Origin of the sequence: Campylobacter sp. BCW_6465 (genome assembly GCF_001762815.1) — a bacterium.
GTDB lineage: Bacteria > Campylobacterota > Campylobacteria > Campylobacterales > Campylobacteraceae > Campylobacter_D > Campylobacter_D jejuni.
The window spans coordinates 1-57,671 of record NZ_MJXN01000025.1; the positions used below are offsets into that span (position 1 = coordinate 1).

Annotated in this window: 58 protein-coding genes, 3 tRNA genes and 1 pseudogene (1 of these 62 running past the window's edge); 38 read left to right on the top strand and 24 right to left on the bottom strand. The window is 30.1% G+C overall.

The genetic code is table 11. The annotated features are described in order from the left end of the window. The 7 genes from AJ886_RS01945 to AJ886_RS01960 form a co-directional block, all read right to left on the bottom strand. A partial coding sequence (locus AJ886_RS01945; RefSeq protein WP_070287065.1) for a hypothetical protein occupies positions 1-314 on the bottom strand: 314 nt, incomplete at its 3' end. Positions 315-325: 11 nt separating this feature from the next. Next, positions 326-625 (bottom strand): tyrosine-type recombinase/integrase, encoded by a 300-nt coding sequence (locus tag AJ886_RS10145; protein WP_002881695.1) that lies wholly within the window; start codon positions 623-625, stop codon positions 326-328. A gap of 8 nt (positions 626-633) precedes the next feature. Further along, positions 634-1,026: a tyrosine-type recombinase/integrase gene (locus AJ886_RS10150; protein WP_052521783.1), complete on the bottom strand. Its 393-nt coding sequence runs from the start codon at positions 1,024-1,026 to the stop codon at positions 634-636. Between the two features lie 20 nt (positions 1,027-1,046). Continuing rightward, positions 1,047-1,319 carry a phage integrase central domain-containing protein gene (locus AJ886_RS10990; RefSeq protein WP_374220172.1) on the bottom strand — a complete coding sequence of 91 codons (273 nt, stop codon included), beginning with the start codon at positions 1,317-1,319 and terminating at the stop codon, positions 1,047-1,049. Beyond that, positions 1,316-1,531 (bottom strand): Arm DNA-binding domain-containing protein, encoded by a 216-nt coding sequence (locus AJ886_RS10155; RefSeq protein WP_002881691.1) that lies wholly within the window; start codon positions 1,529-1,531, stop codon positions 1,316-1,318. Before AJ886_RS10155 ends, AJ886_RS10990 begins: the two co-directional genes overlap by 4 nt. Positions 1,532-1,725: 194 nt before the next feature. After that, positions 1,726-1,811: transfer RNA gene (locus tag AJ886_RS01955), tRNA-Leu, on the bottom strand. Between the two features lie 33 nt (positions 1,812-1,844). After that, the gene (locus tag AJ886_RS01960; RefSeq protein WP_002861627.1) at positions 1,845-2,183 is read right to left on the bottom strand and encodes a F0F1 ATP synthase subunit C; all 339 of its coding nucleotides are present in this window, start codon (positions 2,181-2,183) and stop codon (positions 1,845-1,847) included. A 231-nt stretch (positions 2,184-2,414) separates the two neighbouring features. On the opposite strand from AJ886_RS01960, the gene AJ886_RS01965 reads away from it, so the two are divergent. Genes AJ886_RS01965 through argH form a run of 5 tightly spaced genes read left to right on the top strand, consistent with a single transcriptional unit; the run spans position 2,415 to position 9,911 of the window. Continuing rightward, positions 2,415-3,749 (top strand): sodium-dependent transporter, encoded by a 1,335-nt coding sequence (locus tag AJ886_RS01965; RefSeq protein ID WP_044779223.1) that lies wholly within the window; start codon positions 2,415-2,417, stop codon positions 3,747-3,749. A gap of 12 nt (positions 3,750-3,761) precedes the next feature. Next, the gene (locus AJ886_RS01970; RefSeq protein WP_044779224.1) at positions 3,762-5,102 is read left to right on the top strand and encodes a sodium-dependent transporter; all 1,341 of its coding nucleotides are present in this window, start codon (positions 3,762-3,764) and stop codon (positions 5,100-5,102) included. A gap of 30 nt (positions 5,103-5,132) precedes the next feature. Next, complete coding sequence (locus AJ886_RS01975) at positions 5,133-6,932, top strand: biotin/lipoyl-containing protein (protein WP_070233360.1); 1,800 nt, start codon at positions 5,133-5,135, stop codon at positions 6,930-6,932. Positions 6,933-6,944: 12 nt separating this feature from the next. Beyond that, complete coding sequence (gene pckA / locus AJ886_RS01980; protein WP_004305981.1) at positions 6,945-8,519, top strand: phosphoenolpyruvate carboxykinase (ATP); 1,575 nt, start codon at positions 6,945-6,947, stop codon at positions 8,517-8,519. 9 nt (positions 8,520-8,528) lie between these two features. Further along, positions 8,529-9,911: an argininosuccinate lyase gene (gene argH, locus AJ886_RS01985; protein ID WP_070276238.1), complete on the top strand. Its 1,383-nt coding sequence runs from the start codon at positions 8,529-8,531 to the stop codon at positions 9,909-9,911. 21 nt (positions 9,912-9,932) lie between these two features. Here argH and ychF read toward each other — a convergent pair whose 3' ends face one another. The 6 genes from ychF to rpiB are packed head-to-tail and all read right to left on the bottom strand — an operon-like array spanning position 9,933 to position 14,410. Continuing rightward, a complete protein-coding gene (gene ychF / locus AJ886_RS01990) occupies positions 9,933-11,036 on the bottom strand; it encodes a redox-regulated ATPase YchF (protein WP_004305979.1) in 1,104 nt (367 codons plus the stop codon). Continuing rightward, entirely contained in the window at positions 11,033-12,484 is a 1,452-nt protein-coding gene (locus AJ886_RS01995) for a leucyl aminopeptidase (protein WP_044779226.1), read from the bottom strand. The genes ychF and AJ886_RS01995 overlap by 4 nt, the downstream gene beginning before the upstream one ends. After that, positions 12,481-13,077, bottom strand: a complete 597-nt coding sequence (locus AJ886_RS02000; RefSeq protein ID WP_002861619.1) for a DedA family protein — start codon at positions 13,075-13,077, stop codon at positions 12,481-12,483. The genes AJ886_RS01995 and AJ886_RS02000 overlap by 4 nt, the downstream gene beginning before the upstream one ends. An 18-nt stretch (positions 13,078-13,095) precedes the next feature. Continuing rightward, on the bottom strand, positions 13,096-13,644 hold the full coding sequence (apt, locus tag AJ886_RS02005) for an adenine phosphoribosyltransferase (protein WP_044779227.1): 549 nt from the start codon (positions 13,642-13,644) through the stop codon (positions 13,096-13,098). Next, positions 13,641-13,973 (bottom strand): membrane protein, encoded by a 333-nt coding sequence (locus AJ886_RS02010; RefSeq protein ID WP_002853247.1) that lies wholly within the window; start codon positions 13,971-13,973, stop codon positions 13,641-13,643. Before AJ886_RS02010 ends, apt begins: the two co-directional genes overlap by 4 nt. Then, positions 13,973-14,410 (bottom strand): ribose 5-phosphate isomerase B, encoded by a 438-nt coding sequence (rpiB, locus tag AJ886_RS02015; RefSeq protein WP_002861617.1) that lies wholly within the window; start codon positions 14,408-14,410, stop codon positions 13,973-13,975. Before rpiB ends, AJ886_RS02010 begins: the two co-directional genes overlap by 1 nt. Before the next feature lie 163 nt (positions 14,411-14,573). Between rpiB and AJ886_RS02020 the strand changes: the two genes are divergently transcribed. The 9 genes from AJ886_RS02020 (at position 14,574) to kcuS (ending at position 22,513) form a co-directional block, all read left to right on the top strand. Further along, positions 14,574-15,128, top strand: a complete 555-nt coding sequence (locus tag AJ886_RS02020) for a CheB methylesterase domain-containing protein (RefSeq protein ID WP_002861616.1) — start codon at positions 14,574-14,576, stop codon at positions 15,126-15,128. A 15-nt stretch (positions 15,129-15,143) separates the two neighbouring features. Further along, on the top strand, positions 15,144-15,932 hold the full coding sequence (locus AJ886_RS02025) for a CheR family methyltransferase (RefSeq protein ID WP_070276240.1): 789 nt from the start codon (positions 15,144-15,146) through the stop codon (positions 15,930-15,932). Positions 15,933-16,067: 135 nt separating this feature from the next. Next, positions 16,068-16,796, top strand: coding sequence for an amino acid ABC transporter ATP-binding protein (locus AJ886_RS02030; RefSeq protein ID WP_002865902.1), 729 nt, complete (start codon positions 16,068-16,070; stop codon positions 16,794-16,796). A gap of 21 nt (positions 16,797-16,817) precedes the next feature. After that, complete coding sequence (peb1A, locus tag AJ886_RS02035; RefSeq protein WP_044780510.1) at positions 16,818-17,597, top strand: bifunctional adhesin/ABC transporter aspartate/glutamate-binding protein PEB1a; 780 nt, start codon at positions 16,818-16,820, stop codon at positions 17,595-17,597. 1 nt (position 17,598) lies between these two features. Then, the gene (locus tag AJ886_RS02040; protein ID WP_044780509.1) at positions 17,599-18,351 is read left to right on the top strand and encodes an amino acid ABC transporter permease; all 753 of its coding nucleotides are present in this window, start codon (positions 17,599-17,601) and stop codon (positions 18,349-18,351) included. 10 nt (positions 18,352-18,361) lie between these two features. Then, the gene (locus tag AJ886_RS02045; RefSeq protein WP_004305969.1) at positions 18,362-19,021 is read left to right on the top strand and encodes an amino acid ABC transporter permease; all 660 of its coding nucleotides are present in this window, start codon (positions 18,362-18,364) and stop codon (positions 19,019-19,021) included. A 107-nt stretch (positions 19,022-19,128) separates the two neighbouring features. Next, positions 19,129-20,058: a ribose-phosphate pyrophosphokinase gene (locus AJ886_RS02050; RefSeq protein WP_002861611.1), complete on the top strand. Its 930-nt coding sequence runs from the start codon at positions 19,129-19,131 to the stop codon at positions 20,056-20,058. A gap of 165 nt (positions 20,059-20,223) precedes the next feature. Further along, positions 20,224-22,335, top strand: a complete 2,112-nt coding sequence (locus AJ886_RS02055) for a carbon starvation CstA family protein (RefSeq protein ID WP_070276244.1) — start codon at positions 20,224-20,226, stop codon at positions 22,333-22,335. After that, complete coding sequence (gene kcuS / locus AJ886_RS02060; RefSeq protein ID WP_002867452.1) at positions 22,316-22,513, top strand: KCU-star family selenoprotein; 198 nt, start codon at positions 22,316-22,318, stop codon at positions 22,511-22,513. Before AJ886_RS02055 ends, kcuS begins: the two co-directional genes overlap by 20 nt. 39 nt (positions 22,514-22,552) lie before the next feature. Here kcuS and AJ886_RS02065 read toward each other — a convergent pair whose 3' ends face one another. Then, a complete protein-coding gene (locus tag AJ886_RS02065) occupies positions 22,553-22,966 on the bottom strand; it encodes an acyl-CoA thioesterase (protein ID WP_052949397.1) in 414 nt (137 codons plus the stop codon). 61 nt (positions 22,967-23,027) lie between these two features. On the opposite strand from AJ886_RS02065, the gene ciaB reads away from it, so the two are divergent. The 3 genes from ciaB to cysM all read left to right on the top strand — a co-directional run bounded on the left by ciaB (position 23,028) and on the right by cysM (position 26,284). After that, positions 23,028-24,860, top strand: coding sequence for an invasion protein CiaB (ciaB, locus tag AJ886_RS02070; RefSeq protein ID WP_004305962.1), 1,833 nt, complete (start codon positions 23,028-23,030; stop codon positions 24,858-24,860). A 101-nt stretch (positions 24,861-24,961) separates the two neighbouring features. Continuing rightward, positions 24,962-25,258: an HU family DNA-binding protein gene (locus AJ886_RS02075; RefSeq protein ID WP_002861608.1), complete on the top strand. Its 297-nt coding sequence runs from the start codon at positions 24,962-24,964 to the stop codon at positions 25,256-25,258. 126 nt (positions 25,259-25,384) lie between these two features. Further along, complete coding sequence (cysM, locus tag AJ886_RS02080) at positions 25,385-26,284, top strand: cysteine synthase B (RefSeq protein ID WP_070210065.1); 900 nt, start codon at positions 25,385-25,387, stop codon at positions 26,282-26,284. A gap of 6 nt (positions 26,285-26,290) precedes the next feature. Here the strand turns inward: cysM and AJ886_RS02085 are convergent, their stop codons facing one another. From AJ886_RS02085 to AJ886_RS02100, 4 genes and pseudogenes are all read right to left on the bottom strand, one after another. After that, positions 26,291-26,851: an SCO family protein gene (locus AJ886_RS02085; RefSeq protein ID WP_070210066.1), complete on the bottom strand. Its 561-nt coding sequence runs from the start codon at positions 26,849-26,851 to the stop codon at positions 26,291-26,293. Continuing rightward, positions 26,848-27,300 carry a hypothetical protein gene (locus AJ886_RS02090; RefSeq protein ID WP_053872823.1) on the bottom strand — a complete coding sequence of 151 codons (453 nt, stop codon included), beginning with the start codon at positions 27,298-27,300 and terminating at the stop codon, positions 26,848-26,850. The genes AJ886_RS02085 and AJ886_RS02090 overlap by 4 nt, the downstream gene beginning before the upstream one ends. Positions 27,301-27,303: 3 nt before the next feature. After that, the gene (locus AJ886_RS02095; protein WP_053872822.1) at positions 27,304-27,723 is read right to left on the bottom strand and encodes a copper chaperone PCu(A)C; all 420 of its coding nucleotides are present in this window, start codon (positions 27,721-27,723) and stop codon (positions 27,304-27,306) included. A gap of 86 nt (positions 27,724-27,809) precedes the next feature. After that, positions 27,810-28,267 (bottom strand): annotated as a pseudogene (locus AJ886_RS02100) (hypothetical protein). Positions 28,268-28,420: 153 nt separating this feature from the next. Between AJ886_RS02100 and AJ886_RS02105 the strand changes: the two are divergent. The 4 genes from AJ886_RS02105 (at position 28,421) to AJ886_RS02120 (ending at position 32,425) form a co-directional block, all read left to right on the top strand. Next, positions 28,421-29,398, top strand: a complete 978-nt coding sequence (locus AJ886_RS02105; RefSeq protein WP_004305957.1) for a murein L,D-transpeptidase family protein — start codon at positions 28,421-28,423, stop codon at positions 29,396-29,398. Next, positions 29,399-30,385: an alanine racemase gene (locus AJ886_RS02110; protein ID WP_002861602.1), complete on the top strand. Its 987-nt coding sequence runs from the start codon at positions 29,399-29,401 to the stop codon at positions 30,383-30,385. It abuts the gene before it with no gap. 2 nt (positions 30,386-30,387) lie between these two features. Next, positions 30,388-30,855, top strand: a complete 468-nt coding sequence (locus tag AJ886_RS02115) for a tRNA (cytidine(34)-2'-O)-methyltransferase (protein ID WP_002921721.1) — start codon at positions 30,388-30,390, stop codon at positions 30,853-30,855. A 103-nt stretch (positions 30,856-30,958) separates the two neighbouring features. Further along, positions 30,959-32,425 (top strand): alanine/glycine:cation symporter family protein, encoded by a 1,467-nt coding sequence (locus AJ886_RS02120; RefSeq protein WP_002861600.1) that lies wholly within the window; start codon positions 30,959-30,961, stop codon positions 32,423-32,425. Between the two features lie 20 nt (positions 32,426-32,445). Here the strand turns inward: AJ886_RS02120 and AJ886_RS02125 are convergent, their stop codons facing one another. Continuing rightward, positions 32,446-33,177: an amino acid ABC transporter ATP-binding protein gene (locus AJ886_RS02125; protein ID WP_002861599.1), complete on the bottom strand. Its 732-nt coding sequence runs from the start codon at positions 33,175-33,177 to the stop codon at positions 32,446-32,448. Further along, a complete protein-coding gene (locus AJ886_RS02130; RefSeq protein WP_002861598.1) occupies positions 33,170-33,913 on the bottom strand; it encodes an amino acid ABC transporter permease in 744 nt (247 codons plus the stop codon). Before AJ886_RS02130 ends, AJ886_RS02125 begins: the two co-directional genes overlap by 8 nt. Positions 33,914-33,995: 82 nt before the next feature. Here AJ886_RS02130 and AJ886_RS02135 point away from each other — a divergent pair, with 82 nt between their 5' ends. After that, a complete protein-coding gene (locus AJ886_RS02135) occupies positions 33,996-34,175 on the top strand; it encodes a hypothetical protein (protein WP_010891894.1) in 180 nt (59 codons plus the stop codon). Then, positions 34,168-34,737, top strand: coding sequence for a DJ-1 family glyoxalase III (locus AJ886_RS02140; RefSeq protein WP_004305949.1), 570 nt, complete (start codon positions 34,168-34,170; stop codon positions 34,735-34,737). Before AJ886_RS02135 ends, AJ886_RS02140 begins: the two co-directional genes overlap by 8 nt. 29 nt (positions 34,738-34,766) lie before the next feature. Here the strand turns inward: AJ886_RS02140 and AJ886_RS02145 are convergent, their stop codons facing one another. Next, the gene (locus AJ886_RS02145; protein WP_002857192.1) at positions 34,767-35,132 is read right to left on the bottom strand and encodes a histidine triad nucleotide-binding protein; all 366 of its coding nucleotides are present in this window, start codon (positions 35,130-35,132) and stop codon (positions 34,767-34,769) included. Positions 35,133-35,255: 123 nt separating this feature from the next. Here AJ886_RS02145 and pheS point away from each other — a divergent pair, with 123 nt between their 5' ends. From pheS to abc-f, 10 genes are all read left to right on the top strand, one after another. Continuing rightward, positions 35,256-36,248 carry a phenylalanine--tRNA ligase subunit alpha gene (pheS, locus tag AJ886_RS02150; RefSeq protein ID WP_002852567.1) on the top strand — a complete coding sequence of 331 codons (993 nt, stop codon included), beginning with the start codon at positions 35,256-35,258 and terminating at the stop codon, positions 36,246-36,248. After that, on the top strand, positions 36,245-38,566 hold the full coding sequence (gene pheT, locus AJ886_RS02155) for a phenylalanine--tRNA ligase subunit beta (RefSeq protein WP_070261282.1): 2,322 nt from the start codon (positions 36,245-36,247) through the stop codon (positions 38,564-38,566). The genes pheS and pheT overlap by 4 nt, the downstream gene beginning before the upstream one ends. Then, complete coding sequence (gene aroA / locus AJ886_RS02160) at positions 38,563-39,849, top strand: 3-phosphoshikimate 1-carboxyvinyltransferase (protein WP_070239657.1); 1,287 nt, start codon at positions 38,563-38,565, stop codon at positions 39,847-39,849. Before pheT ends, aroA begins: the two co-directional genes overlap by 4 nt. After that, the gene (locus AJ886_RS02165) at positions 39,839-40,672 is read left to right on the top strand and encodes a 4-hydroxy-3-methylbut-2-enyl diphosphate reductase (protein WP_002861592.1); all 834 of its coding nucleotides are present in this window, start codon (positions 39,839-39,841) and stop codon (positions 40,670-40,672) included. Before aroA ends, AJ886_RS02165 begins: the two co-directional genes overlap by 11 nt. A gap of 132 nt (positions 40,673-40,804) precedes the next feature. Beyond that, on the top strand, positions 40,805-42,475 hold the full coding sequence (locus AJ886_RS02170) for a 30S ribosomal protein S1 (RefSeq protein ID WP_070287066.1): 1,671 nt from the start codon (positions 40,805-40,807) through the stop codon (positions 42,473-42,475). Further along, positions 42,475-42,963 carry a hypothetical protein gene (locus AJ886_RS02175; protein ID WP_070276251.1) on the top strand — a complete coding sequence of 163 codons (489 nt, stop codon included), beginning with the start codon at positions 42,475-42,477 and terminating at the stop codon, positions 42,961-42,963. Before AJ886_RS02170 ends, AJ886_RS02175 begins: the two co-directional genes overlap by 1 nt. Beyond that, on the top strand, positions 42,960-44,543 hold the full coding sequence (gene serA, locus AJ886_RS02180; RefSeq protein ID WP_044780500.1) for a phosphoglycerate dehydrogenase: 1,584 nt from the start codon (positions 42,960-42,962) through the stop codon (positions 44,541-44,543). Before AJ886_RS02175 ends, serA begins: the two co-directional genes overlap by 4 nt. After that, positions 44,530-45,192, top strand: coding sequence for a response regulator transcription factor (locus AJ886_RS02185; RefSeq protein WP_004305935.1), 663 nt, complete (start codon positions 44,530-44,532; stop codon positions 45,190-45,192). Before serA ends, AJ886_RS02185 begins: the two co-directional genes overlap by 14 nt. Beyond that, positions 45,186-46,475, top strand: a complete 1,290-nt coding sequence (locus AJ886_RS02190) for a sensor histidine kinase (protein WP_044779238.1) — start codon at positions 45,186-45,188, stop codon at positions 46,473-46,475. Before AJ886_RS02185 ends, AJ886_RS02190 begins: the two co-directional genes overlap by 7 nt. Positions 46,476-46,478: 3 nt before the next feature. Further along, the gene (gene abc-f, locus AJ886_RS02195) at positions 46,479-48,410 is read left to right on the top strand and encodes a ribosomal protection-like ABC-F family protein (RefSeq protein ID WP_070276253.1); all 1,932 of its coding nucleotides are present in this window, start codon (positions 46,479-46,481) and stop codon (positions 48,408-48,410) included. 30 nt (positions 48,411-48,440) lie between these two features. Here abc-f and AJ886_RS02200 read toward each other — a convergent pair. Beyond that, positions 48,441-48,515: transfer RNA gene (locus AJ886_RS02200), tRNA-Gly, on the bottom strand. A gap of 10 nt (positions 48,516-48,525) precedes the next feature. Further along, positions 48,526-48,612: transfer RNA gene (locus AJ886_RS02205), tRNA-Leu, on the bottom strand. A gap of 180 nt (positions 48,613-48,792) precedes the next feature. Between AJ886_RS02205 and flgL the strand changes: the two genes are divergently transcribed. Together flgL and AJ886_RS02215 are read left to right on the top strand one after the other, a co-directional pair. Next, on the top strand, positions 48,793-51,042 hold the full coding sequence (flgL, locus tag AJ886_RS02210; protein ID WP_070276256.1) for a flagellar hook-associated protein FlgL: 2,250 nt from the start codon (positions 48,793-48,795) through the stop codon (positions 51,040-51,042). Positions 51,043-51,149: 107 nt separating this feature from the next. Further along, the gene (locus AJ886_RS02215) at positions 51,150-53,990 is read left to right on the top strand and encodes an FtsK/SpoIIIE family DNA translocase (protein ID WP_044780499.1); all 2,841 of its coding nucleotides are present in this window, start codon (positions 51,150-51,152) and stop codon (positions 53,988-53,990) included. A gap of 85 nt (positions 53,991-54,075) precedes the next feature. On the opposite strand, the gene rpsO is transcribed toward AJ886_RS02215, so the two are convergent. Next, the gene (gene rpsO, locus AJ886_RS02220) at positions 54,076-54,348 is read right to left on the bottom strand and encodes a 30S ribosomal protein S15 (protein WP_002852579.1); all 273 of its coding nucleotides are present in this window, start codon (positions 54,346-54,348) and stop codon (positions 54,076-54,078) included. A 174-nt stretch (positions 54,349-54,522) separates the two neighbouring features. On the opposite strand from rpsO, the gene AJ886_RS02225 reads away from it, so the two are divergent. The 3 genes in view from AJ886_RS02225 to AJ886_RS02235 are tightly spaced (at most 8 nt apart) and all read left to right on the top strand, a layout consistent with a single transcriptional unit that may run on beyond the window. Continuing rightward, the gene (locus AJ886_RS02225; RefSeq protein WP_044780498.1) at positions 54,523-54,933 is read left to right on the top strand and encodes an Rrf2 family transcriptional regulator; all 411 of its coding nucleotides are present in this window, start codon (positions 54,523-54,525) and stop codon (positions 54,931-54,933) included. Then, positions 54,920-57,094, top strand: a complete 2,175-nt coding sequence (gene flhA / locus AJ886_RS02230; protein WP_002890378.1) for a flagellar biosynthesis protein FlhA — start codon at positions 54,920-54,922, stop codon at positions 57,092-57,094. Before AJ886_RS02225 ends, flhA begins: the two co-directional genes overlap by 14 nt. Before the next feature lie 8 nt (positions 57,095-57,102). Beyond that, positions 57,103-57,671: the 5' portion of a DHH family phosphoesterase gene (locus AJ886_RS02235; RefSeq protein ID WP_002861508.1), read on the top strand. It continues 478 nt past the right edge of the window; 569 of the gene's 1,047 nt are visible here — the first part of the coding sequence; it begins with the start codon at positions 57,103-57,105; its stop codon lies off the right edge, out of view.

Below are 57,671 nucleotides of genomic sequence, written 5' to 3' on the forward strand. Positions count from 1 at the left end.
GAATACATACCTCCTAAACCGCCTAAAGCATAAAATAATTCTTCGAAAATGTCTTCTTTGTTAAATTCAAGTTCTTCTATGTCAATAAGATCAGGAGTTCGGCTACATTTTTGTAAATTTTGATATATTTTGACTAAAATCTTGATTTTTTGTAGATTATTTTCAGCCTCTAAATAAGAATTTAAGTGTATTATTAGGGTTTTTATGAGTTTTTCTCTATTTTCTCTATTTTCTTTATTTTCTTTATTTTCTTTATTTTCAAGAAATTCACCCCCCGCCCGAGTGAATGCTTCTTTTAAATATTTGTTTTTCATATTATTCCTTTTTATATAAAATCAAGTAAAATAAAATCTTTTAATTTTGGGCATATTTCGCACAAATAATCACTATACCATTGCATCAACTCCCTTCTCTCTTTTAAATTTTGTGCAAAATTATATGAAGCTTTAACCTTATTTTTTTCCGTATGTGCCAAACACATTTCTATAATATTGCTACTAAACTGATGTTTTTGAATATTTTCGTGAGCTAGAGTACTAAACATAGATCTAAAACCATGTGGAGTAAAATCTTCATTTGAATATCCCATTCTTCTAAATACCATTCTTACTGTATTATCACTCAAGATCTCATTTAGTCCATCGCCTTTCTTTTTTGTTTAATGGATTTAAATAAAAGATCATGATGACTTATTTGTTTGTATTCTTTTAATAATTGCACTGCAATATCACTTAGATGTATACAATGCGCTTTTTTCATTTTCATTTTTGAAGCAGGTATGTTCCACAAGCCATTTTCTAAATCAATATCTTCCCAAGCAGCATTTCTTATGCTAAAACTTCTTTGCGCAGTAAGAAGCGACAATAAGATTGCCATTTTTGTATTTGTATCACATTGTATATAAATAATATTTTCAATTAATTCTTTAATTTTTGAAACTTCCGTAATAGTCGCAAAATGTCTTGTTTTTTTGTTATAGACCAAATCCTTTCTTTTTATACCAAGCATAATATTATTTTCAATCATCTCTTTGTTAACTGCATAAGTTAATGTTGTAAATATTTTTTTACCGACTTCGGATTTTTTTGTAGTTTTATTTTTTCAAGAACATTTAAAATATCGCTTCTTTTAAGATTACTAATGGGAATATCTCCTATAATAGGATAGCAATGATTTTCCATTCGCTTAATAGACTCATTGAGAGTGCGTTTTGTTATGTCGTTTTTTTGAAGAAAATACTGTTCAGCAATTTTTCTAAAACTTGTATCACATCCTTCTTTTTTTCTTATACTTTCATTAGTTTTTAGTAAAGTTTTTATCTCATTTTTTTATCTCGAGCTTCTTTAATTGATATTTGCGGAAATTGCCCCAAAGTTATTCTTTTTAATTTTCTTGTTTTTGGATCTTTACAATCAAATACAAAAGACTTTTTGCCGCTAGGATAAACTAATACAAATAAATTATCACTATCGCTAATTAAAAATTTTTTATCTTTTGGACTAATATTTACTATATCTTTCTGTGTAAGCATTTAAAAATAGACTCCTTGTGGTAATTTCTCCTAACTTTTTAGAATAAAAAATAAAAAGTTAGGAGAAAAGTTAGGAAAAAAGTTTCGAAATGAATTTTAACGGAAAAAACTTTAATTTAGGCTTTATATAGCTATAAATGCCTATTTTATCGATATTTTATAAGTATGATATTTATAGTAGTTTATAGTATCGATGGTGCGGTTAGCGAGATTTGAACTCGCACACGCAGAGCGTACCACCCCCTCAAGATGGCGTGTCTACCAATTCCACCATAACCGCATAAAAAAAGCCCAAAAAGGGCTTTGATAAGTTTTATTGTAAAACTATAAAAGGATTTGCATAAAGTGCTATTAGCGCGATAACAAGAGCATAGATAACTTGTGCTTCAATCATCGCTAAAGCGATAAACATAGTTGTCATTAATTTTGGCCCAAGGCCAGGGTTTCTAGCTGTTCCTGCAATTGTTGCCGCTGCAGTATTACCCATACCGATAGCACCACCAAGTGCTGCAACACCAAGACCTAAACCTGCTGCAAGAACTGAAAATGCTTTAATCCATACATTAATAGCTTCTTGCTCTACTGGAGCATTAGTTTCAGCTGCAAAAGCTACTGCTGAACATGCTAATAATAAAAAAAGAACTTTTTTCATTATCTTAACCTTTCTATAAAAAAATTTTTTCAATTTTTAAATCAGTTCGGCTTGCGTATCCCTACTTAAGACTTAAAAATAAAGCCGAATTATAACCAAAAGTATCTTTATTTTTATTGAAATTTACAAAAATTCACATTTTTGATTTAAATTTGATTGTTTTCAATAAAGCTTAAAAGTTTTTTTGCTTTAATAATATTTTAAAATAATTTTTAAGTTAAGGTTGTAACATTGAGTTCTAAATTTTCAAAAATAGGTTTCATTTTAGCGGTAGCAGGTTCAGCGGTGGGCTTGGGTAATGCTTGGAAATTTCCAACATTAGTAGGTCAAAGTGGTGGATCTGCTTTTATCTTGCTTTATATAATTCTTACTTTAGGTGTAGGTTTTGTGATATTTTTAGCTGAGCTTAGCATAGGAAAAATTAGTGAAAAAGATCCGGTTAATGCCTATGAAAAGTTAGCACCTTCAAATAAAAAAGCTTGGTCTTATGTTGGTTTTACTATGGTGGGGGCGATTTTAATAGTTTCTTTTTATACCTTGGTGATTGGCTGGATAGTTAAATATGTGTTTTTAAGTATCACTGGAAATTTGCCTATGGATCTAGAAGTAAGTAAAGCACAGTTTGGATTTTTTACAAGTGAGGATTTTTTAAGTCAGTTTATTTGTTTTACTTTGGTTTTTTTATGTGTTTTTTATATTGTTTCTAAAGGTGTTAAGAATGGGATTGAAAAGTTAAATGTTTGGATGATGCCTTCATTGTTTATTTTACTTATTTTGATGCTTGTTTATGCTATTAGTAAAGATGGTTTTATGATGGCGGTTAAATTTCTTTTTGTACCTGATTTTTCCAAAATCAACACTTCAAATGTTCTTGAAGCCTTAGGACTTGCTTTTTTTAGTCTTTCTTTGGGCGTTGGAACGATTATTACTTATTCTGCTAGTCTGCCTGATAAAACCAATTTTATTACCAGTACTTTAAATATTATTTTTATCAATCTTTTAGTTGGTTTATTAATGGGTTTGGTTGTTTTTACTTTTATCTTTGAATTTGGCTACAATCCTAATCAGCAAGGACCAGGACTTGTTTTTATTTCCTTAGCTACTTTATTTGAAAAAATTGGGGTGATTGGTTGTATTTTTGGAGCAGCATTTTTTATTTCTTTAATCTTTGCTGGTATTACTTCAGCTGTTTCAATGATAGAGCCTTTTGCTTTTTATCTTATTAATACTTTTGGCATGAGCCGTAAAAAAGCTTTGATTTTAATAGGAATTGTTGTTTATATTTTAGGAATGTTGTGTATTTTATCTTCTTTAAAAAGTACTCAGTTTGGATTTTTTGGAATGAGTTTTTTTGATTTGCTTGATAGTGTTTCAAGCAAGGTTATTATGCCTTTAGGTGGAATTTTGGCAGCTATTTTTGTGGGATTTGTGATGAAAAAAGATGCTTTAAAAATTTTATTTGAACCTTATATGAGCGGTATATTTTTTGAACTTTGGTATGTGTTTTTGAGATTTATTTCCCCTTTGGCTGTTGTTATAGTTATGATAGCCGCTTTTTTAAAGTGAGTTTGAAAAATAATGAGAACATATTTTTCAAAAATCGGTTTTGTATTGGCTGTTGCTGGTGGAGCCGTTGGTTTAGGTAATGCTTGGAAATTTCCAACTTTAAGTGCAGAAAATGGTGGTTTTGTTTTTGTGCTTTTATATTTGTTTTTTACCTTAACTATAGGATTTAGTATTTTTTTGGCTGAAGTGGCTATGGGACGTTTAAGTAAAAGTGATCTTGCAAATGCTTATTCAAATCTTGCTATAAAATATGGCAATAGATGGCGATATGGCGGCGTTTTTATGTTAGGTGGTATTTTTGTCCTCTCTTTTTATCTAGTTATCATGGGATGGGTTTTAAAATATACTGTAGTGAGTCTTTATTATCTTCCTAAAACTTTAGATGAAGCAGCAAGTAATTTTCAGAATTTAATCACTACAAATTTGACAAGTTCTGTTTTTTTCTTCACTTTATCTTTTTTTCTTACTTTATTGATAGTATCTAAAGGTTTAATCAAAGGGATTGAAAAATTAAACGTTGTTATAATGCCTAGCTTATTTTTAATGCTTGTTTTTATGTTGTTTTATTGCATGGGATTTAAGCAAGGTTTTGCAAATGCTTTTTCTTATTTATTTTATCCTGATTTTTCACACTTTAAATTTAGCTCTATTGCCGAAGCCTTAGGGCTTGCATTTTTTACCTTATGCTTGGGAATAGGTTGTATAGTTACATATTCATCAGCCTTGGATAAAAAAACAAATTTTATAAAAAGTTCAGTGTATATTGTTTTGATTAACTTATTGATTTCTTTTATTATGGGACTTATTGTTTTTACTTTTATCTTTGAATTTGGAGCCGATCCACATACTCAAGGAGCGGGGATTGTTTTTGTATCCTTGATGAGTTTGTTTAATCAGCTTGGGATTTTAGGCTATATTTTTGCATTTTGTTTTTTCTTAGCACTTTTTTTTGCTGGTATTACTTCAGCTGTTTCAATGATAGAGCCTTTAACTTTTTATATGATTAATAACTATCAAATTTCTCGTGCTAAAGCTCTATTTTTAATAGGTTTATTTGTTTTTGTTTTTGGAATTTGTTGTATCTTGTCGTTAAATTTAAATTTTTTTTCTATGTTTAGTTTTTTTGGCAAAGATTTTTTTACTTTATTAGATAAATTAACTTCAAATTTTTTACTTCCACTTGGTGCTATAGCATGCTCTATATTTGTAGGTTTTTTTATGAATAAAAAACAAATTTATAAAATTTTTTCTAAATTTATAAGTCGAAAAATTTTCTTAATTTGGTTGTTTTTTATTCGTTTTATATCGCCTATAGCAATAATTTTGGTAATGTGTTATCAAATTTTTGTATAATAATGAAAAAATATTTTTTAAGGAAAAATAATGGCTAAAAAATTCATCGATGTAATGGATACAAGCTTTAGGGATGGTTTTCAGTCTGTTTATGGAGCTAGGGTTTTAATGGATGATTTTTTTCCTGCAATAGAAGCAGCAAAAGAAGCAGGCATTACACATTTTGAATTTGGCGGTGGTGCTAGATTTCAAAGCTTGTATTTTTATCTTAATGAAGATGCTTTTACCATGATGGATAGATTTAGGGCTATTGTAGGAAAAGATGTCAATCTTCAAACTTTAGCAAGAGGGGTCAATACCGTTACTTTAGATACTGGAAGTAGTGAACTTATTGATTTGCATGCAAAACTTTTTGCAAAACACGGTACTACAACGATAAGAAATTTTGATGCCCTTAATGATGTAAATAATTTAAAATTTAGTGGTGAATGTATAGTAAAACATGGGTTAAAGCATGAAATTACTATCACTTTAATGGATTTACCGCCAAATTGTAAAGGTGCCCATGATGTGCCTTTTTATGAAAAAATTTTAAAAGAAATTTTAGCAGCAGAAATTCCTTTTCATAGTATTTGTTTCAAAGATGCAAGTGGGACTTCTAATCCAAATAAAATTTATGAAACCATTAAAATGGCTAGAAAAATTTTACCTCAAGATACACACATTAGACTTCATACGCATGAAACTGCAGGAGTGAGTATAGCCTGCTATCTTGCAGCACTTGAAGCAGGGGTTGATGGTATCGATTTGGCTGCGGCTCCAGTAAGTGGCGGAACCTCTCAGCCTGATATTTTAACCATGATGCATGCTTTAAAAGGCAAAGATTATGATTTAGGCGGACTTGAGGAAGAAAAAATTCTAAAATACGAAGAAGTTTTAAAAGATTGTTTAAAAGAATATTTTTTACCACCTGAAGCTACTATGGTAAATCCACTTATTCCTTTTTCTCCTATGCCAGGAGGAGCTTTAACAGCAAATACACAAATGATGAGAGATAATAATATCTTAGATAAATTTCCACAAGTCATTCATGCTATGAGAGAAGTTGTAGAAAAAGGTGGATTTGGTACTTCGGTTACTCCAGTTTCTCAATTTTATTTTCAACAAGCTTTTAATAATGTGATGTTTGGACCTTGGAAAAAAATAGCAGAAGGTTATGGAAAAATGGTGCTTGGTTATTTTGGAAAAACTCCTGTTACACCCGATGCAAATATTGTTGAACTTGCTTCAAAACAACTTAATTTAGAACCTACTACAGAGCTTGCTATTAATATAGCTGATAAAGATGAGAGTAAAAGTATAGTTTATACCAAAACCTTGCTTGAAAAAGAGAGTATAGAAACGAGTGAAGAAAATATATTTATTGCAGCAGCTTGTAAAGAAAAAGGTATAGCATTTTTAAAAGGAGAGGCAAAGGTAAATGTACGCAAATTAGCTAGTATGCCAAAGCCTATGAGTGTAGATGAAAACAAATTTACCGTAGCTGTAAATGGTAATAAATATCATGTAGAGGTAAGCTATGGTTTTGATAAAGATGTTAATGTTAAAAGTGTAAAAAAAGTAGAAGAAAATAAAAATATTGTTTCTTCAAATTCAACAAGTTCTGTAGATGCTGAAAATGAAGTTTTAGCAGGTATTTCAGGTAATGTCTTTAAAATTTATGTTAACGAAGGTGAAGAAGTAAAATCAGGTCAAGCCATCATGGTTTTAGAAGCAATGAAAATGGAGATTGAGGTTAATGCTCCAAAAGATGGAATTATTTCAGAGCTTTGTATTAAAATAGGCGATACTGTTAACGAAGGCGAAGTATTAGCTATCTATAAGAATTAAAGTGAGGGAAAGATGAAAAAATTTGATAATTTAGGTTTGGATAATATAAAAGAAATTTTTCATAATTTAAGTTATGATGAATTAAATGCTCATGAAAAAGCAAATAATGAAGGTTTAAGTACGGATAATGATACTTTTTGTGTAGATACAGGGATTTTTACAGGTAGAAGTCCTAAAGATAAATATTTTGTAAAACAAGATCCATCTAGTAAGTATATTGCTTGGGGAAAGGTAAATCAGCCCATTACAAAAGAATTATTTGATAAGCTTTTGACCAAAGCAAAACAAGAATTAAGTGGAAAGAAAATTTATGTTCAAGATGCTTTTTGTGGCGCTTCTTTGCAAAGTCGCAAAGCAGTAAGATTTGTTACTGAAATTGCATGGCAAGCGCATTTTGTTAAAAATATGTTTATTCGCCCAAGTCAAGAAGAACTTGAGAATTTTAAAGCAGATTTTATTGTTTATAATGCTTGCAAATGTATCAATGAAGATTACAAACAAGATGGTTTAAATTCAGAGGTTTTTGTAATCTTTAATGTTGAAGAAAATATAGCAGTTATTGGTGGAACTTGGTATGGTGGAGAAATGAAAAAAGGTATTTTTTCTATGATGAATTATTGGTTGCCACTAGAAAATAAACTTTCTATGCATTGTAGTGCAAATGTCGGAGAAAAAGGTGATGTAGCACTTTTCTTTGGACTTAGTGGCACTGGAAAAACTACACTCTCAACCGATCCAAAAAGAAAACTTATAGGTGATGACGAACATGGTTGGGATGATGAAGGTGTATTTAATTTTGAGGGTGGTTGTTACGCAAAAACAATCAATCTCGATCCTGAACATGAGCCTGAAATTTATGGTGCCATTAAAAGAAATGCACTTTTAGAAAATGTAGTTTTAAGAGCCGATAAGAGTGTTGATTATGCTGATGCTTCAAAAACAGAAAATACAAGAGTTTCTTATCCTATAGAGCATATTGAAAATCATGAGCCTAGTCTAAAAGCAGGGCATCCAAAAAATATTATATTTTTAAGTGCAGATGCTTTTGGAATTTTACCTCCAGTAAGTAAACTAAGCAAAGAGCAGGCTATGTATTATTTTTTAAGTGGTTATACAGCAAAAGTAGCTGGAACTGAGCGTGGTATTTTAGAACCTCAAGCAACTTTTTCAGCTTGTTTTGGAGAACCTTTTATGCCTTTGCATCCAACGGTTTATGCGAGATTACTTGGTGAAAAGATTGAAAAGCATGAAGCTAATGTTTATCTTGTTAATACAGGCTGGAGCGGTGGAAGCTACGGTGTGGGTAAAAGAATGAGTATTAAGGCTACTAGGGCTTGCATTAATGCTATTCTAGATGGAAGTATTGCAAAATGCGAATTTGAAAATTTTGAAGTGTTTGATTTAGCTATTCCAAAAGCTTTAGAAGGTGTAGAAAGCACGCTTTTAAATCCTATAAATACTTGGTCAGATAAAAATAATTATATTGCAACAAGAGATAAATTAGCACATATGTTTATACAAAATTTTAAACGTTACGAAGATGTCAAAGAAGGCATTGAATTTAGCAAATTTGGACCAAAAATTTAAGGCATTTAAATGAAAAATGAAATGTGGTCAGGACGCTTTAGTAGTGCAAGTGATGAGCTTTTAAAAGAATTTAATGCAAGTTTAAATGTAGATAAAACTTTGTTCAATGAAGATATACAAGGTTCTATAGCACACGCTACAATGCTTGAAAGTTGTGGTATTTTAAAAAAAGAAGAATTAGATGCTATTATAAAAGGTTTAGAGCAGGTTAGAAGTGAAATAGAGCAAGGCAAATTTATTTTTGATATTAAAGATGAAGATATTCATATGGCTATAGAAAAGCGTTTAAGCGAGCTTATAGGTAGTGAAATTGGTGGAAGACTTCATACTGCAAGAAGTAGAAATGATCAAGTGGCTACTGATTTTAAACTTTTTGTCAAAAAATCTCATATTGAACTTATAAAGCTTTTAAAAGAATTGATTCAAACCATGCTCAAACATGCCAAAGTGCATAAAAAAACTATTATGCCAAGTTTTACACATTTACAACACGCTCAGCCTGTGAGTTTTTCTTTTTATATTTTAGCTTATGCTTTTATGCTAATGCGAGATATTAAGCGTTTGCAAAATAGTCTAGAACTCGCTGATTTTTCGCCACTTGGGTCTTGTGCGTGTGCAGGAACAAGCTATGCCACCAATCGTGAGTTGAACGCTAAAATTTTAGGATTTAAAGATATTATGCCAAATGCTATGGATGGAGTGAGTGATAGAGATTTTGCTCTTGATTTACTTTATGATATAGCAGTTATTTTTACACACACTTCAAGACTTTGCGAGGAAATGATTTTATTTTCAAGTTCGGAATTTTCTTTTATATCCATAAGTGATAGTTTTTCAACAGGAAGTTCTATCATGCCTCAGAAAAAAAATCCCGATGTTTGTGAACTTATACGCGGAAAAACAGGGCGTGTCTATGGAAATCTGATTTCTCTTTTAACTATAATGAAAGCTCTACCTTTAGCTTACAATAAAGATATGCAAGAAGATAAAGAAGGGCTTTTTGATAGTGTAAAAACCGCTAAAGATAGTTTAATCATCTTAAATGCAATGTTAAAAGAAATACGAATTAATAAAGAAAATATGCTTAATGCTTGCAAAAAAGGTCATTTATTGGCTACTGATTTGGCGGATTATTTAGTGCGTGAAAAAAATATTCCTTTTAGAAAGGCACATTTTATAGTAGGAAATGTTGTTGCACAAGCTGAAATACAAGGCATTGATATAAGCGAAATTAAAGATCTTTCAAAAATAGATCCTATATTTGATGAAAAAGCTATAGAGCTTTTAAATTTTGAAATTTCTTTAAATTCTAAACAAAGTGAAGGCTCAAGTTCTACTACAAGCGTAGAAAAGCAAATTCAAATTTTACAAGAATTTATTAAAAAAATATAAATATTGTTTAGGCTATTTTGCCTAAACATTGAATCTAAAATGCATTACATCGCCATCTAAAACGATATAGTCTTTTCCTTCAAGGCGTAGCTTTCCTGCTTCTTTGGCGCCATTTTCGCCTTTGTATTGGATATAGTCTTCATAGGAAATAACTTCAGCTTTTATAAAGCCTTTTTCAAAGTCATTATGAATCACGCTCGCTGCTTTTGGTGCTTTCCAGCCTTTTTTGATTGTCCAAGAACGCACTTCAACTACACCAGCGGTAAAATAACTGATCAGTCCAAGCTTAGTAAAAGCAGTGCGTATGATTTGATCAAGACCGCTTTCGTTAACTCCTAGAGAACTTAAAAATTCACGACTTTCTTCATCACTTAATCCTACTAATTCTTCTTCGATTTTTGCACAAAGCTTGATAACTTCATGATCATTTTTTTTAGCATATTCTTTTAAAGCTTTTACATAATCATTATCTTCACTAATACCATTTTCATCAACATTTGCACCATAAATCACTTCTTTAGCAGAAAGCAGTCTTAATTCTTTGATTAAGGCTTGATAAATTTCGCTTTCTTTTTCAGGATAAGAACTTGCAGCTAAGCCTTTGTTTAAATGATCAAGTAAAGAATTTGCAAGTTCGAGGCTTTCTTTAGCACCCTTTTGGTTGGCTTTGGTTTCTTTGGTGAGTTTTTCTATTTTTTTACTAAGTTGTTCAATATCTGCTAAAATAAGTTCTGTATTGATAATTTCTACATCACGCAAAGGATTAACTCCACCTTCAACATGGGTGATATTTTCTTCATCAAAACAACGCACTATGTGTAAAATAACCTCAGTTTCGCGTATATTTGAAAGAAATTTATTTCCTAAGCCTTCACCCTTACTTGCACCTTTAACAAGTCCAGCGATATCTACAAATTCTATTAAAGAATGCATAATTCTTTCAGGTTTTACGATTTTAGCAAGTTCATTAAGTCTTAAGTCAGGAACTTCAACCATGGCTTTGTTAGGCTCTATAGTGCAAAAAGGATAGTTTGCACTTTGGGCATTTTGTGCTTTAGTTAAAGCATTAAAAGTCGTTGATTTGCCAACATTTGGAAGTCCTACTATACCTACGCTTAAACTCATTTAGATTTCCTTAAAATTTGAATTAAATAATTAACACACATTCTAACTCCAGCTCCACCTGCACCAAAACTAGAATATCCCCAAGATTTTTCCGTATAAGCAGGTCCTGCTATGTCAAGATGTAACCATTTGTCTTTATATTCTTTACGAATAAATTTATCTAAAAATAACCCCGCGGTAATTGCGCCTCCATAGCGACTAGAGGCAGTGTTGCTAATATCGGCAATATTTGATTTTATAAGTTCTCTTAAGTGGGGGTTAAAGTGTAAGATTGTAGTATATTCTCCACTTTTTTTAGAGCTTAGATAAAAATCATTTTGCAATTCTTCATTGTTTCCCATAATAGCACTTGTAAATTCTCCAAGTCCTACAACACAAGCTCCAGTAAGTGTTGCCATATCGATAAGTAAATCAGGTTTTAAATCTTGTGCAAAAGAAAGACAATCAGCTAAAACCAAGCGTCCTTCTGCATCTGTATTTCTTACTTCTATACTTACGCCTTCGCGACTGATTAACACATCATCAGGCTTATAAGCATTGCCGCCTATCATATTTTCAGTTGCACCTAAAATACAATGCACTTCTAAATCTAAAGCAAGCTCGGCTACGGCTTTTATGATCCCCATTGCTGCTGCTGCACCGCTTTTATCAGCTTTCATTGTAAGCATAAAATCAGCTGGTTTTAAGCTTAATCCACCGCAATCGTAAGTTAAGCCTTTTCCAACAAATACAACACGTTTTTTTGCATTTTTGGCTTTATAGCTTAGATGAATGAGGCGTGGTGGATGTACCGAGGCACGATTGACTGCCAAAAAAGCATTCATTTTTTCTTTGGCCAAAAATTTTTCATCATAAATTTTACAAATAATGTTTTTATTTTCTTTAGCTAAATTTTGCGCATCTTCTGCCATTTTTAAAGGGGTGTAAATTTCAGGAATTTCATTGACTATATTTTTAGTAAAATTTGTGGCATTAGCTAAAATTTCTCCACGCTCCAAGCCTATCTTAGCTTCATCTTTATTAAATTTCTTACCATTTAATTCTTCGCTTGAAATAATAAATTTTTCCAAAGTGCTTGTTTTTTTCTCGCTTTTATATTTATCAAATTTATAAGCTCCAAAAAGTACGCCTTCAACTAAAGATGTAAAACTTCTAACTACACAATCTCCTATTATGCTAGGAAGTTTTACGCTTTTTATATTAAGCTTTTCAAGAGTTTTATATGCTGTGCAAAGACTTAATCTTATATCCTCATAAGCAAGGCTTTTAAGCTCTAAATAAAGCTTTTTATTGTTTAAGTCTAGTAATACACCTTCGCCTTTGTAATTATTAAGTTTAAAAAAATCTTTTTCTTTGTTAAAATTTTTTAAATTTTTATCCTGTATAAAAATAAGTTCAAAGTCTGCTTTTATAGCATCTAGTTTTTTATCGTTTAATTCAAATTTCATGATTTTTTCCTTTTATCTTTAAGTATAGCTTTTTCCATTTGTTTAAAACCAAATAATAAAAGGGATAAAAAAGCTATAATAATAATGGCTGCATAATACCAATGTTCTTCAGCCCAAGTCACCATCTTCCAAATTTGTTCTCCAAAATACCAAGCTAAAAGTATAGTGATTGATGCCCAAACCCAAGCACTAAAAAGATTGATAATAGCAAATTTTTTTGCACTATAACGCGTGACTCCTATACTCATAGGTATAATGGTTCTAAAGCCATACATATAGCGTTGTATAAAAATAATAGGCCAACCAAAACGTTGTAAAAGTAAGTGTGCTACTGCAAATTTACGCCTTTGGGTTTTTAATTTTTTTTGTATGTAACGTTTATTATATCTTCCTATATAGAAATAAATTTGATCGCCTACAAAACCACCAAGTCCTGCTATAAATATAACAAAGCCTAAATTTACATGTCCTTGATGGGCAAAAATACCTGCCAAAATTAAAGCCAACTCCCCTTCTAAAATACACCATAAAAAAATAATAATATATGCTAGATCTTTGTATTGGTAAAGTAAATTTTTTAAAAATTCTTCCATTTGCGCCTTTCTATAGTTTTAAATTTCTAAAACACTATAAACTGAAGTAAGTTTTTCAAGTTTATTTGCTCCATTTAAATCTTTAAGATTCATTAAAAAACAAGCTTCAACGCATTTTGCTCCAGCTTTTTGAATAAGTTCATACGAAGCTATAGCTGTTCCGCCAGTTGCTATTAAATCATCTACAAGTAAAACCTTTGCATTTTGAATATTTTTAAATGCATCTTTATGAAGTTCTACTTTATCGCTGCCATATTCAAGATCATATTCGCAGCTAAAGGTTTCAAAAGGGAGTTTTCCAGGTTTTCTAATAGGCACAAAAGGAAGATTAAGTTTTGCACAAATCATAGATGCAAAGATAAATCCTCTGCTTTCTGTTCCTGCTATGAAGTCTAGATTGTAATCTTTGTAGCGTTCTTTTAAATGTTTAAGTAGAAAATTTAAAGCCTCTTTGTTATTTAGTAGAGTGGTAATATCTCTAAAAATAATTCCTTTTTTTGGAAAATCAGCAATAATTCTAATGCTATCAAGCAGGTATTTTTGTTCTTCTTGTGTTAGTTTTATCATAATAATGCCTCGATTTTTGCTTCTAATTCTTTAATTCTTTGTCTTAGTTTGTCATTTTCTAAACGATATTGAGAATTTCTAGTTCTTAAAGATGTAAGGTCTGCTTTGATTTTATTAAGCTCTTCTGTGAGTATATCTATATTTCCAAGACTTCTTTGAAGTTGGATTTGTAGTTTTCTAATAACAATCTCAGTATCATCAAGATTGTTTTTGATAAAATCTTTTGATGTTTTTTCTTTATTAAGTAGAGTTTTATAGTAAAACAACATTACAATCAGATAGATAGTTGCACAAATTAATATAGTTAAAACAAGCCAGTTTGTAAACATTATATTTTTACCTCAATTTTTTGAATTCTTTGCATATGTCTCCCTTCTTCAAAAGGAGTTTGAATGAATTTTTCTATAATATCTGTAGCTAATTCAATCCCGATTAATCTTCCACCTAATGCCAAAACATTGGCATCATTATGTCTTCTTGCAAGTTCCGCACTTAAGCTTTCATGGCATAATGCGCAGCGAATGTTTTTATGACGATTTGCTGCAATAGAAATTCCAATTCCACTTCCACAAATAAGAATGCCAAAGCTTCGTTTGTCTATTTTTTCGGCAAGTAAATGTGCATAATCAGGATAATCACAGCTTGCGCAAGTGTTTGTTCCTAAATCGTTAAAAATTATATTTTTTTCTTTTAAAAATACGCAAATTTTTTCTTTTAATTCAAAACCAGCATGATCACTAGCAATATAAATTTTTTCCCTAAGCATTGGTTTCCTAATTACTATATAAAATAAGATAAAAATCTAATCTTATCATATTAAATCATAAAAACAGCTTTTCTTTTTTTAAAAATAAGCTTTATTTTTCTTTATATATGTTAGAATTTGCGACAAGAAAAATAAAATTTCAATAAATTAAGGGGAGAAGAAAATGAAGCTCATACTCATAGGATCTTCAACAGGTGGTCCTAATCAGCTTAAATTTCTTTTAAAGGATATTGATATAAAAAATACCTGTGTAGTTATAGCTCAACACATGAGTGTTAGTTTTATTCCATCTTTTGTGGGGCAATTTAATAAAGAGGCTTTTAGTGAAGTGTGCTTATTGAACGATAAAGAGATATTAAGCAATAAAATTTATATTTGCCCTAAAAATACTATTTTATCTGGAAATTTAAATATTGTAGCCTCTTGGCAAGATGTGGTATCAAGTTTTAAGCCAAGTGTAGATTTGCTTTTTCATTCCGCTGTTTCTTTGGCAAAAACAAATAAAATACTTGCTATTATTTTAACGGGTATGGGAGATGATGGCGCAAAAGGTTTATTTGAGCTTTATAAAACAGGGGTTAGATGTTTATGTGAGAATGAGGCAGATAGCGTCGTTTATGGTATGCCAAAAAGAGCAAAAGATATGAATCCACATTTAAAACCTATGAGCTTAAAAGAAATTAAAAAAGAAATTATAAATTTTATTGATCAGGATTAATAAAAGGAAAATTACATGGAAAAAAAAATAACTCCTAGCGAATTAGAACTTAATGAATTTATAAAAATTATCAACGAAATGAGCGGTATTGATTTAACCGATAAAAAAAATATATTAGCTTTAAAGTTGAATAAATTTCTTGAAGGAACTAATACTAAAAATTTTTCCGAATTTTTGGGAAAATTAAAAAGTAATAGACAACTTAAACAAGAAACTTTAGATTTTGTAACCATAGGTGAAACTTATTTTTTAAGAGAATTGGCTCAATTGAAAGAAATAATTTATTATGCCAAAAGCTTAGAAAAGAGAGTAAATATCCTAAGCGCCCCTTGTTCAAGTGGAGAAGAGGTATATTCTTTGGCATTATTGGCTGCACAGAATTTTATTAAAGATATGTATGTTTTAGGCATTGATATTAATTCAAGCGTGATTGAAAAAGCAAAACTTGGAAAATATCAAGGAAGAACTTTACAGCGATTGAGCGAGAGTGAAAAAAGAAGGTTTTTTTTAGAAAGCGAAGATAAATTTTATACTATTAATAAAAATGAGCTTTGTACTTGTAAATTTGAACTTTGCAATGTTTTTGAAGAAAAATTTTCAAGATTGGGAAAATTTGATATTATAGCTTCTAGAAATATGATTATTTATTTTGATCATGAATCAAAACTAAAACTTATGGAGAGATTTCATAGAATTTTAAATGATAAAGGAAGGCTTTATGTTGGCAATGCTGATTTAATTCCAGAGACTATTTATTTTAAAAAGATTTTCTCTCCAAGAGGTGTTTACTATGAAAAAGTATGAATTCTAAAAATTACTAAAAGTTACACTTTAGAAATTTATTAGTAAAAATAAGTTACATTTTGAAGTAGTTTTCTTTATTTAATGATAAAATAATTTTAATTAATTTTATATTTAGTTAAAAATAAAGGAAAAAACTTGATTGAATTAAAAAATGTAAACAAATACTACGGAACTCATCATGTTCTAAAGAATATTAATCTTTCTGTTAAAGAAGGTGAGAAGCTTGTTATTATAGGTCCAAGTGGAAGTGGAAAAAGTACAACTATCCGTTGCATGAATGGGCTTGAAGAAGTTAGTTCAGGAGAGGTCGTAGTTAACAATCTTGTTTTAAATCATAAAAATAAAATTGAAATTTGTCGAAAATATTGTGCAATGGTTTTTCAGCATTTTAATTTATATCCACATATGACGGTTTTGCAAAATTTAACCTTAGCTCCAATGAAACTTCAAAAAAAATCTAAAAAAGAAGCTGAAGAAACAGCTTTTAAGTATTTAAAAGTCGTAGGTTTAGTGGATAAAGCAAATGTTTATCCAGCAACCCTTTCAGGCGGACAACAACAGCGCGTTGCTATAGCAAGATCACTTTGTACTAAAAAACCCTATATTTTATTTGATGAACCTACTTCAGCCCTTGATCCAGAAACCATACAAGAGGTTTTAGATGTAATGAAAGAAATTTCACACCAAAGCAATACTACCATGGTGGTTGTTACACACGAAATGGGTTTTGCAAAAGAAGTAGCAGATAGGATTATTTTTATGGAAGATGGCGCTATTGTGGAAGAAAATATTCCTAGTGAATTTTTCTCAAATCCAAAAACCGAACGAGCGCGACTCTTTTTAGGGAAAATTCTTAAAAATTAACCAAAATTGAAAGGAGAAAAAATGGTTTTTAGAAAATCTTTATTAAAGTTGGCAGTTTTTGCTCTAGGTGCTTGTGTTGCATTCAGTAATGCTAATGCAGCAGAAGGTAAACTTGAGTCTATTAAATCTAAAGGACAATTAATAGTTGGTGTTAAAAATGATGTTCCACATTATGCTTTACTTGATCAAGCAACAGGTGAAATTAAAGGTTTTGAAGTAGATGTTGCCAAATTGCTAGCTAAAAGTATATTAGGTGATGATAAAAAAATAAAACTAGTCGCAGTTAATGCTAAAACAAGAGGCCCTTTGCTTGATAATGGTAGTGTAGATGCAGTGATAGCAACTTTTACTATTACTCCAGAGAGAAAAAGAATTTATAATTTCTCAGAACCTTATTATCAAGATGCTATAGGGCTTTTAGTTTTAAAAGAAAAAAATTATAAATCTTTAGCTGATATGAAAGGTGCAAATATTGGAGTAGCTCAAGCTGCAACTACAAAAAAAGCTATAGGTGAAGCTGCTAAAAAAATTGGTGTCGATGTTAAATTTAGTGAATTTCCTGATTATCCAAGTATAAAAGCTGCTTTAGATGCTAAAAGAGTTGATGCGTTTTCTGTAGACAAATCAATATTGTTAGGTTATGTGGATGATAAAAGTGAAATTTTACCAGATAGTTTTGAACCACAAAGTTATGGTATTGTAACCAAAAAAGATGATCCAGCTTTTGCAAAATATGTTGATGATTTTGTAAAAGAACATAAAAGTGAAATTGATGCTTTAGCGAAAAAATGGGGTTTATAATATGAATGAAAGTGTAGGTTTTGTTGAACATTTAAGACAAATTCTTACTTCTTGGGGTTTATATGATGAAAATAGTATAAGCCCTTTTGCGGTATGGAAATTTTTAGATGCTTTGGATAATAAAGATGCTTTTATTAATGGTTTTATTTATACTTTAGAAGTAAGCATTCTTGCTTTGCTTATAGCTACAATTTTTGGAACTATAGGCGGAGTTATGGCTATAAGTAGATTTAAAATTATCAGAGCCTACACTAGAATTTACGTAGAGCTTTTTCAAAATGTTCCTTTGGTAATACAAATTTTCTTTTTGTTTTATGCCTTGCCTATTTTAGGTATAAGACTTGATATATTTACTATTGGTGTATTGGGTGTTGGGGCTTATCACGGAGCTTATGTAAGCGAGGTGGTTAGAAGTGGAATTTTGGCTGTGCCAAGAGGTCAGTTTGAAGCTTCTGCTTCTCAAGGGTTTACTTATATTCAGCAAATGCGTTATATCATAGTACCTCAAACCATTAGAATTATTTTACCACCGATGACAAATCAAATGGTAAATTTAATCAAAAATACCTCTGTATTGCTTATTGTAGGTGGAGCTGAGTTAATGCATTCTGCTGATAGTTATGCAGCTGATTATGGAAATTATGCGCCAGCTTATATATTTGCAGCGGTTTTATATTTTATAATTTGTTATCCTTTGGCTTATTTTGCAAAGGCTTATGAAAATAAATTAAAAAAAGCACATTTAACGAGATAAAGGGTTGTTAATGGAAAATGTTTTTAATGCACAAAATATTGAATTTTTAATGCAAGGTTTATTTCTGACATTAAAAATAGCCTTAGCAACTTGTATTATTTCGATTGTTTTTGGAACTTTTTTAGCTATAACTAAAAATTATGGGGATAGATTAAGTAAATTTTTAGCAGCTTGCTATATAGATATTTTTAGAAATACTCCTTTATTATTATGGATGCTTGCAGCTTGTTTTGTTCTACCTGTATTTTTTGGACAATTTCCTCAAGCTTTTTGGGGTACTATAGGATTTTCACTTTATACGAGTTCGGTTATGGCTGAAATTATTAGAGGTGGATTAAATTCTATACCAAAAGGTCAGTTTGAAGCAGCTTATTCTCAAGGTTTTGGTAAATTTTTTACTCTTTTTTATATTATTTTACCACAAACTTTTAGAAAAATAGTACCTGCTTTATTATCTCAAATTGTAACCACTGTAAAGGATACAGCTTATTTAGCGGGTTTAGGTATAGCTGAGCTTACTTATAACTCAAAAACTATATTGGCAAAACTAACAAGTTTTGAAGAAATTTTAGCGATGATAGGTGTTGTTGCGGGAATCTATTTTATAATATGTTTTTCACTTTCTATGTTGGTAAGATATTATGCCAAAAAGACAGCTTACATTTCTTAAAAAAGCTTATATTTTTATATAAGCTTTTTAAATTTACAGCAGTTTTTAACATTTTTTTTATTAAAATCCTTTGTATTAATTCATAATTTTATTGATTAAGGTTTTTTATGCGAGGTTATAAAATTTTTTCAGGCTCAGCTAATGTGGAATTTGCAAGACAAGTTTCTAAATATCTTTCCCTGCCTTTAAGCGATGCTGGAGTAAAACGGTTTAGTGATGGGGAGATTAGTGTTCAAATTGATGAGAGCGTACGCGGAAAGGATGTTTTTATTATTCAAAGTACTTGTGCTCCTACAAACGATAATTTAATGGAACTTTTAATTCTTACAGATGCTTTGCGTCGCTCAAGTGCAAATTCGATTACGGCTATTATCCCATATTTTGGCTATGCGAGACAAGATAGAAAAGCAAATCCTAGAGTGCCAATTACTGCTAAACTTGTGGCTAATTTGATTCAGGCAGCTGGGATTGATCGCGTAGCTACGATAGATTTGCATGCAGGACAAATTCAGGGTTTTTTTGATATTCCAGTAGATAATCTTTATGGAAGTATAGTTTTTAATGATTATATTAAAGCCAAACATTTTAAAAATGCTATTATAGGAAGTCCAGATATAGGCGGTGTTGCAAGAGCTAGGAGTGTTGCAAAGCATTTAGGACTTGATATAGTTATAGTTGATAAGCGTCGCGAAAAAGCCAATGAAAGTGAAGTAATGAACATCATTGGAGATGTAAAAGATAAAGAAGTTATCCTAGTAGATGATATTATTGATACTGCTGGCACTATAGTTAAAGCTGCAGAAGCTTTAAAAGAAAAAGGTGCAAAATCTGTTATGGCTTGCTGTACTCATGCAGTTTTAAGTGGAAAAGCCTATGAGAGAATAGCAAGTGGAGCTTTAGATGAGCTTGTAGTAACAGATACCATACCTTTAAAAGAGCAATTACCAAATATTAAAGTATTAAGTGTTACATCTGTTTTTGCTGAAGTAATACGTCGTGTTTATCATAACGAAAGTGTAAATTCTCTCTTTATTTAGATTAAAAAAGCTTAAAGATTGTTTTTAAGCTTTTCATTTTTATGCTACTTAAAGAAACAAAAAATATATATTTTTTAAAAATGTGAAAAAACTAAACATCTTTCTATACAATTTAATCTATAAATCTGTTATTCTTTGAAAATATTTTATTTTCTTAGGAGAAATATGACTCAGTTAAGTACTAAAATTTTATGGTTGCTTGTTGCAACTTTAGGCGCTATTTGTTTTAGTTATTTAGCTTTACAAAATGGCGAAAGTGTATCAGCGATTTATTTGGTGGTTGCTGCTGTATGTATTTATATGATAGGATATAGATTTTATGGGCATTTTGTAGCTTATAAGGTTTTAGAACTTGATAAAAATCGCGCAACACCAGCACTTGTAGAAAATGATGGGCGTGATTTTGTGCCTACAAATAAGGCTGTATTATTTGGACATCATTTTGCTGCTATTGCAGGAGCAGGTCCATTAGTAGGACCTATCTTGGCTGCTCAAATGGGATATTTGCCTTCTATGCTTTGGATTTTAGTAGGAGGAGTTTTAGCGGGTGCTGTGCATGATTTTGTTGTTCTTTTTATATCTACTCGTAGAAAAGGTAGAAGTCTTGGCGAGATGATTAAGGATGAGATGGGTAAATTTACAGGTGGAGTTGCTATGGTGGCGATTTTTGGCATTATGCTTATTATTATTGCCATTTTAGCTATGGTGGTTGTAAAAGCTTTAGCAGAATCTCCATGGGGTTTATTTACTATCGCAATGACTATTCCTATAGCAATATTTATGGGAATTTATATGCGTTTTATCCGTCCAGGTAGAGTAGGGGAGGCTTCTATAATAGGTTTTGTGCTTTTAATTTTGGCTATTCATTATGGTAGCGTTATAGCTGCTGATCCTTATTGGGCTAAAATATTTACTTTAGAAGCTCCAACTTTGGCAATTGTTATGATGGCTTATGGTTTTATTGCTTCTGTTTTACCTGTGTGGTTTTTACTTGCTCCAAGAGATTATCTTTCAACTTTTTTGAAAATCGGTGTTATTGTGGTAATGGCTGTAGCTATTGTTTTGGTTGCTCCTGATTTGCAAATGCCAAAAGCAAATACTCAGTATTTTGATGGAACAGGTCCAGTATTTGCAGGTGGAGTATTTCCATTTTTATTTATTACCATTGCTTGTGGTGCGATCAGTGGTTTTCATGCTTTGATTTCTAGTGGAACTACTCCTAAAATGCTTGAAAACGAAACTCATGCCTTAGCTGTTGGATATGGCTCTATGCTTGCTGAAAGTGCTGTGGCGATTATGGCTTTAATTTGTGCTTGTATTTTACATCCAGGTCTTTATTTTGCTATAAATTCAAGCTCTGCTTTGATAGGAACAGATGTTGTAAGTGTAGCACAAACCATTTCAAGTTGGGGATTTAGCATTACTCCTGAAGAAATTACTACTTTGACTACAAATATAGGAGAGCATACTATACTTTCAAGAACAGGTGGAGCTCCAACTTTTGCTATAGGTGTAGCTTTGATCTTGCATGAACTTTTTGGCGGCGTGGATTTGATGGCTTTTTGGTATCATTTTGCTATATTGTTTGAAGCTTTATTTATTTTAACAGCGGTGGATGCTGGGACAAGGGCTTGTCGTTTTATGGTGCAAGATATATTGGGTAATGTTTATAAACCTTTAGGAGATATTCATAATTATCCAGCTGGACTTTTGGCTACGGCTTTAAGTGTTGCAGGTTGGGGATATTTTCTTTATCAAGGTGCCATTGATCCTAAGGGAGGAATTTATACGCTTTGGCCTCTTTTTGGCGTGAGTAATCAAATGCTTGCGGGTATGGCTTTGCTTCTTGCTACAACTATACTTGTAAAAATGGGCAAGGCAAGATATACTTGGGTTACTTTAGTACCTGCGGTATTTGTCTTAGTGGCAACTCTGTATGGAGGAATTCAAAAAATTATGCCTTATGAAGAAGGCAATAAAGTAGCAAATGCGGTAAGTCATGTAGCCGCCGTTAGCATACAAAGTCAAAAAATTAAAGATTTAGAATTTAAATTAAATAACACTAAAGATGAAAAAGAAATTTCTACAATTAAAAAAGAAATTTCAATAGCCACTCAAAGTAAAGTTGGAAATTTACTTAATGCAATTCTTTGTGTGTTCTTTATGATAGCTACCTTGCTTGTTATAATTTCTTGTATAGGAATTTGCTTAGGTAAAATTAAAATTCCTCTTAAAGAAACTAAGTATATTAAGATTGATGAATTTCAAAAAATTTAAGTATTATTATGAAAAAGCCGAAAGGTTTTTTCATCCCTTGGTGGGACTTTCTAGTTATGATAAGTATTTAGAACACATGAAACAAAAACATCCAGGAAAAATTCCAAAAACCAGAGGGGAATTTTTCAAAGAATGTCTAGATAAAAAATATAATAGTGGCGGTTTAAATAAATGCTGATAAGCTTAAAGGATAAAGTTTTATCATACAAAATAAGCTTTAAGCATTTAAAAAGCCATGAATTCTTTTAAGTTCTTCAGTAATAGGCTTTTTCTTTCCATCTCTTGTAACACTTACGTAAGTTACTAAAGCCGAAGTTACATTAATGCAAGAAGTACAACCTTGAGAATCCACTCTTTGAGCTGTGACTTCTACTTCAACGCTGATTGAAGTGTTGCCCACATTTACAACTTTAGAGTAACAAGAAATTATATCACCTATAAAAACAGGTTCTTTAAAAACTACTTTATCCATAGAGATGGTTACAACGCGTTCAGGAGAAAGTTCTCTTGCTGCGATAGCTCCTGCTAAATCGATTTGTGAAAGTATCCATCCGCCAAAAATATTTCCTGCTGGATTTGTATCGCTTGGCATGGCTACAATTTTTAATTTTGGTTCTCCCATATCTCTCATTTTTACTCCTTATTTTAAAAAATGAATTATAATTAAAAAAGTTAAAAAGGAGAATAAAAGTATGAATAATTTTAAAGAAATAGCTAAATTGGTTAGAAAATACAAAGAAAGAAATAATGCGTTATATGAGTTTTTAGACAAAGAAGATGTGGGTGAGTATTTTAGATCTTTGATTTCTTTAAGCGAATTAAAACAAGATAAAACAACTATGCTAGCCATACTTAGGCGTTTGGTTGATTTAAAGGAAGAAAATTTAGTTCAAGAGTGGAAAAAAAACAACTTTAAGGAAGATAAGATTATAGAGTTAAAACATAAGTTCTATGAAGAGATTAGAAAGTTTTATGAAAAAGAACATCAAAATTTAATTAATGAAATAAAAGAGAAAAAGCTTTTAAATAATTTTTATCAGTCCTTAATACAAGGAGTGCATAATATAGGTTTAATTATGAATATTTTTGAAATTTCTTGGACTAAAGAAATTATAGAAAAAAATAATAAAATTTTATCTACTCAATTTCCAAATTTAGATGATGCAATGGAATTTTTGCGTAAAAATCGTTTATATCAAAAAACTTCAGAAGGAGAAATTTGTGAGCGAAGCTATGGTGTTTTAGTTAGAATAGGAAATTTATGGAAATTTGTTCCTTATGCGAGATTTTTCGAGAATGAAATTTTAAAATTAGAATTTGCTTTTGAAAATATGATTGATCAACTAAAAATATTTGCTAGCAACGAAGAGGAAAAAGCTTATATAGAATATTTTGAAAAATTAAAATTGGCGTTTTGCGAAAAAGATGAAGATAGGGTTATAAAAGCTTGGCAAGAAGCTGAATTTGCTTGGATGAAAGTAAAATCACCTTTACAAGTGGGACATCCTTTAGAATATTATGAAGATAATTATACTCATGCGGTGGCATTAGAATGGGATATAAGAATAGAAGATGAGAATGATTTTGATGTTTTGAAATTTGGTAGTGAAATTAAGGAAAGTTTTGAACATGTTTATAAAAATATAGGACTTGAAGATTGTGAATTAGAAAAAGAAGTTTTATCTAATATAGAAAAAACTCAACTTTATATTTGCACTCCGATGATATTTTATGGTGCTGAACTTAAAGGTTTATTCTCAGCTCAAGTCGTTCCAAATGATGAGTTTGTAAGTTCTAAGGCGGGCAAAAAAATATTTGCCTTTATAAATTTTGTATATGAAAATGCTAAAACAAAGCCTTTTATGAAAATTTCTAGCGAGATTTTTGATAAAGAATTTTTGGATTTTGGAAGAAATATTTTATTTTATCAGGAAAAAATTTGGAAAAGGGTTTATGAAGTATCAACTATAGGCCATGAATTTGGTCATATATTTTTTATTGCTAATGATACTGAAAAAACAATGAATCAGAGTGGTTTTTTTAAAAATATAGAAGAATATAAAGCTACTACAGGTGGACTTATAAATTTCTTTTATCACGAACAAGATGACTTGATAATGCCTGTTTTTCATGAACTTATAAAAAGGGCTATTGGACTTATTTCTTGGCAAAGGGTTGATGAAGTTAGACCTTATTATACAGAAGGACTTATTCATCTTAGTTTGCTTTTTGAAAGTGAAGTATTGATTTTTGAAAATAATAATTTGAAGATAAATTTTGATTTAGGGCATTATGAAAAATTTAAAGAACTAACTTTAAAAAATTATCATGAATTGGCAAAACACTATGCTTTAAGACTTGATGCAAAAGAGTTTTTAAGTAGATTTTGTGAAATTGAAGATGATATTTTTCTTCCTATTATGCCTAAGTGTAAAGAATTTGTTAAATTTTATTATGATTTATACGAGAAAATTGGTAATGAAATTGATAATAGCGGAGAATTTGAAAGATATAAGAAAAAATAATAAAGTTTTTTGAAAAAAACTTAAAAAAAGCTGTTTTTTACTTGATATTGTTTTTTAAATATGCTAAAATTAGGCGTTTCAATTAAAACAAAGGAGCTTTTATGACTAAAGCAGATTTCATTTCATTAGTTGCTCAAACAGCTGGGCTAACAAAAAAAGACGCTACTACTGCTACTGATGCAGTTATTTCTACTATTACTGATGTTTTAGCTAAAGGTGATAGCATCAGTTTTATTGGTTTTGGTACTTTTTCAACTCAAGAAAGAGCTGCTAGAGAAGCTAGAGTACCAAGCACAGGAAAAACAATTAAAGTTCCTGCTACAAGAGTTGCAAAATTTAAGGTAGGTAAAAACCTTAAAGAAGCTGTTGCAAAAGCAAGCAACAAAAAGAAAAAATAAAACTTCGGCTAGATAAATTCTAGCCTTCTTTCTTGATTGATTCGGATATTTTGCATCTTTTATTTACTTTATTTTTTTAAACTTTTATAAAACTATCATTATTAAATAAAAAAGGATATTAAAATTATGAAAGTACATGAAAAAGTAAGTGAGCTTATAGGAAATACTCCCATTATACATTTGAAAAAATTTGGTATCAATGTTTTTGCTAAATGCGAATTTTTAAATCCTAGTCATTCTATAAAAGATAGAGCAGCTTTTGAAATGATTAAAGATGCTTTAGATAGTAAAAAAATTAATCAAGATACTACAATAGTTGAAGCAACTAGTGGGAATACTGGAATTTCTTTGGCTATGATTTGTGCAGATTTGGGACTTAAATTTATTGCTGTAATGCCTGAATCTATGAGTTTAGAAAGAAGAAAAATGATAACACTCTTTGGCGCTAGGTTAGAATTAACTCCTGCAAATTTAGGAATGAAAGGAGCGGTTGATAAAGCAAATGAAATATTGTTAAATACTCCAAATTCTTTTATGATTTCTCAATTTGAAAATATTTCAAATAAAAATGCGCATCGTAAGAATACGGCTTTAGAAATTTTAAGAGATTTGGATAATAAACTTGATATTTTTGTAGCTGGTTTTGGAACTGGCGGTACTATTAGTGGAGTTGGGGAAATACTAAAAGAAAAATTAGAAAAAGTGCATATTGTTGGAGTCGAGCCTCTAAATTCTCCATTGCTTAGCAAAGGTGAAGCGGGAAGCCATAAAATACAAGGAATAGGGGCGAATTTTATACCTGCTATTTTAAATAAAGAAGTTATAGATGAAGTGATCACGGTAAGTAATGAAGATGCTATAAATACAGCCAAAGAACTTGCCAAAAGTGGTTTAATGGTAGGTATATCAAGTGGAGCAAATGTATTTGCCGCAAGTATGCTAGCAAAGAAATTTCCAGATAAAAGAATTTTAACTATGCTAAACGATACGGCTGAAAGATACCTCTCAACTGATCTTTTTGCTTAAGTATGATTATTGAGAATTTAGAAAAATTCTAAGTTCTCTTAAAATTTCTTGTGGATTTAAATCGCTAATTTCTTTATAAAAATGACCTTTTTCATCAATAAGATAAAGCATATTGCTATGTGCTATAGAATAACCCATAAAAGAATCATTTAGATCTATTTTTTGATATTGAATATTATATTGTTTTGTTATTTTTTGAAGAGTTTTTTCATCTTTTGCAATTAAAGCATCTGCTTTTGGGTAAAAGTATCGTAACCATTCGTTTGTATTACTTAAGTTATTATCTCTATTTAGATCTAAAGAAATAAAAAGAAGGTGAGCCTTAGGATTATTGATTTGCTTTAAGGCTTTGCCTACTAAACTAAGAGTTGCCGGACAAACATCAGGGCAATAAGTGTATCCAAAATAGATAATAAGCTTATCTCCTTTAAAATCTTTTAGGGTGGCTTCCTCTTTTAAATCTGATTTCAAGATAAAATCATAAGAATTTTGATGATTTTTAATAAAAAATATTACACCTAAAATAATGGCAACTATAACTATAAATAAAATAATATTTTTTTTCATTTTTTTAGCTCAAAATCAAAATAAAACCCTATGGGTTTATTATTATCCATAAATTCTACCCTAAAACGCATAGTATCTAAAACACAAGTAGCAAGAACTATTTTGCTTTCATAGTCTGTTGAATTTAATCGATGTATTTTAGGCTTAATTTCACCCATATACATATTTAATCCATAAATTTTAATTCCTAAGTTGTTATAATTTCCTAGATTTACAATCTTTAGATTTGTAACATCTAAAGATTGTAAGGGTTTAGGATTTAGGGAAATTAAGACTTCTTTATTATTAAAACTATATGTGCAGTCTTTAACATTAAGATCGCAAGTCAATGGGGTGGAAAAATCAGCTTTTGTTATTTTTTGAGAATCTTTTATTATATAAAAATCAAAAATAATATATAAAGTAGCAATAACAAAAGCAAAAGCTAGGATAAAAATAATTTTTCTCATTAATTAGAATTCTTTAGAATCAATATTTTTTAACTCTATGGTTTTGTGATTATTAAATTTTAAATCTAAATTTACCTTCATATCTTTAATAATAGGTTTTTTTAGTTTTAAAAGCATTATATGGTAACCTCCTGATTTAAGCTCTGTGCTTGAATGAGCTTTTATAATAATTTCAGGAATTTTTTGCATCATCATTTTTCCATCTTTGTGTATATGTGTATGCAGTTCACTTGCTTCACTGATATCGCTTTTGACGCCTATTAAAGCAATATCTTTATCAGTATTATTAAAAATGGTAAGAAAAATAGCACTATTTTTCGCATGAGGTGGAGTTTGTTTTACAAAAGCATTTTTTACCTCTATATCATTAACAGCCCAAAGATTTACAGCAAAAAGAGCGCCTAAGAGAAGAATTTTTTTCATATTTGCATCCTTATTTTTATAATATTAAATATTTGTTCATTATATCAAAAAATATTTTTATTTGAATATAAATTTTTTAAAATCTTTCAATGTGTATTACCTGTTTGAAAATTTTTTGCATAGTAACATCACAATCAAAGAAAAAACCAGCTGGATAAAAATTCAACCCTAAATCTAGAATCATTGGTAATACTTCTATACTATAAAATTTATAAGAATATCACCATTAACTATATAAATTTTTTAGGAATGATATCGCCTATATTAGGAATTTAAACTATAAATTTTAATCTTTAAATTAGAATAATGAGGAGAATTTTTAATTTTTATAGTAGTTTTATTGAAAATTTTTATAGGTTTTGGGTAGGCTGAAACTTCAATATTTTTTTATTAAAAGAAAAAACACAATCTTGTAAATTTAAGTCACAAGCTAGATCTTGGCATGTATTTAAGCTAAATATACTTTCTTTTTATCATATAATGCATAAAAAGCTAAAAACAAAATGCCTAAAAAGATATTTCTATAAAAATTTCTTACCACTATAGACAACCTTTTAAAACAAGCCTTTATGATTTATAAAAATTATATCATAAATAAGGTCGCATTATTAATATAATTAATATTTTTTAAGAAAAAAAATATTATAATCACAAACATTTTTGACTTAAAAAATTTTGAAATACCTAAGGAAAAACATTGTTAAAACGACTTACTTTATTAATTACACTTTCTTCATTGATGTTGCATGCCTCAGATCTTGTTAAAATTTATCTTAATCAAGGGTTAGATGCTGTTGGCGTAGCGATTGAAAAAGAATTAACTCAAAAGGATTTTTGGTTAAGTGAAATAGGAGATAAAAATATTTCACTCGGATATTATGATGATAATGTTGCTATCGTGCTTGCAAATAAAACAGATAAAATTCTCCGTGTTTATTCTTACGAGGATGGAAAAATAAGAAAAGATTTTGAACAAAAAGAAATAATAACTGGATTAATGGGCGATAAAAAAATAGAAGGAGATTTGAAAACGCCAGTAGGTTTTTATGAGCTAGGTCGTAAGTTTAATCCAGGTGATCCTTATTATGGTCCCTTTGCTTTTGCTACAACTTATCCAAATTTACTTGATAAAGTACAAGGAAAAACAGGTGGTGGTATTTGGATCCATGGCTATCCTTTAGATGGTTCTAGACTTGATGAATTTAAAACAAGAGGGTGTATTGCTTTATTTAATAACAATTTGGAGAAATTTGCACAAGTTGTGCAAGACAAAAAAGTTTTTGTTATGACAGAAGAAAAAGAAAAAATTAGAGCTAAAAAGGATCAAATAGCTAGTTTATTGGCTGATCTTTTTACATGGAAACTAGCTTGGACAAATAGTGATACTAATACCTATTTAAGTTTTTATGATGAGCAAGAATTTAAACGTTTTGATAAAATGAAATTTGAACAGTTTGCTTCCATGAAAAAATCTATTTTTTCTCGTAAAGAAGATAAAAAGATTAAATTTTCAGATATTAATATCAGCCCTTATCCGAATTTAGAAAATGAAACTATGTATAGAATTTCATTTTATGAGGATTATTACACTAAAAACTATCAGTTTAGAGGCGATAAAATTTTATACGTTAAGATAGATAGTAAAGGTAAAATGAAAATTTTAGCAGAGCAATAAATGTCTTTAATAAAAATTGATCAAAAAGCTTATGAATATAATTTAAGACATATTGCTAAAAAAATAGGGAGTTTTCAAAGATTAATTTGCGTTTTTAAAGATAATGCATATGGACATGGAGCTAAGCTTTTAGCTCCATTAGCCAAAAATTTAGGAGTTTCTTTTGTTGCTGTTAAGAGTGAAGAAGAAGCTCAAGAAATCGAAGAATTTTTTGAGAATATATTAATACTATCACATCGTCCTCATGGTAATGAAAATTCTCGATTTATTTATGCTTTAAATGATATTTCCCAAGTAAAAAAATACAAGCAAGATATAAAAATACATCTAAAAATAGATACAGGCATGCATCGCAACGGAATTTGTGTAGAAAATTTAGAGCATGCTATAAATCTTATTCGAAGTAGTGATTTAAAACTTACTGGAATGTTTACACATTTTGCTAGTGCAGATGAAATGGATGGAAGTTTTTTTGTTCAAAAAGAAAATTTTCAAAAAGCTAAAAAGATAGTAAAAAAATATTTTTCAAATTTATTATTTCATTCGCATAATTCTGCAGCATTATTTAGAGGGAAAATTCCTGAAGATGAATATTGTAGAGTTGGGCTTGTTCAATTTGGATATGGGGAATCAAATTTAAAAAGAGTTTTAAGTTTGTATGCTCATAGATTAAGTCAAAGGATTTTACAAAAAGGACAGAGTATAGGATATGGAGGCATTTTTACTGCTGCAAAGGATATGGAAGTAGCAACTTATGATTTGGGTTATGCTGATGGTCTTTTCCGTTACAATGGAAAAGGGGAGTTAGTGCTTGGAAATGGAAAAGTAATACTTGGAAAGATGTCAATGGATAGTTTTTCTTGTGAAAATTCTGGTGAGGAAATTTGCGTGTTTAAAGATGCTGATATTTGGGCTGATTTTTTTCATACTATTAACTATGAAATTTTAGTAAAATTAAACCCTAACATTCAAAGAGTTCTAGTATAAACATGTTTAATATAGTTTTAGTTCACCCTAGAATACCGCAAAATACAGGTAGTATAGGTAGAATGTGTTTTAATGCTGGTTTTAAACTTCATATTGTTAAACCAACTGTTTTTGATATTTCTCAAAAGGCTGTTAGAAGAGCAGGACTTGATTACTGGGATAAATTAGAGCCTATTATTTGGGAGAATCTTGAAGAATTTTTAAATGAAAATATGATTTATAAAAATCGCTTTTTTTTCGCAACAACTAAGAGTCAAAAAGCTTATTTTGATGCAGAATTTCAAAAAAATGATTTCTTATTCTTTGGAAGTGAGAGTTATGGCTTACCTATGGAATTAATGCAATTAAATTGGGAAAATGCTATAACTATACCTATGAAATCTTATGGAAGAAGTTTAAATTTAGCTACAAGCGTTGGTATAATCTCTTATGAAGCTTTAAGACAAAATTTTAGCAATTTTGTTTCTTAAAAGTTTCAAATTTACACAATAACTTAAAACAAATAAAATCATAAAGTCCTTTTTATAAAAATTATGTTAAAGTAAAATTTAGATTATTTTTTGAGGAGTTTGGATGAATTTAGATATTATACTAGATTTTGCCAATAAAGCGTCTGATATTATAGCTAATAAGATTGTCCCAAATACAGACATTATTATGGTAGTTTTACTTATTGTTTGTGGGCTTTATTATAGTTTTTTAACTCGCTTTGTTCAGTTTCGTATGTTGAGTTCTGTATTTAAAATTCTTACAGAAAAAAACGAAGGACACACTAAAGAACATATTTCACCTTTTCAAGCATTGATGATCTCAACTGCTTCTAGAGTTGGTATAGGAAATATCGCTGGAATTTCTTTGGCATTGGCTACAGGTGGAGCTGGTGCTTTATTTTGGATGTGGGTTATGGCATTTTTTGGTGGTGCCTCAGCATTTGCTGAAAGTACCTTAGCTCAAGTTTACAAATCAAAAGATGATACAGGCGGGTTTAAAGGTGGTCCAGCTTATTATATAAAAAAAGCCTTAGGCTCACATTTTTTTGGAGCTTTTTTTGCTTTTATTCTTATTATTACTTATGCTTATGGATTTAACGGACTTCAAAGTCAAACAATGACTTCGTCTTTTAAAGTTTATTATGATATGTTTAATCCAAATGCTGCTGTAGATTTTGCATCAAGTTCTTGGCCAATGATTATTGGTATTGTTTTAACTATTTTTGGTGCATGGATGTTTTTTTCTCACCATACTAAAATAGGTAAAATTAGTTCTTTAATTGTTCCTTTTATGGCTTTAGCTTATGTTTTACTTGCCGTGATTGCTGTTTTAATGAATTTTGATAAAATTCCTTCTGTGGTTCATATGATTTTACAAAGTGCTTTTGATTTTAAAGCGATTTTTGGTGGTTTTGCTGGTTCTGCTTTAGTTATAGGGATTAAAAGAGGACTTTTTTCAAATGAAGCAGGTATGGGCTCGGCACCTAATGCAGCTGCAGCAGCTTTGACAAGTCATCCAGCTAAACAAGGTGTTATACAAGCCTTTTCAGTTTTAATTGATGTTGTTGTTTGTACAAGTTCTGGATTTTTAGTTCTTTTTTCTATGGCATATTTAGGACTTGGAGAAAGTAAAATCGATGGTGGAATGCCTTTAGTTCAAGAAGCTATGCGTGAGTATTATGGTAGCTTTGGAATCCATTTTATTACTATAGCTATTGTTCTTTTTGCAATAACTTCTTTAATAGGAAATTATTATTATGCTCAAGCTAATGTTAAATATTTAACAAATTCCAAATTTGTAATGAATTTGTTTAGAATTACAGCTGTAGCTATGATTTTTATAGGCTCGCAAATGAATTTAAAACTTGCTTGGAATTTGGCTGATTTGACTATGGCTTTCATGGCAACGACAAATATTATATCTTTATTGCTTTTAGGTGGTATAGTAAATAAAGTTTTAAAAGATTTTAATACGCAACAAAAATCTGGTATAGATCCTAAATTTAACGCTAGTAAACTTGGAATTAAAAACGCTGAATGTTGGGATTAAAATTCATAAGCCTTAATGGCTTATGAATGATTTAAAACCTTGTTTAAAAATTCTCTCAATCTTTCATTGCTAGGATTTTCAAATACTTCTTTAGGGCTTGCATCAACAGCAATTTTTCCTTTATCCATAAAAAATATACGATTGGCAACATTTCTAGCAAAACCCATTTCATGGGTTACCACAAGCATAGTTAAACCTTCTTTTGCAACATCTTTCATAATGCTTAGAACCTCGCCTATCATTTCAGGATCTAGAGCTGAAGTAGGCTCATCAAATAAAATAACATCAGGATTCATCATCAAGCTTCTAGCAATAGCTATGCGTTGTTTTTGTCCACCAGAGAGCTTATGGGGCATTATATTTTCTTTGTCTGCTAAACCCACCTTAGCAAGAAGTATTTTTGCTTTTTTTATGGCTTCTTCTTGACTTAAAATTCCTGTTTTAATGGGCGTTAAACATAAATTTTCCATAACATTTTTATTAGCAAAAAGATTAAAATGCTGAAATACCATGCTAACTTTTTGCCTGATCTTATTAATATCAATTTCTTTATCAAGTATGTTTTGCTTATTGATTAAAATTTCCCCACTATCAGCTACTTCTAAGCGATTGATGCAGCGTAAAAATGTACTTTTTCCTCCTCCACTTGGACCTATGATAGCTATTACATCGCCTTTTGAGATTGTAGTGTTAATATTTTTTAAAACTTCTAATTCTCCATATTTTTTTTGTAAATTTTTAACTTCAATCATTTTTATTCATCCTAAGTTCAAGTTTTTTTGCAAAATAACTAAAAATTTTTACACTTACGTAATAAACAAGTCCAGTGAAAATAATAGGTTTTGGATTGTAAAGTACGGCTTGCAAGCTTTGACTTTGCATGGTAATATCAACAACACTAATAAATCCTACAACAGAAGTTTCCTTAAATAAAGAAATAAATTCATTAGCTAATGCAGGTAGAATGTTTTTAGTAGCCTGAGGAAGAATAATTTCTTTCATTGAAGTTTTGTAATCAAGTCCCATTGCTCTTGCAGCTTCCATTTGTCCTTTATCCACACTATTAATGCCACTTCTTACAATTTCTGCTATATAAGCCGAGCTATTAAGTCCTAGTGCAAGAATGGCTGCATAAAGGTTATCTATAAAAGTAAAAATTACAAAAGCAAAAATCATCAATTGTAAAATTACTGGTGTTCCTCGTATAATGTCTATATATTCATCTATAATAAAATTAAGTGTTTTAAATTTAGAGAAGCGTAAAATAGCTAAGCTAAAACCAATAATCACTCCGATAATAACAGCACAAGCAGTTAATAAAAGCGTAATAAGATAACTTTTTAAATAAGCTTTTGCATTTTCTGTATAGCCATAGCTTACAACTCCACTAGGATCTTGAATTTTTAATATTTCTATCGGGAAAGAAAAATAGCCCCATAAAATAATAATAACAAAAAAAACAAAAATTCTTATATTTTTCTGATTCAATTTGTAAACCTTTTCAGAGAAATTATTTAAAAAAAGATTTTATAGAAATATCTTTGAATTTTCTCTAAAGATTTAAAAAAATGTGTTAGAATTTCCCAAAAATAAGGTTGTATTTATGGAAATTTTAGATTTCATTCTAATAGTTATTTTTGTGTTTTTAATGATTGTTTTGGTCATAGGATTCAATCATCAAATGATGCAAAAAAACAAAGAAAGAGAAGAAAGATTTAAAAAATATAAAAAAGGAGAACAAAATGAGTAAAAAAGTATTAATTCCATTGGCTCAAGGTTTTGAAGAAGCTGAATTTATAGGAATTGCAGATGTTTTAAAACGAGCAAGAGAATTAAATCCGGATTTGGAAGTTGTTATAGCTTCGCTAAATAGTGAGTTATTAGTAAAGGGTGCTAATGGCATTAGTATAAAAGCAGATTGTTCTATAGAGGATGTTGATATAGAAAATTTAGATGCCATTGCTTTGGCGGGTGGCTTTGAAGGTATGATGAATCTTAAGAATTCAAATATTATTTTAAATATCATTAAACAACTTCATAGCAACAATAAAATTGTTGCCGCAATCTGTGCTTCTCCTATAGTCTTAAATGAAGCAGGTGTTTTAGAGGGCGAGTTTGCTTGCTATCCTAGTTGTGAAGTTGGACTTAATGGAAATCGTGTTAATAAGGCTGTAGTTGTAAATAAAAATGTTATAACTTCAGCAGGTCCAGCTACGGCAATTCTTTTTGGTTTAGAACTAGCTAAAAAGTTATGCGGTGATGAAATTTATCAAAAATTATACGAGGGAATGTTGCTACCTCTGACAAAATAATTTAAATGGTAGTTTTTCTACCATTTAAATTAAAATAAAGCTTGAGGATTTTCTTTTTTTGTTTTTTCCTTAGGCAGTTCAAAACCTCCAAGCATATGAAAATGCAAATGAAAAACTTCTTGTCCGCTATTTTTTCCACAGTTTGTTACCAAGCGATATCCACTTTTATCTACGCCTAAAAGAACAGCTAGTTCTTGTATAAAACTTGTCATTTTGGCCATAAGTTCAGGATCAAATTCTTGAAAGTCTTTAAAATGTTTTTTAGGGATTATAAGTATATGTATGGGTGCTTTGGGTGCAATATCATGAAATGCTAGAAAATCGTCACTTTCAAGCACTTTATTGCATGGAAGTTTACCTTCAACTATGAGTTCAAAAATTGTTTTTTCTTGCATTATTTATCCTTTTTTATTGTTGGTTTGATACAATTATATCTTTAAAGTTTGGTTTTTATGCTGAATTTAAAATAGTTTTTAATAGAATTAGAACTTGAAATATTTTATTTTAAGGTAAGAAAATTGCAAAATTTTATAGAACAGATTCAAAAATGTGAGAATTTAAATGATTTGGAAGCCATTAGGATTTCCGTTCTTGGAAAAAAAGGTATTTTAACAGAAGGCTTTACAAAGCTTAAAGAGTTAGAAGATGAGGCGAAAAAAGAATTTGCTGCTAAACTAAATGCACAAAAAGAAATATTTAATGAGGCTTATTTAGCTAAATTTAAAGATTTGGAAAATCTTGCTTTAGAAGAAAGAATGAAACAAGATGCTTTAAATTTTAACTATTTTGATGAAAGTATTACAACAGGTGCCTTGCATCCTGTTATGAGCACCATGGATAAAATCATAGAGTATTTTATAGCTTTGAATTTTAGCATAGAAAAAGGGCCTTTAATAGAAGATGACTTTCATAATTTTGAAGCGTTGAATTTACCTAAATCTCACCCTGCAAGAGATATGCAAGATACCTTTTATTTTGATGATAAAAGGCTTTTAAGAACACAAACTTCGCCAGTGCAAATACGGACAATGCTTGCACAAAAACCTCCTATTAGGATGATAGCCCCTGGTGCTGTATTTAGAAGAGATTTTGATATTACGCATACTCCTATGTTTCATCAAGTTGAAGGCCTTGTAGTGGAAGAAGGGCAAAAGGTTAGCTTTGCAAATTTAAAAAGTGTATTGGAAGATTTTTTGCGTTATATGTTTGGAGATGTGAAAGTTCGTTTTCGTCCAAGTTTTTTCCCATTTACAGAACCTTCTGCTGAAGTTGATATTTCTTGTGTATTTTGCAAAGGAAAGGGTTGTAGAGTTTGCAAACATACAGGTTGGCTCGAAGTTTTAGGATGTGGAATAGTTGATCCTAATGTTTATAATTTTGTTGGTTATGAAAATGTAAGTGGCTATGCTTTTGGATTAGGAGTAGAGCGTTTTGCAATGCTTTTGCATCAAATTCCAGATTTAAGATCTTTATTTGAAGGTGATTTAAGATTATTGGAGCAGTTTAGATGATAATTACTAAAAGTTGGTTGAATGATTGGTTAGAACTTGAAGAAATAAGTTCAGATAAAATAGCTAAAACTTTAAATTCTATAGGTATAGAAGTTGATAGGGTTGGCGTTTTAAAGGCTCCAGATAAAGTTGTTGTAGGCTATGTTAAGGAAAAAATTAAACATGAAAATTCAGATAAATTAAGCATTTGTCAAGTTGATATCGGAAGTGAAACCTTGCAAATTGTCTGCGGTGCTGCGAATGTTGATGTAGGACAATTTGTAGCTGTTGCAACTAAAGGTGCTATCATGCCAAACGGTATGGAAATAAAAGAAGCAAAATTACGAGGAGTGGATTCTTGTGGTATGCTTTGTTCTAGTTTAGAATTGGGTTTTGAAAAAATCAATGAAGGAATTATGCTTTTAGATGAGAGTATAGGGAAATTAGAACTTGGGAGAGCTTTAAATACTTATGAAATTTTTAATGATGAGCTAATAGAAGTAGAGCTTACTCCTAATAGGGGTGATTGTTTAAGTATTTATGGTATTGCTCGTGATTTAGCTACAGCTTTAAATTTAAATTTAAAAGAACCAAAACCATTCAAAGAAAGTGAAAATGTTTTGGGTATCGGTAGAATTTTGCGCTTAGCAGCTGAGAAAGAACTTAACGGACTTTATAATTATCGAGCTATAGAGCTAAAAGAAGAAATTCAAACAAATTTATTGCTTAGTTTAAGACTTGCTCAAATTGAAGGTTTGGGAAAAAATTCCATAGAAAATTTATTAAATTATGCAACGCATTCAACTGGTGTTCTTTTTAATGCTTATGATTTAAGTGGTTTTTCTGAAAAAGATGAAGAATTTACCATCAATTTAAGCAAGCAAATGCATGGAGAAACAAAAGTATCTTACAAAGATAAACTTTTAAGCTTTAGCGGAATTTTCCAAAATAATGAAAGTAGATGTAAAGATGATTCTAAAATAATTATTATTGAGGCTAATTATACCGATCCATTGGTAATTGCAGATGCTAAAATATATCATAAAGATCAAGATGAAAAAATGCTTTATAGAAGTTTTAGGGGAAGTGAACCTAAATTAAATTTAGGAATGGATTTTTTGCTTAGTATTTTTGAGCAGATTCCAAATCTTGTTATTTATAGTTCTTCTCAACAAATTTTAACCAATAAAGAATTACCAATCATACCAATAAGTATTGAAAGTATTGGCGATATAATAGGGCAAAATGTTGATAAAGATGAAGTATTAAAAATATTGAAGAAATTAGGTTTTGAGCTCATACTTTCAGGTGAAGGGCTTATAAATGTTAAAGTACCTTTACATCGTCCTGATATTAAAAATTTATCAGATATTTGCGAGGAAGTTGTAAGAATTATAGGTATTGATAATATTGCTTCTAAGGGTTTAGAATTTATAGAAAAAAATCGTTTAAATTCTGCATATAAAAATTATATTGAGTTTTTGAATTTAAGGAAAAGAGCAGTAGCTAGTGGTTATTTTGAAAGCTTACATTATGTTTTAGACAATGAAAAAGAACTTAAAAAATTGGGTTTTGATTCTGTTAAATTAAAACTAATCAATCCAATTACAGCAGAACTTAATACTTTAAGAACAACCCTTTTAAATCATTTATTGAATGCAGCAAGTTTAAATGCAAAAAATTCTAAAAAAATTATTAAACTTTTTGAACTAGGGGTTGTTTTCAATGTCAATAATCAAGAATTAAATCGTATCGCATTTATCCATTCTGGCTTAAAAGAAGAAGCTAAAATTTCTAATAAGGCAAAACCTGAATCGGTGCAATTTTATGATTTTCTTTTAGACATTAAAAATATTATAGGCGATTTTAAACTAAAATCATCAAAATATAATATTTTAAGCCCTTATGAACAAGCAGATATTTATCTATCGGATATTAAAGTAGGTTTTATAGGCCGTTTGCATTTAAAAATAGAAAATGAGAGGGATTTGCCAAAAACATATATTTGCGAACTTGATTTAGATTTAATTAAGCAAGATTTTAAAATAGCTAAGCCTTACTCCAAATTCCCAGCTATCACTAGAGATCTTAGCGTGTTAATACCTAAAGGTTTTGAATACAATCAGATTAAAAATTGTATCGAAGAATTGAATTTAGAAATACTTGAAAATTTTCGTTTAGTTGATATTTATAGTGATGAAAACCTTAAAGAATTTTATAGCATTACTATGAGTTTTTCTTTTAGAGATATAAATAAAACTCTAGAAGATAATCAAGTAAATGAATGCATGGGTAAAATTTTAAATACTCTTAAAAATTTAGGTCTTGATTTAAGATGAAAATTTACAAATTGCAAACCTCTATAAATGCTATACTTGAAAATATAGCAGCAGATAAAAGCATATCTCATCGTTTTGCTATATTTTCGCTTTTAACACAAGAAGAAAATAAGGCTCAAAATTATCTCTTAGCTCAAGATACTTTAAACACTCTTGAAATTATAAAAAATCTTGGAGCTAAAATTGAACAAAAAGATTCTTGCGTCAAAATTATACCCCCTAAAGAAATTTTATCTCCAAATTGTATTTTAGACTGTGGAAATTCAGGAACCGCTATGCGTTTGATGATAGGATTTTTAGCAGGAATTTCTGGTTTTTTTATTTTGAGTGGAGATAAGTATTTAAACAATCGTCCTATGAGAAGGATAAGCAAACCACTTACTCAAATAGGCGCTAGAATTTATGGAAGAAATGAGGCAAATTTAGCTCCACTTTGTATAGAAGGTCAAAAATTAAAAGCTTTTAACTATAAAAGCGAAATTTCTTCAGCTCAAGTTAAAACAGCTATGATTTTATCTGCTTTTAGAGCTGATAATATATGCACTTTTAGTGAAATTTCTCTTAGTCGAAATCATAGTGAAAACATGCTAAAGGCTATGAAAGCTCCAATAAGGGTTAGTAATGATGGCTTAAGTCTTGAAATAAGTCCTTTAAAAAAACCTTTAAAAGCTCAAAATATAATCATTCCTAATGATCCTTCTTCGGCTTTTTATTTTGTTTTAGCAGCTATTATTTTGCCTAAATCTCAAATTATTTTAAAAAATATTTTACTTAATCCTACTCGTATAGAGGCGTATAAAATTTTGCAAAAAATGGGCGCCAAACTTGAAATGACAATAACTCAAAATGATTTTGAAACTATTGGTGAGATCAGGGTGGAGTCTAGCAAGCTTAATGGCATAGAAGTTAAAGATAATATCGCTTGGTTGATAGATGAAGCGCCTGCTTTGGCTATAGCTTTTGCTTTGGCTAAGGGTAAATCTAGTTTAATAAATGCTAAAGAATTACGCGTTAAAGAAAGCGATAGAATTACTGCGATGGTTGAAAATCTAAAGCTTTGTGGTGTTGAAGCTAGAGAACTTGATGATGGTTTTGAAATAGAAGGTGGATGCGAACTAAAATCTTCAAAAATTAAAAGCTATGGAGATCACCGTATTGCTATGAGTTTTGCTATTTTAGGTTTGCTTTGTGGAGTTGAGATTGATGATAGTGATTGTATAAAAACTTCTTTTCCAAATTTTATAGAGATTTTATCAAATTTAGGAGCTAGGATTGATTATTGAATTAGCAAAAAACTATGGTTTTTGTTTTGGTGTTAAAAGAGCTATTAAAAAAGCAGAACAAATAAAAGATGCCGCAACTATAGGTCCTCTTATTCATAATAACGAAGAAATTTCTCGTTTACAAAAAAATTTTAATGTCAAAACTTTGGAAAATATAAAAGCTTTAAGCAATGAAAAAAAGGCTATTATAAGAACTCATGGTATTACAAAGCAAGATTTAGAAGAATTGAGAAAAAAAGATATAGAAATTTTTGATGCCACTTGTCCTTTTGTTACAAAGCCACAACAAATTTGCGAGCAAATGAGCAAGGAGGGTTATGAAGTTGTTATTTTTGGAGATGAAAATCATCCCGAAGTTAAAGGAGTAAAAAGTTATGTAAGCACAAAAGCTTATGTAGTTTTGGATAAAAAAGAGCTTCAACATATAAAACTTCCTAATAAAATAGCTGTAGTAAGCCAAACAACTAAGAAGCCTGAACATTTTATGGAGATAGTAAATTTTTTAATACTTAAAACCAAAGAAGTAAGAGTTTTTAATACTATATGTGATGCAACCTTTAAAAATCAAGATGCTATTAAAGAACTCTCGCTTAAAAGTGATGTTATGGTTGTTGTAGGGGGTAAAAACTCAGCCAATACAAAACAACTTTTTTTGATTGCAAAAACCAATTGTGAAGATAGTTATCTAATTGAAACCGAAGAAGAGTTAAAAAAAGAATGGTTTTTAGATAAAAAACATTGTGGTATTAGCGCAGGCGCTAGTACTCCTGATTGGATCATACAAAAAGTTATCGCCAAAATAGAAAATTTTAAAATTAATTAAAAAATGTTTTCAATATAGAATAAAAAAGTCAAAAATTTAAAAAAAATTAATAAAAATAAAAAAACTTAACACTAATTAAAGAAAAATAAGGTAAAATCAATCAATTTCTAAAAATTATTTTAAAGGACCATAATGAGCGAGGTGAACAAAAAAGTTCAAGGCGGCGTAGATGATTATCTTGAGGAAGAAGATTTTGGACTGCTTTTAGAGGCTTTCGATAAATCAAGAGAAGAGACTACAACAGAGGGTGTGATTGTAGAGATCAAAAATGATGAAGTTTATGTAGATATAGGCAAAAAATCTGAAGGTATTTTAGCTCTTAGTGAAATACAAGATGATAATTCTAAGCTATTATTTAATGTAGGCGATAGTATTAAAGTTGCTGTTATGGGTTCTCGTGGTGGCAGATCTTTACTTTCTCATAAAAAAGCTTTGAGAAAAGAAAAAGTTATTGAATTTATTAAAAACTATCAAGAAAATCAAGATGATATTTTTACCGTAAAAGTAGTTGAAAAAAATAAAGGCGGATTGATAGTTGTTGATGAAAATGATGTTGAATTTTTCTTGCCAAAATCTCAATATGGCTTCAAAGAAACAAATAACATTATAGGCAAAACGTTTAAAGTTAAAATTATTAAAATCGACAAAGATGAGCAAAGTATCATTGTTTCTCGTAAAAAAACTTTAGATGAGGAGAGAAGAAAACGCAAAGAATTGATCAATAATGTAGCACAACAAGAAGATTTAATTGAAGGTATTGTGAAAAAAATTACCACCTATGGTATGTTTGTAGATGTAGGAGGTGTTGATGGCCTTGTTCATTACAGCGAAATTTCTTACAAAGGACCTGTAAATCCTGGAACACTTTATAAAGAGGGCGATAAAGTTCCAGTTAAAGTTATAAAGTATGATAAAGAACGCAAACATTTATCCTTATCTATAAAAGCGGCTTTACCTGATCCATGGAGTGAGATAAAAGATACTCTTGATGTAGGTGATACCATTAAAGTAATAGTATCAAATATAGAGCCTTACGGTGCTTTTGTGGATTTAGGAAATGATATAGAAGGATTTTTACATATCAGTGAAATTTCTTGGGATAAAAATATTAAAAATCCAAAAGATTATATCAACAAAGGCCAAGAAATTGATGTTGAAGTAATTGAAATCAATCCAAATGAAAGACGCTTAAGAGTTTCTTTAAGAAATTTACTTTCTAGACCTTTTGATGAATTTATGAAATCTTACAAAATTGCAGATGTGGTTGAGGGAGAAATTACCTCAGTAACTTCTTTTGGTGCGTTTGTTAGACTTGGCGGTATTGAAGGTTTGTTGCATAATGAAGATGCTTCTTGGGATAGAAATGATAAATGCAAAGACAAATTCTCTCAAGGGGATAAAATCAAAGTAAAAATTATCAAAATAGATGAAGAAAACCAAAAAATATCATTAAGCGCAAAAGAATTAAGTAGCTCTCCAGTTCAAGAATATGCCAAAATTCATAAAGTCGGCGATATTGTAAAAGGCACTATCCGTGATATTAAAGATTTTGGCGTTTTTGTAGAGCTAAGTAAAAATGTTGATGCTTTAATTCATAAAGAAGATATAAGCACTTCTATGCTTGAAAATTTAAAAATTGGCAACGATATTGAAGCTGCTATAGTTTTTATTGATGAAAAGAAAAATAGAATTCGCCTAAGTGTTAAAAATCTTATTAGAATGAAAGAAAGAGAAGTTCTTAATGAAATCAATAATGATGATAAAGTAACCTTAGGTGATATCATTAAAGATCAACTAACTTAATGAAAAAATACTTTACAATAAGCATTTTGAGTATTTTATTACTCATTTTGCTTGCTGTTGTTTTTACATTACTTTGGCAATTTAAAGCTAATGTAAATTTCATTCCACAATTTGCTAAAGATACAAATACGCAGCCAAGCATTCAAACCCAAAATCAAGATCTTTCATGGCAAGAAGAATTAGCAAAATGGCCTACACGAGATTTTACCCCAGCAGCAGAAAAATTTACCTTATATTTTGATGCGGATACTAGCGAGCTTAAGGAGAAAAATAAATATTATCAACTTATAGTTGGAAAATATGATATTTATTCTATGTTTTGCTTAAGACAGACTTTAAATTCTTTTAATGTGAAGTATTTTCTTCTTAAATCAGGTGATAGTCCAGAAATCTTTTTGGATACAGGTAATGAAAAACTTATAGATGATATTATGAAAGAATTAAAAAAATATAAAATAAATACAGAAGTAAAGGAAATTTGGTTATGAAAAAAAAGATTATAGTATGTGATGCTATTTTGGATAAAGGTATCGATATTCTAAGAAAAGCTGAAGATATTGAGCTTATAGAAGCTGCAAAAGTTCCAAAAGATGAACTTATGCAAATGCTAAGCGATGTTGAAGTTGCTATTACTAGAAGTTCTACAGATGTAGATATAAATTTCTTAAATCATGCCAAAAAATTAAAAGCGCTTGTGCGTGCTGGGGTGGGCGTAGATAATGTTGATATTCCAGAGTGTTCTAAAAGAGGAGTGATTGTGATGAATGTCCCAACTGCAAATACTATTGCCGCAGTTGAACTAACAATGGTACATCTTTTAACATCAGCTAGAAGCTTTGTCAATGCTCATAATTTTTTAAAAATTGAAAGAAAATGGGAAAGAGAAAAATGGTATGGCATTGAATTGATGAACAAAACGCTAGGGGTTATAGGTTTTGGAAATATAGGTTCAAGAGTAGCTATCCGTGCTAAAGCATTTGGTATGAAAATTTTAGCCTACGATCCGTATATTTCTGCTTCTAAGATTACAGATTTAGATATGGAGCAAGCAAAAAATTTGGATGAAATTTTAGAAAAAAGTGATTTTATTACCATTCACACACCAAAAACCAAAGAAACCAATGGTATGATAGGAAAGCAAGAAATTGCAAAAATGAAAGATGGAATAAGATTAATAAATTGTGCTCGCGGAGGATTGTACACAGAAGAGGCTTTATATGAAGGTTTAAAAAGTGGTAAAATAGCATGGCTTGGTATAGATGTATTCAATAAAGAACCTGCGACTAATCATCCTCTTTTAGACTTTGAAAATATTTCAGTTACTTCTCACCTAGGAGCAAATACTTTAGAAAGTCAAGACAATATCGCAAGAGAAGCTTGTGAGCAAGCACTAAGTGCAGCACGAGGCGTGGCTTATCCTAATGCCTTAAATTTGCCAATTAAAACCGAAGATTTACCACCTTTTGTAGCTCCTTATATAGAACTTGTTTCTAAAATGGCTTTTTTAGCTGTTCAAATTGATAAAAATCCTATAAAAAGTATTAAATTAGAGGCTGAAGGAATTATTGGCGAGTATGCAAATTCTATGCTAACCTTTGCAGCTGTTGGTGCTTTGGGTGGAATTTTAGGAGAGAAAATTAATTATGTTAATGCAGAATTTGTTGCCAAAGAAAAAGGAGTTGAATTATCTTGCGAAACTCTTCCAAATAGTGGTTATAATAATAAACTTAGCGTTAAAATTATCACCGAAAATTCAAATATCAGTGTTTCAGGAACAGTGTTTAATGAAAATGAACAACGCATAGTTGGATTAAATGGCTTTAAAACTGATTTTAAGCCAAAAGGGAAAATGATTATTTTTAAAAACAAAGACATACCAGGAGTTATAGCTAAAATCAGCTCCGTTTTGGCAGCTAAAAATATCAATATAGCTGATTTTAGGCTTGGTAGAGATGGTTTTGGGTATGCTTTGGCTGTTGTTTTGATTGATGAAAAAGTTCAGAAAGAAGTATTAGATGAACTAAAACAATTAGAGGCGTGTGTATTTGTCCAATATGTTGAAATTTAAAATTTTAATTATAGAAGATGATATAGATTTAAACGAACTGCTTGTTTTAAAGTTAAAATCTAGTGGTTATGAAGTTATATCTTTAGTGGATTTTTTTGGAGTTGAAGATTTGCTCGATAATGAGCAAATCGATCTTTTAATAGTCGATAGAAATTTGCCCAGTGGAGATTCTTTAGAAAAAATTCAAGATTTAAGAGAGCAAGGATATAAAGAAGCAGTTATTTTTCTTACAGCCAAGGCTTTGCATCAAGATTTGCTCGAAGGCTTTGAAAGTGGTTGTGATGATTATGTTTGTAAACCTTTTGATTTTAATGAGCTTTTGCTTCGCATTAAAGCAATTTTAAAACGCCATAAAAAAGAAGAAGAAAAACTATCTTTTGGTGATTTTATTTTAGATTTGGCTAATTATGAATTCTTTTACAAAAATCAAAAATTAGAAATCTCAAATCTTGACTATGAGCTTTTAAAATATTTTTTTGAAAATCCAAATACCTTGCTTACTAGACAATTTTTAAGCGAAAGCGTTTGGAAAGATGATACTACAAGTGATAAAACAATCAATATAGCTCTAACAAGACTTAGAAATAAATTTCCAAAACTAAAAGATCATATTATAAGCGTTAGAGGTGTTGGCTATAAATTATGCTAAAAACTAAAAATATTTTTATAGTTTTTTTTGTTGTATTGGCTTTGATTTTTGGGTTTATTTTTTGTACTTTTACTAACTCTTATCTTAATTTCTTGCTTATAAAACAATATGAGCAAAAAATCAAAAGCCTTGATGATGTTTTAAAATTTTCTCTCTTAGAACATTTAAATGATGCTAATATCAAGGATTTTGCTAAAGATACTAGGGCTGATTTTATTATCCTAAACAATGATATGAAAATAAGTTCTGTAAAAAATCCTGATTTTTTTTCTAATCTTAAAGAAGGAAAAATTTTAAATTTCGATTCAAAAAAAATTCTCACTAAAAGCTTTATTTACAAAGGATATAAATATATTATTATTGTTTATCCTCGTTTTTTAGATTTAGAACTTTTTTGGACAAAAATGGCAATCGGTTTTGGAGTGTCCTTGCTGTTTGTTTTTATTTTAATGTTGTTGCTAGGTAGAAGAATAGAGAAAAATTTTAATAAAATTTTGGATTTTTTAGATTCTATAGGGGATCATAAAGTTGTTATATTAGAAAAAGGAATGTTTAAAGAATTTAATTTGCTAAATGAGAAGCTTTTAAAAACTAAGGATAAAATTCTAAAGAATACCCAGAAAAATAAAAAACAAAGCGATAAAATCACTTTAAAAAATACTCAGCTTGCTAGTGTGATTTCTGCTATTTCTCATGAGCTTAAAAATCCATTAAGCGTGATTGATCTTAGCTTAGAGATGCTAAAAGATGAGAAATTGGAAGATAAAAAATTAAAAAAGGAATTGCTAGAAAAAATTTCGCGTCAAAGCATTAAGCTTAATGCTTTGACCCATAAGCTTAATTTTGTTTTTAATCTTAATAGTGAAGCCTTGCAGATGCAAGAATTTGATCTTTTTTCTCTGTGTGAAAAAATCACTAAAAACCCAGGCTTTGAAAGAGTTGTATTGCAAGGTAAAAGCACGAAAGTTAAGGCTGATGAATTTTTAATCGAGCAAGTGATTATAAATTTGCTTTCTAATGCTTTAAAATATAGTCAAAAAGAAGTCATTTTAACAGCAAGAGATCAAAAGATAATAGTGCAAGATTTTGGAAAAGGTATAGAAGAAGATAAAATAAAATTGATTACAAAAAAATTTTATAAAATTGATGTAAAAAGTGATAATTCTTTTGGTTTGGGACTTTTTTTAGTAAAGAAAATTTTAAGTATACATAAAAGTTATCTTGAAATTTCTAGCACTTTAGGCTATGGTTCTAGTTTTAGTTTTAAACTCAGTCAAGGATAAAAAATGGCTCTTATAGATTTAATTGAAGCTTCAAAAAAATTTGGAGACAAAATAGTTTTAAATGAAGTAAATTTTAGCGCAAACGAGGGAGAAAAGATTGCCATTATAGGCAAAAATGGAGAAGGAAAATCTACTTTTTTAAAAACGCTTTTAGGCGCACTTCCTTTAGATAGCGGTAGAGTAATAAGACAAAATGGAAAAAGCATAGCCATGCTTTCACAAACCGTTGATTTTAACGCAAATTTAAGTGTAAAAGAAGCCATCAAGCAAGAGCTTGCAGAAATTTACAATGCCTTAGAAGAATATGAAATACTGCATAAAAAATTAGAAGAAGATCCTAGCAATAAAGATTATCTTAAAAAAATAGATACGCTTATGACTTTGATTGATAGTAAAGATGCTTGGAATATAGAATCTAAAATAATACGCGTTTTAAAAGAATTTAGTTTGCTTGAGTATGAAAATCGTATTATATCTACTTTAAGTGGTGGAGAAATACGCCGCGTTGGCCTTTGCATACTTTTACTAAAAAATCCTGATATTTTATTGCTTGATGAGCCAACTAATCATTTAGATGTATATATGACAAGCTTTTTAGAAGAATTGCTAAAAAATTCAAAGATGTGTGTGATTTTTATTTCCCATGATAGATATTTTATTAACGCTATAGCACACAAGTGTATAGAAGTGGAGCAGGGTAAACTTAGTATTTTTAAAGGCGGATATGCAAACTATTTAGAGAAAAAAACACAAATTTTGCAAAGCCTTGCTAAGAGCCATGAAACTCTTTTAAAGCAATTAAAAAGCGAAGAAGAATGGCTTAGAAGAGGGGTTAAGGCAAGACTTAAAAGAAATGAAGGACGAAAAGAACGCATTTTTAAAATGCGTGAAGAAGCGAAAAAAAATCCCGGAGCAATCAAACGCTTAAAACTTGAAATTTCAAGAGCGGCCTTAAATTTTAATGGAGGAAAAACGATCAATCGTAAAAAAATGCTTTTTGAGCTTAAAAATATAAGCAAAAATATAAACAATAAAAATCTTTTTAAAGATTTTTCAACGCGTATTTTACAAGGTGAACGCATAGCTATCGTAGGAAGAAATGGTTGTGGAAAATCGACATTGTTAAAAATTCTTCTAGGGCAAATAAAACAAGATAGCGGTGAAATAAAACGCGGAGAGCTTAAGATAGGATATTTTGATCAAGCTAGAAGCTTGGTAAATTCTGATAAAAGCTTGCTTGAAATTTTTTGTCCCAATGGTGGAGATAGGGTTGAAGTTCGTGGTAAAAATATGCATGTTTATGGATATTTGAAAAATTTTTTATTTCCTAAGGAATTTTTAGATAAAAGTGTGGCTCTTTTAAGTGGTGGAGAGAAAAATCGCGTTGCTTTAGCCTTGCTTTTTACTAAAGAATATGATGTTTTGATTTTAGATGAGCCAACTAATGATCTTGATATAGCTACGATTAATATACTAGAAGAATACTTACTTAGTTTTGAAGGGGCTATTTTGCTAGTATCACACGATAGATATTTTGTTGATAAAATCGCAACAAAACTTTATGCTTTTGAGGGAAATGGATATATAAATATTTTACACACTCTTTATACTGAATATCTTGAAAATGAAAAAGAAATTGAAGAATTGGATAATTTTGCTTTAGAGCTTCAAACCCAAGAGCAAAATAATAACCAAAAAGAAAAAAGCTCTAAAAAATTAAGCTACAAAGAAAATGAGATATTAAAAAACCATCCTGAAAAAATAGATTTTTTAGAGCAAAAGATAGCTAAATTAAATCAAGATTTATCCGATCCAAATGTATATCAAGAAATAGGTATTAACAAGCTTTATCAAGAGCTTGAAGTAATGCAAAAAGAACTTGAAATTCTAGAAAATGAGTATTTTTTAGTATTAGAGAAAAGTGAGAATTTATAATTAATAAAGATTTTATATTTTTTTACTCTATGGAGCGGGAAACGAGATTCGAACTCGCGACCCCAACCTTGGCAAGGTTGTGCTCTACCCCTGAGCTATTCCCGCAAAAAATAAGTGGTGCCCGAGGTCGGACTCGAACCGACACAAGGTTGCCCTTACCAGATTTTGAGTCTGGCGCGTCTACCAGTTTCACCACTCGGGCTCATTTTTAAGATTTAAAGTTGAAATTATACTTTTTTAGACTAAAAAATACTTTAAAAATAAAAAGTATTTTCAAAAAGATTATATAAAATTATGTAATTTAAATTTTTGGAACAGTTATTGCTTTTGTTTATTAGCAATGTTTGAAAAGATTTTAACTTTAATACTTTAGAGGAAAAAAATGAGAATTACAAATAAACTTAATTTCACAAATAGTGTGAATAATTCTATGGGTGGTCAAAGTGCTTTATATCAGATATCTCAACAACTTGCTTCAGGTTTAAAAATACAAAATTCATATGAAGATGCAAGCATTTATATAGATAATACGCGTCTTGAATATGAAATTAAAACATTAGAACAAGTAAAACAAGCAACAAACAGTGCAAAAGAAATGACTCAAAACAGCATGAAAGCTTTGCAAGATATGGTAAAACTTCTTGAAGATTTTAAAGTTAAAGTAACTCAAGCTGCAAGTGATGGGAACTCTCAAACTTCAAGGGAGGCTATAGCAAAAGAATTAGAACGCATAAAAGAGAGTATAGTTCAGCTTGCAAATACTAGCGTTAATGGTCAGTATCTTTTTGCAGGCTCACAAGTTGCAAATAAACCTTTTGATTCCAATGGTAATTATTATGGAGATAAAAATAATATCAATGTAGTAACTGGAGCTGGAACTGAAAGTCCTTATAATATACCTGGATGGGATTTATTTTTCAAAGCAGATGGAGACTATAAAAAACAAATTACTACTAATATCAGTTTTACAGATAATCGTTATACAGATAAAGATAAACAAGAATATTTAAACGGGGATTCTGCTTGGAAGCAGCTTATCGGGCAAAATTATGTAAAAGATGGAAAATTAGATCCGGATATAGATTTTGAAGATAAAGACCGAAAACTTAATTTTCCACCTTCAACACTCTATGTTCAAGGAACAAAACCAGATGGAACAAGCTTTAAAAGTGCAGTTTTAGTAAAACCAGATGATAAAATAGAAGATGTATTAGAGCAAATTGGTGCACTTTATGGCAACACTGCTAATAATAAAGTTGTAGAAGTAAGCATCAATAATAGTGGTCAAATTCAAATCACAGATTTAAAACAAGGCAATAATAAATTAGACTTTCATGCCGTAGCCTATACTCCACAAATGGACAAAACAGAAAGTTTCAAAGCAATGGAAAAATTTGTTAAGGATAATGATCTTAACATGGATAATGTTACCAATGCTGTTATGCAAGAGGCTATGAAAAATGGTGATATTACCAATCCAACTAGTCCAGTTACTATTAAATTAACAGGAAAAGATGGAAAAGAGCAAGAGTTTACCTTTAGTTTAGCTCAAACTGATTTTATTAAAAGCAATATGACTGATTCAGCTGGCAACAAAGCCAATGGTGCAGATTATGATAATGTTTATTTTGAAAAAGATGGAAATACTGTTTATGGTAATGTTTCTCAAGTTATTAAAGGAAGTAATGCTTATGCAACTGATTCAACCAAACTTAGCGAGGTAATGGCAGGAAATAGTCTAAATGGTACTACTTTAAATTTAAAAGTCAATTCCAAAGGTGGAAATTCTTACGATGTTACTATAAATTTACAAACTTCAACTGTAAGCTATCCTGATCCTAATATTCCAGGTCAAACCATAAGTTTTCCTATAACCCATACTGATCCTGCAACTGGAAATAGTGGAGTTGTTACAGGATCAAATGATATTACTTATGGTCAAATCAATGATATTATAGGTATGTTTGCCGCAGATAAAATTCCAACCCAAAGCATAACAGCTACAAATGGAAAAGTTGATGCAAATGGTTATAATAGTTTACAACAACTCATGAAAGATTCTCAAGCTACTGTTGATGTAAGCATGGATTATAAAGGTCGCATTAGCGTTACCGATAAGCTATCCTCAGGAACCAACATAGGAATTTCTTTAAGTGATTCTCAAAGTGGACATTTTCCGCAACCACCTTATACTACAACTGCGCAAGTAGAGAATGGTCCAAATTTTAGTTTTAGTGCCAATAATGCTTTAGTTATAGATGAACCAAATGTTGATCTTATAAAAGATTTAGATACTATGATAGATGCGGTTTTAAGTGGTAATATGAGAGCCGATGGAAATTCGGCCGATCCAAGAAATACCGGAATGCAAGGAGCTTTAGAAAGACTCGATCATTTAGCAGATCATATCAGCAAGCTTAATACAACCATGGGAGCTTATCATAATACTATAGATGGTGTCAATACTCGAGTAAATTTCTTAAGCGTAAATGTGCAAAGCATTAAGTCAAATGTTATTGATGTAGATTATGGTGAAGCTATGATGAATTTAATGCAAGTTCAACTTGCATATCAAGCTTCTCTTAAGGCTAGTACAACAATTTCTCAACTTAGCTTATTAAATTATATGTAAAAATTTATGGTATAATTTGGCTTTGATTTTATTTTTAAGGAAAGAATATTAAAAAAGAAGCCATTTTTACCAGCTCTACACTTGTTATTTTTTATATTTGTCTTTGTATGCTAGCACCTAGCATGGGAGAATGGGTTTACAAGGCTAATTTATTTTTATTTGGAGAATTTGGGTATTATTATCCATTTTTTTTACTTGTGTTAAATTATCTTTACTATAGAAAAAATTATAAAATAGAAAATTTTAAGCGTAGAGAGCTTTTTGGTTTTTCTTTGGCCTTTTTTTCTACTTTGCTTTTATTTTCTGTCTTTTATAGAGAGTTTGGGTATATTTTAGAAATTGTATATGGATTTTTTTCTATAATCTTAGGACATACAGGGAGTGGAATTTTTGCTCTTTTACTTTTGCTATTTTCTTTGATCTTATTGTTTCCGAAATTTGCAAAAGAAATTTTAAAAATAGAATTAGATTTTACTTTTTTATTAAAAGTAGAGCAAGCTTTTAAATCTTTACTTATGCGTGTATTTGGCGGAGAAAATGAGAAAGAAGATGTAGGTAAATCAGAACCTATGGCTCCAAAATTAAATATTTTGCAAGATAGTATTTATGAGAATTTGCAAATAAATAAAAAAGAAAAAACCAATAACTTAGAACAGATAATCAAAGATTGCAATATCAATGCAAGTAAAAATTCAATTACCACAGCTAAGGAAAACTTTGAAAAACTAAAAAATCAAATTTTAGATGAAACCATAGAGATTGATACACAAAGCTTAAAAGAATCAAGAAGTTTTGTTTATGAGCATTCTCAACAAGTGCGAAATTTCGCACAAAAGGCTAGCAAAATGAGCATTAGCCTTGATGAAGATTTTAATTTTATTTCAGAAGAAGGGGTAGATATGATTCCTGAACGTTTTTTAAAACCTAAAAAACTTGAAGATATAAAGCAAATAGATACAAATAAAAATTTAGATGAGCCAAGTTATAAGCGTAAAAATATTGAAATTCCAGTTTCTAAACAGGAAGTTAAACCAAAAATTTTCACAAAAGAGCTTGAACTTAGAGAGAATTTGATAAAAAAAGAAAAACTAGAACAAGAATACAAAGCCTATCAAAATGAAATTTTAGAAAATAAAGTAAAACAAGAAATTAAAAAATTAGAAGAATATGATGCGATAAATTCAAGCGATATTATAGAAGGGAATAAATACAGTTTTAATAACTCAAAGACAATCAAAACAGAAACAGAAGAATCAAACAAAATAAATGAAAATAAAAATCCAGATAAAGCAGACAATATCTTCGAATTTACTCCTATTGTAGAAGAGTTAAATCATCCTTATATAGAACCTACTCCTATAAAAAATATAAATGAAATAGTTATAGAAGAAAAAAATACACTCGATTTTATCCAAAATACAGAAATTAAAATCGATAATGAAAAAACAAATGATCAAGAAATTAAACTTCAAAAAGCAGTTTTAGCCAAAGAAATTGCTATTAACCAAGCTTTATTGCGTGAAATAGAGCAGGGTGAGATAGAAAAACCAAAAGATTTCACCTTGCCACCATTAGATTTTTTAGCTAATCCAAAAGAGCATAGACAAGAAATCAATGAAAGTGAAATAGATAAAAAAATTTATAATCTTCTTGAAAAGTTGCGTCGTTTTAAAATAGGTGGCGATGTTATAAGCACTTATGTTGGTCCTGTTGTAACTACTTTTGAATTTCGTCCTAGCGCAGATGTAAAAGTAAGTCGTATTTTAAATTTACAAGATGATTTAACTATGGCTTTAATGGCAAAATCAATCCGTATTCAAGCTCCAATACCAGGAAAAGATGTTGTAGGCATAGAAGTCCCAAATGATGAAATTCAAACTATTTATCTAAGAGAAATTTTACAAAGCGAAGTTTTTAAAAATGCTAAAAGTCCTTTAACTATAGCTTTGGGCAAAGATATAGTAGGCAATGCTTTTGTAACCGATCTTAAAAAACTTCCGCATTTACTCATCGCAGGAACTACAGGTAGCGGTAAAAGTGTGGGGATAAATTCTATGCTTTTAAGTCTTTTATATCGTAACTCTCCTAAAACCTTGCGTTTGATGATGATAGATCCTAAGATGCTTGAATTTAGCATTTATAATGATATTCCTCATCTTTTAACTCCTGTTATCACAGATCCAAAAAAAGCGGTCAATGCGCTTTCAAATATGGTGGCTGAAATGGAAAGACGCTATCGTTTAATGGCAGATGCAAAAACCAAAAATATAGAAAATTACAATGAAAAAATGAAAGAATTAGGTAGCGAAGAGCTCCCTTTTATTGTAGTAATTATTGATGAACTTGCCGATTTGATGATGACTGCGGGTAAAGATGTAGAATTTTATATAGGAAGACTTGCACAAATGGCAAGAGCAAGTGGAATTCACTTGATTGTAGCTACACAACGACCTTCTGTTGATGTTGTAACAGGGCTGATCAAAGCGAATTTGCCAAGTAGAATTTCTTATAAAGTAGGGCAAAAAGTTGACTCTAAAGTTATTTTAGATGCTATGGGTGCTGAGAGTTTACTTGGAAGAGGGGATTGTTTATTTACTCCTCCTGGAACAAGCTCTATAGTGCGTTTGCATGCGCCTTTTGCAAGCGAATTTGAAATAGAAAAAATCGTGGATTTTCTAAAGGATCAACAAAGCGTAGAATATGATGAAAGCTTTTTAAAAGATCAGCAAAGCGTGGGTGTTACAACAAATGAAAGCTTTGATGGGGAAGTAGATGAGCTTTATGAAGAAGCCAAAAGAGTGATCTTAGAAGATGGAAAAACAAGCATTTCTTATTTGCAACGCCGTTTAAAAATCGGCTATAACCGCTCTGCAAATATTATTGAACAACTTACGCAAAACGGGATTTTAAGCGAACCTGATGCCAAAGGACAAAGGGAAATCTTGTAAGATTTTTCTTGTATTTTTGATATATAAAACTGATTACAAAAGAAGAAATTTAAAAAGAAAAAGCCCCGTAAAAAGGGCTTAAAAATTATTTATCTCTAAGATTTAATTCAGTAATTAACTTACTATAAGAATTATAATCTTTTCTTTTAAGATAAGATAAAAGTCTTTTTCTTTGACCTACAAGTTTTAGAAGTCCTAGTCTTGATGAAAAGTCTTTTTTGTAGATTTTTAAATGTTCTGTAAGTTCTGCAATTCTTGCAGTTAAAAGAGCTACTTGAACTTCTGTTGAACCAGTATCACCTGGTTTTTTAGCGAATTTCGCAACTATTTCTGCTTTTTTGGCCGAATCCAAAGCCATGATAGACCTCCTGATTGGTAAAATAATAAAATTAAAGAACTGTAATTTTATCTTAAAAAGCAAAAAATAAACTGAATTTATCCTTTTTAGAAGGTTTTGTCAAAATTTAAGTCTTTTTCTAAGAATTATTTATTATAATTACAGCTATTTCTGTAGTTATAATAAGGAGAATTTGTGCTATTTACCAAAGCTAGCGAATACGCTTTACTTTCTTTAATTTATATTTCTCAAAAAGAAGCACCTCAAGATGTAGATTCTTTAGCTTTAGAGCTTGATATTCCCAAAAGTTTTTTAGCTAAAATTTTACAAACTTTAGCTAAAGATGGCTTGTTAAAATCCTTTAAAGGGGCAAAAGGTGGTTTTGCATTAATCAAAGAACCAAATCAATATACTATAAAAGAAATTGTTAATAGTGCTGAAAAAAAGGATATCAGTGTATTTGAATGCAGCGGTGGTACTTGTCCAAATAATAAAGAAAAAAATTGCACCTTAATGCCTATGTTAGTAAATTTACAAAATAAAGTAGATGAATTTTTAGATTCTATTACTTTAGAAGATATTATGAAAAATAATGGCAAAAAATAAAATAGTCGATTTAGTTTTTCCTTTTTTGGGGCCTTTAATTGCTCCTGTTTTAAAAGCTAAAAGCTTAACTATTGTTGGTTTTTTAGTTTGCATTTTAGCTATTATTATAGTTCCTTTACCAAGTCCTATTTTGGACTTTTTCTTAGCTTTAAGTATAGCTTTATCGGTATTAATTATTTTAATTTCTATTTATATACCTAAACCGACAGATTTAACAACTTTTCCAACTTTAATCTTGATTATTACTTTATTTAGACTTTCTTTAAATATAGCTACTACAAGGATGATTTTAAGCGAAGGGCAAAACGGCCCTGAAGCTGTGAGTGAGATTATAGCAGCATTTGGAGAATTTGTTGTTGGTGGAAATATGGTCATTGGTGTGATTGTATTTTGTATCTTAGTATTGATTAATTTCATGGTTGTAACAAAAGGTAGTACAAGGGTTTCTGAAGTACAAGCAAGATTTACACTTGATGCAATGCCGGGTAAACAAATGGCTATTGACGCGGATTTAAATGCAGGACTTATCGATGAACAAACCGCTAGAGCAAGACGTCAAGAAGTTATTGCTGAAGCAAACTTCTATGGTGCAATGGATGGTTCTTCTAAATTTATCAAAGGAGATGCTGTTGCAGGAATTATCATAACTATTATAAATATCATAGGTGGTTTTTTAATAGGATCTTTTCAGCACGATATGGCTTTAAGCGATGCTGCATCTACTTATACTATTTTAACCATAGGCGATGGACTTGTATCGCAAATTCCAGGGCTTATTACTTCTACTGCAACCGCTATAATTATCACTCGTGCAAGCAAAGATGAGGAAAATTTTGCAGAAGGAACTTTAACTCAACTTTTAAGTGAATATCGCACACTTTTAATAGTAGGTTTTGTACTTTTTATCTTTGCGTTAGTACCTGGTTTGCCAACTTTATCCTTGGGCTTTATGGCTTTAGTTTTTTTAAGTCTTGGCTATCTTACCAAGCAGGTTAAGGAAGGTAAAATTGATATAACCACAGTTAAAAAAAGCAAACCAAGTGCCGCAGCTGCATCTCAAAGTGGAGCAGGTGGGACAACGGCAGCACCTGCTAAGAAAAGCGAAGAGGAAATTCTCAAAGAAGAAGAGTACAAGATTAACGACATACTCAAAGTTGAAATTTTAGAACTTGAACTTGGATACGGACTTATTAAGCTTGCTGAAAACGAACTTACAGAAAGAATTCGCTCAATGAGAAGAAGTATTGCTGAAAGTTTAGGATTTTTAATGCCAAAAATAAGAATAAGAGATAATTTAAGACTTAAACCAAATGAGTATAGTTTTAAACTCAAGGGCGTGTCTATAGCAAGTGCTGAAATTTATCCGGATAAATATTTAGCCATGGATAGTGGTTTTATCACAGAAGAGATAGAAGGGATTGCTACAAAAGAACCTGCTTTTAACTCTGATGCACTTTGGATTGATGCGAATTTAAAAGATGAAGCAACATTAAATGGCTATATAGTAATAGATCCTGCAAGTGTTATTTCAACACATATGAGCGAACTTATCAAAGCACACGCAAGCGAACTTCTTACACGCCAAGAGGTGCAAAATCTTCTTGATAAGGTTAAAAATGATTATCCAATCATTGTAGAAGGTGCTTTAGGTGTTGCACCTGTAAGTCTTATTCAAAAAATTCTCAAAGACTTGCTTAAGCATCACATACCAATTAAAGATATGCTTACTATTTTAGAATCTGTAAGCGATATAGCAGAAGTAAGCAAGAGTTTTGATATGATTATTGAACATGTAAGGGCGTCTTTAGCTAGGATGATTACAAATATGTATTTAGATGATAAAGGAAATTTGGATATTTTTATCTTAGACTCTGCTAGCTCTGCAGTTTTAATGGAAAATGTACAATTTAGAGATGGAAGTTATCACTTGCCTTTAAGTGTAGCTCAAACAGGCACTTTAGTAGATACTCTAAGGGCTGAAGTTGCCGCGGTAGCAAATGGTCGTATCAAGCCTTTTATACTTTGCGTTGAACCGCAACTTAGAAAATTCATTGCTGATATTTGTTATAATTTTAGCATTAATATAGTAGTGTTAAGTTTTGCAGAAATTGCAGAAAATACAAATTTTAATACCGAGGGTATTATTAGGATAGAACTTTAAGGAATATAATGAAAATTTATCATCTTTCGCACACAGATCTTGATGGTTATGCTTGTCAATTTGTAGTAAATTTTTATTTTAAAAATGTGAAATTTTATAATTCTAATTATGGTAAAGAAATTAATGAAAATTTTAACTCTATTATAGGCGATATAGAAAAAGATGAAAATTTCGGAAAAGCTATTATTCTAATAACAGATTTAAATTTAAATTTAAATCAATGCGAAGAATTTGAAAAAATTTGTAAAGAGAAAAATATTAAAATTTTTCTTCTTGATCATCATCAGAGTGGTGAAGAATGCGCTCAAAAATATTCTTGGTATTTACTTGATTCTAAAAGATGTGCAACTAAAATCGTTTATGATTTTTTCTCTAAAATCTGCACCCCAGTTTTAAAACTTTCAAAATTTGTTGATGTAGTTAATGCTGTTGATATTTGGCTAAGCGAGGATGAAAATTTTGAACTTGGAAAGGTTTTTTTAGGCTTGATTGCCAATGCAAAAGAAATAAATCGCGTAATGTTTAAAGAATCGCAAATTGATTATATGTTTTTCTTGCTTGATAAGGCTTGGAAATT

Bases quoted from the DNA above. Each gene is read 5' to 3' on its own strand.
- AJ886_RS02010 (WP_002853247.1), bottom strand. From the start codon at position 13,973: ATGTTTACAAACTGGCTTGTTTTAACTATATTAATTTGTGCAACTATC.
- AJ886_RS02115 (WP_002921721.1), top strand. From the start codon at position 30,388: ATGTTTAATATAGTTTTAGTTCACCCTAGAATACCGCAAAATACAGGT.
- AJ886_RS02040 (WP_044780509.1), top strand. From the start codon at position 17,599: ATGAATGAAAGTGTAGGTTTTGTTGAACATTTAAGACAAATTCTTACT.
- AJ886_RS02020 (WP_002861616.1), top strand. From the start codon at position 14,574: ATGAAGCTCATACTCATAGGATCTTCAACAGGTGGTCCTAATCAGCTT.
- aroA (WP_070239657.1), top strand. From the start codon at position 38,563: ATGAAAATTTACAAATTGCAAACCTCTATAAATGCTATACTTGAAAAT.
- AJ886_RS02110 (WP_002861602.1), top strand. From the start codon at position 29,399: ATGTCTTTAATAAAAATTGATCAAAAAGCTTATGAATATAATTTAAGA.
- flhA (WP_002890378.1), top strand. From the start codon at position 54,920: ATGGCAAAAAATAAAATAGTCGATTTAGTTTTTCCTTTTTTGGGGCCT.
- AJ886_RS01960 (WP_002861627.1), bottom strand. From the start codon at position 2,183: ATGAAAAAAGTTCTTTTTTTATTATTAGCATGTTCAGCAGTAGCTTTT.
- kcuS (WP_002867452.1), top strand. From the start codon at position 22,316: ATGAATTTCAAAAAATTTAAGTATTATTATGAAAAAGCCGAAAGGTTT.
- argH (WP_070276238.1), top strand. From the start codon at position 8,529: ATGAAAAATGAAATGTGGTCAGGACGCTTTAGTAGTGCAAGTGATGAG.
- AJ886_RS02170 (WP_070287066.1), top strand. From the start codon at position 40,805: ATGAGCGAGGTGAACAAAAAAGTTCAAGGCGGCGTAGATGATTATCTT.
- AJ886_RS02145 (WP_002857192.1), bottom strand. From the start codon at position 35,132: ATGCAAGAAAAAACAATTTTTGAACTCATAGTTGAAGGTAAACTTCCA.
- AJ886_RS01995 (WP_044779226.1), bottom strand. From the start codon at position 12,484: ATGAAATTTGAATTAAACGATAAAAAACTAGATGCTATAAAAGCAGAC.
- AJ886_RS02075 (WP_002861608.1), top strand. From the start codon at position 24,962: ATGACTAAAGCAGATTTCATTTCATTAGTTGCTCAAACAGCTGGGCTA.
- flgL (WP_070276256.1), top strand. From the start codon at position 48,793: ATGAGAATTACAAATAAACTTAATTTCACAAATAGTGTGAATAATTCT.
- AJ886_RS02190 (WP_044779238.1), top strand. From the start codon at position 45,186: ATGCTAAAAACTAAAAATATTTTTATAGTTTTTTTTGTTGTATTGGCT.
- rpiB (WP_002861617.1), bottom strand. From the start codon at position 14,410: ATGCTTAGGGAAAAAATTTATATTGCTAGTGATCATGCTGGTTTTGAA.
- AJ886_RS02140 (WP_004305949.1), top strand. From the start codon at position 34,168: ATGAGTAAAAAAGTATTAATTCCATTGGCTCAAGGTTTTGAAGAAGCT.
- AJ886_RS01970 (WP_044779224.1), top strand. From the start codon at position 3,762: ATGAGAACATATTTTTCAAAAATCGGTTTTGTATTGGCTGTTGCTGGT.
- AJ886_RS10155 (WP_002881691.1), bottom strand. From the start codon at position 1,531: ATGCTTACACAGAAAGATATAGTAAATATTAGTCCAAAAGATAAAAAA.
- AJ886_RS02090 (WP_053872823.1), bottom strand. From the start codon at position 27,300: ATGAGAAAAATTATTTTTATCCTAGCTTTTGCTTTTGTTATTGCTACT.
- AJ886_RS02215 (WP_044780499.1), top strand. From the start codon at position 51,150: ATGCTAGCACCTAGCATGGGAGAATGGGTTTACAAGGCTAATTTATTT.
- AJ886_RS02185 (WP_004305935.1), top strand. From the start codon at position 44,530: ATGTTGAAATTTAAAATTTTAATTATAGAAGATGATATAGATTTAAAC.
- AJ886_RS02125 (WP_002861599.1), bottom strand. From the start codon at position 33,177: ATGATTGAAGTTAAAAATTTACAAAAAAAATATGGAGAATTAGAAGTT.
- AJ886_RS01975 (WP_070233360.1), top strand. From the start codon at position 5,133: ATGGCTAAAAAATTCATCGATGTAATGGATACAAGCTTTAGGGATGGT.
- AJ886_RS02025 (WP_070276240.1), top strand. From the start codon at position 15,144: ATGGAAAAAAAAATAACTCCTAGCGAATTAGAACTTAATGAATTTATA.
- ychF (WP_004305979.1), bottom strand. From the start codon at position 11,036: ATGAGTTTAAGCGTAGGTATAGTAGGACTTCCAAATGTTGGCAAATCA.
- AJ886_RS10150 (WP_052521783.1), bottom strand. From the start codon at position 1,026: ATGATTGAAAATAATATTATGCTTGGTATAAAAAGAAAGGATTTGGTC.
- AJ886_RS02120 (WP_002861600.1), top strand. From the start codon at position 30,959: ATGAATTTAGATATTATACTAGATTTTGCCAATAAAGCGTCTGATATT.
- AJ886_RS02095 (WP_053872822.1), bottom strand. From the start codon at position 27,723: ATGAAAAAAATTCTTCTCTTAGGCGCTCTTTTTGCTGTAAATCTTTGG.
- cysM (WP_070210065.1), top strand. From the start codon at position 25,385: ATGAAAGTACATGAAAAAGTAAGTGAGCTTATAGGAAATACTCCCATT.
- abc-f (WP_070276253.1), top strand. From the start codon at position 46,479: ATGGCTCTTATAGATTTAATTGAAGCTTCAAAAAAATTTGGAGACAAA.
- pckA (WP_004305981.1), top strand. From the start codon at position 6,945: ATGAAAAAATTTGATAATTTAGGTTTGGATAATATAAAAGAAATTTTT.
- AJ886_RS02055 (WP_070276244.1), top strand. From the start codon at position 20,224: ATGACTCAGTTAAGTACTAAAATTTTATGGTTGCTTGTTGCAACTTTA.
- AJ886_RS02175 (WP_070276251.1), top strand. From the start codon at position 42,475: ATGAAAAAATACTTTACAATAAGCATTTTGAGTATTTTATTACTCATT.
- serA (WP_044780500.1), top strand. From the start codon at position 42,960: ATGAAAAAAAAGATTATAGTATGTGATGCTATTTTGGATAAAGGTATC.
- pheT (WP_070261282.1), top strand. From the start codon at position 36,245: ATGATAATTACTAAAAGTTGGTTGAATGATTGGTTAGAACTTGAAGAA.
- AJ886_RS02085 (WP_070210066.1), bottom strand. From the start codon at position 26,851: ATGAAAAAAAATATTATTTTATTTATAGTTATAGTTGCCATTATTTTA.
- rpsO (WP_002852579.1), bottom strand. From the start codon at position 54,348: ATGGCTTTGGATTCGGCCAAAAAAGCAGAAATAGTTGCGAAATTCGCT.
- AJ886_RS02050 (WP_002861611.1), top strand. From the start codon at position 19,129: ATGCGAGGTTATAAAATTTTTTCAGGCTCAGCTAATGTGGAATTTGCA.
- AJ886_RS02045 (WP_004305969.1), top strand. From the start codon at position 18,362: ATGGAAAATGTTTTTAATGCACAAAATATTGAATTTTTAATGCAAGGT.
- apt (WP_044779227.1), bottom strand. From the start codon at position 13,644: ATGATAAAACTAACACAAGAAGAACAAAAATACCTGCTTGATAGCATT.
- AJ886_RS02000 (WP_002861619.1), bottom strand. From the start codon at position 13,077: ATGGAAGAATTTTTAAAAAATTTACTTTACCAATACAAAGATCTAGCA.
- peb1A (WP_044780510.1), top strand. From the start codon at position 16,818: ATGGTTTTTAGAAAATCTTTATTAAAGTTGGCAGTTTTTGCTCTAGGT.
- ciaB (WP_004305962.1), top strand. From the start codon at position 23,028: ATGAATAATTTTAAAGAAATAGCTAAATTGGTTAGAAAATACAAAGAA.
- AJ886_RS02065 (WP_052949397.1), bottom strand. From the start codon at position 22,966: ATGAGAGATATGGGAGAACCAAAATTAAAAATTGTAGCCATGCCAAGC.